This window comes from Pseudomonas sp. PAMC25584 (assembly GCF_058135675.1).
Genome location: NZ_CM176870.1, coordinates 3,391,676 through 3,447,514 on the forward strand (window position 1 = coordinate 3,391,676; position 55,839 = coordinate 3,447,514).

At 60.7% G+C, this 55,839-nt stretch carries 54 protein-coding genes and 2 pseudogenes (2 of these 56 only partly in view); 29 read left to right on the forward strand and 27 right to left on the reverse strand.

Annotated features, from left to right (window positions below):
• Positions 1–5, reverse strand: the 5' portion of a protein-coding gene (gene pssA, locus ACS5Q8_RS15425) for a CDP-diacylglycerol--serine O-phosphatidyltransferase (RefSeq protein ID WP_426099888.1). Its footprint begins 1,339 nt before the window's first position; the window shows 5 of its 1,344 coding nt (coding positions 1–5); its start codon is at positions 3–5; the stop codon falls past the left edge of the window.
• 124 nt (positions 6–129) lie between these two features.
• Here pssA and ACS5Q8_RS15430 point away from each other — a divergent pair, with 124 nt between their 5' ends.
• Positions 130–693, forward strand: coding sequence for a TetR/AcrR family transcriptional regulator (locus ACS5Q8_RS15430; protein ID WP_465159107.1), 564 nt, complete (start codon positions 130–132; stop codon positions 691–693).
• Between the two features lie 53 nt (positions 694–746).
• Positions 747–1,226 (forward strand): nuclear transport factor 2 family protein, encoded by a 480-nt coding sequence (locus ACS5Q8_RS15435; protein WP_443694190.1) that lies wholly within the window; start codon positions 747–749, stop codon positions 1,224–1,226.
• A 36-nt stretch (positions 1,227–1,262) separates the two neighbouring features.
• Here ACS5Q8_RS15435 and ACS5Q8_RS15440 read toward each other — a convergent pair whose 3' ends face one another.
• Both ACS5Q8_RS15440 and ACS5Q8_RS15445 read right to left on the reverse strand, forming a co-directional pair.
• Positions 1,263–2,420, reverse strand: a complete 1,158-nt coding sequence (locus tag ACS5Q8_RS15440; protein WP_443694191.1) for a PQQ-dependent sugar dehydrogenase — start codon at positions 2,418–2,420, stop codon at positions 1,263–1,265.
• Between the two features lie 22 nt (positions 2,421–2,442).
• Positions 2,443–2,760 carry a hypothetical protein gene (locus ACS5Q8_RS15445; protein ID WP_426099892.1) on the reverse strand — a complete coding sequence of 106 codons (318 nt, stop codon included), beginning with the start codon at positions 2,758–2,760 and terminating at the stop codon, positions 2,443–2,445.
• Positions 2,761–3,012: 252 nt separating this feature from the next.
• Between ACS5Q8_RS15445 and ACS5Q8_RS15450 the strand changes: the two are divergent.
• Positions 3,013–3,498, forward strand: a pseudogene (locus ACS5Q8_RS15450) (DNA polymerase ligase N-terminal domain-containing protein); the annotation flags it as partial.
• A 25-nt stretch (positions 3,499–3,523) separates the two neighbouring features.
• Positions 3,524–3,697 carry a hypothetical protein gene (locus ACS5Q8_RS15455; RefSeq protein WP_426099893.1) on the forward strand — a complete coding sequence of 58 codons (174 nt, stop codon included), beginning with the start codon at positions 3,524–3,526 and terminating at the stop codon, positions 3,695–3,697.
• A gap of 18 nt (positions 3,698–3,715) precedes the next feature.
• Here ACS5Q8_RS15455 and lpxO read toward each other — a convergent pair whose 3' ends face one another.
• Entirely contained in the window at positions 3,716–4,615 is a 900-nt protein-coding gene (gene lpxO, locus ACS5Q8_RS15460; protein WP_276193196.1) for a lipid A hydroxylase LpxO, read from the reverse strand.
• A 260-nt stretch (positions 4,616–4,875) separates the two neighbouring features.
• Positions 4,876–6,219, reverse strand: coding sequence for an LPS O-antigen chain length determinant protein WzzB (locus ACS5Q8_RS15465; RefSeq protein WP_465159108.1), 1,344 nt, complete (start codon positions 6,217–6,219; stop codon positions 4,876–4,878).
• A gap of 381 nt (positions 6,220–6,600) precedes the next feature.
• Between ACS5Q8_RS15465 and ACS5Q8_RS15470 the strand changes: the two genes are divergently transcribed.
• On the forward strand, positions 6,601–6,987 hold the full coding sequence (locus ACS5Q8_RS15470; RefSeq protein ID WP_276193198.1) for a TIGR03067 domain-containing protein: 387 nt from the start codon (positions 6,601–6,603) through the stop codon (positions 6,985–6,987).
• A gap of 137 nt (positions 6,988–7,124) precedes the next feature.
• Here the strand turns inward: ACS5Q8_RS15470 and ACS5Q8_RS15475 are convergent, their stop codons facing one another.
• Complete coding sequence (locus ACS5Q8_RS15475; RefSeq protein WP_465159109.1) at positions 7,125–7,937, reverse strand: class I SAM-dependent methyltransferase; 813 nt, start codon at positions 7,935–7,937, stop codon at positions 7,125–7,127.
• Between the two features lie 154 nt (positions 7,938–8,091).
• Between ACS5Q8_RS15475 and ACS5Q8_RS15480 the strand changes: the two genes are divergently transcribed.
• Positions 8,092–9,330: an MFS transporter gene (locus tag ACS5Q8_RS15480; protein WP_465159110.1), complete on the forward strand. Its 1,239-nt coding sequence runs from the start codon at positions 8,092–8,094 to the stop codon at positions 9,328–9,330.
• Positions 9,331–9,657: 327 nt separating this feature from the next.
• Here the strand turns inward: ACS5Q8_RS15480 and ACS5Q8_RS15485 are convergent, their stop codons facing one another.
• Together ACS5Q8_RS15485 and ACS5Q8_RS15490 are read right to left on the reverse strand one after the other, a co-directional pair.
• Positions 9,658–10,077, reverse strand: coding sequence for a hypothetical protein (locus ACS5Q8_RS15485; protein WP_276193201.1), 420 nt, complete (start codon positions 10,075–10,077; stop codon positions 9,658–9,660).
• Positions 10,078–10,188: 111 nt separating this feature from the next.
• Positions 10,189–10,422, reverse strand: a complete 234-nt coding sequence (locus ACS5Q8_RS15490; protein ID WP_426103129.1) for a DUF4156 domain-containing protein — start codon at positions 10,420–10,422, stop codon at positions 10,189–10,191.
• Between the two features lie 215 nt (positions 10,423–10,637).
• Between ACS5Q8_RS15490 and ACS5Q8_RS15495 the strand changes: the two are divergent.
• From ACS5Q8_RS15495 to ACS5Q8_RS15505, 3 genes and pseudogenes are all read left to right on the forward strand, one after another.
• Positions 10,638–10,960: pseudogene (locus tag ACS5Q8_RS15495) on the forward strand (site-specific integrase); the annotation flags it as partial.
• Between the two features lie 20 nt (positions 10,961–10,980).
• Positions 10,981–12,567, forward strand: coding sequence for an ABC-F family ATPase (locus tag ACS5Q8_RS15500; RefSeq protein WP_276193202.1), 1,587 nt, complete (start codon positions 10,981–10,983; stop codon positions 12,565–12,567).
• Positions 12,568–12,731: 164 nt separating this feature from the next.
• Positions 12,732–13,907, forward strand: coding sequence for an MFS transporter (locus tag ACS5Q8_RS15505; protein WP_426103131.1), 1,176 nt, complete (start codon positions 12,732–12,734; stop codon positions 13,905–13,907).
• Here the strand turns inward: ACS5Q8_RS15505 and ACS5Q8_RS15510 are convergent.
• The gene (locus ACS5Q8_RS15510; protein ID WP_276193204.1) at positions 13,901–14,938 is read right to left on the reverse strand and encodes an alpha/beta hydrolase family protein; all 1,038 of its coding nucleotides are present in this window, start codon (positions 14,936–14,938) and stop codon (positions 13,901–13,903) included. The genes ACS5Q8_RS15505 and ACS5Q8_RS15510 overlap by 7 nt on opposite strands.
• A gap of 229 nt (positions 14,939–15,167) precedes the next feature.
• Positions 15,168–15,779, reverse strand: coding sequence for an FMN-dependent NADH-azoreductase (locus ACS5Q8_RS15515; protein WP_465159111.1), 612 nt, complete (start codon positions 15,777–15,779; stop codon positions 15,168–15,170).
• Between the two features lie 124 nt (positions 15,780–15,903).
• On the opposite strand from ACS5Q8_RS15515, the gene ACS5Q8_RS15520 reads away from it, so the two are divergent.
• Positions 15,904–16,812 carry a LysR substrate-binding domain-containing protein gene (locus ACS5Q8_RS15520; RefSeq protein WP_426103135.1) on the forward strand — a complete coding sequence of 303 codons (909 nt, stop codon included), beginning with the start codon at positions 15,904–15,906 and terminating at the stop codon, positions 16,810–16,812.
• Positions 16,809–17,165 (forward strand): MmcQ/YjbR family DNA-binding protein, encoded by a 357-nt coding sequence (locus ACS5Q8_RS15525; protein ID WP_276193207.1) that lies wholly within the window; start codon positions 16,809–16,811, stop codon positions 17,163–17,165. Before ACS5Q8_RS15520 ends, ACS5Q8_RS15525 begins: the two co-directional genes overlap by 4 nt.
• Here ACS5Q8_RS15525 and ACS5Q8_RS15530 read toward each other — a convergent pair.
• On the reverse strand, positions 17,154–17,537 hold the full coding sequence (locus ACS5Q8_RS15530) for a DUF1294 domain-containing protein (protein ID WP_465159112.1): 384 nt from the start codon (positions 17,535–17,537) through the stop codon (positions 17,154–17,156). The genes ACS5Q8_RS15525 and ACS5Q8_RS15530 overlap by 12 nt on opposite strands.
• Entirely contained in the window at positions 17,534–18,364 is an 831-nt protein-coding gene (locus ACS5Q8_RS15535; protein ID WP_247396937.1) for an undecaprenyl-diphosphate phosphatase, read from the reverse strand. Before ACS5Q8_RS15535 ends, ACS5Q8_RS15530 begins: the two co-directional genes overlap by 4 nt.
• Positions 18,365–18,593: 229 nt before the next feature.
• Between ACS5Q8_RS15535 and ACS5Q8_RS15540 the strand changes: the two genes are divergently transcribed.
• The 4 genes from ACS5Q8_RS15540 to ACS5Q8_RS15555 all read left to right on the forward strand — a co-directional run bounded on the left by ACS5Q8_RS15540 (position 18,594) and on the right by ACS5Q8_RS15555 (position 22,939).
• Complete coding sequence (locus ACS5Q8_RS15540; RefSeq protein WP_276193209.1) at positions 18,594–20,228, forward strand: methyl-accepting chemotaxis protein; 1,635 nt, start codon at positions 18,594–18,596, stop codon at positions 20,226–20,228.
• 123 nt (positions 20,229–20,351) lie between these two features.
• Positions 20,352–21,727, forward strand: a protein-coding gene (locus ACS5Q8_RS15545) for an IS3 family transposase (RefSeq protein WP_465159113.1) whose coding sequence is annotated in 2 segments (ribosomal slippage) — positions 20,352–20,852 and positions 20,855–21,727 — 1,374 coding nt in all. Because the reading frame shifts where the segments join, the coding sequence is not laid out codon by codon here.
• Positions 21,728–21,857: 130 nt separating this feature from the next.
• On the forward strand, positions 21,858–22,424 hold the full coding sequence (pnuC, locus tag ACS5Q8_RS15550; protein ID WP_276193210.1) for a nicotinamide riboside transporter PnuC: 567 nt from the start codon (positions 21,858–21,860) through the stop codon (positions 22,422–22,424).
• The gene (locus ACS5Q8_RS15555) at positions 22,421–22,939 is read left to right on the forward strand and encodes an AAA family ATPase (protein WP_247396943.1); all 519 of its coding nucleotides are present in this window, start codon (positions 22,421–22,423) and stop codon (positions 22,937–22,939) included. The genes pnuC and ACS5Q8_RS15555 overlap by 4 nt, the downstream gene beginning before the upstream one ends.
• Positions 22,940–22,976: 37 nt before the next feature.
• On the opposite strand, the gene ggt is transcribed toward ACS5Q8_RS15555, so the two are convergent.
• Complete coding sequence (gene ggt, locus ACS5Q8_RS15560) at positions 22,977–24,701, reverse strand: gamma-glutamyltransferase (protein WP_465159114.1); 1,725 nt, start codon at positions 24,699–24,701, stop codon at positions 22,977–22,979.
• A gap of 179 nt (positions 24,702–24,880) precedes the next feature.
• On the opposite strand from ggt, the gene ACS5Q8_RS15565 reads away from it, so the two are divergent.
• Positions 24,881–26,026, forward strand: coding sequence for a MalY/PatB family protein (locus ACS5Q8_RS15565; protein ID WP_465159115.1), 1,146 nt, complete (start codon positions 24,881–24,883; stop codon positions 26,024–26,026).
• Between the two features lie 54 nt (positions 26,027–26,080).
• Here the strand turns inward: ACS5Q8_RS15565 and ACS5Q8_RS15570 are convergent, their stop codons facing one another.
• From ACS5Q8_RS15570 to ACS5Q8_RS15580, 3 genes are all read right to left on the reverse strand, one after another.
• Positions 26,081–26,296 (reverse strand): TOBE domain-containing protein, encoded by a 216-nt coding sequence (locus tag ACS5Q8_RS15570; protein WP_003173733.1) that lies wholly within the window; start codon positions 26,294–26,296, stop codon positions 26,081–26,083.
• A 168-nt stretch (positions 26,297–26,464) separates the two neighbouring features.
• Entirely contained in the window at positions 26,465–27,385 is a 921-nt protein-coding gene (locus ACS5Q8_RS15575; RefSeq protein WP_426103145.1) for a FecR domain-containing protein, read from the reverse strand.
• Positions 27,382–27,900: a sigma-70 family RNA polymerase sigma factor gene (locus ACS5Q8_RS15580; protein ID WP_443694196.1), complete on the reverse strand. Its 519-nt coding sequence runs from the start codon at positions 27,898–27,900 to the stop codon at positions 27,382–27,384. The genes ACS5Q8_RS15575 and ACS5Q8_RS15580 overlap by 4 nt, the downstream gene beginning before the upstream one ends.
• A 359-nt stretch (positions 27,901–28,259) precedes the next feature.
• Between ACS5Q8_RS15580 and ACS5Q8_RS15585 the strand changes: the two genes are divergently transcribed.
• The 3 genes from ACS5Q8_RS15585 (at position 28,260) to ACS5Q8_RS15595 (ending at position 31,529) form a co-directional block, all read left to right on the forward strand.
• Positions 28,260–29,510: a ribonucleotide-diphosphate reductase subunit beta gene (locus tag ACS5Q8_RS15585; protein ID WP_465159116.1), complete on the forward strand. Its 1,251-nt coding sequence runs from the start codon at positions 28,260–28,262 to the stop codon at positions 29,508–29,510.
• A 53-nt stretch (positions 29,511–29,563) separates the two neighbouring features.
• On the forward strand, positions 29,564–30,052 hold the full coding sequence (locus ACS5Q8_RS15590) for a DUF1289 domain-containing protein (protein ID WP_465159117.1): 489 nt from the start codon (positions 29,564–29,566) through the stop codon (positions 30,050–30,052).
• A 101-nt stretch (positions 30,053–30,153) separates the two neighbouring features.
• A protein-coding gene (locus tag ACS5Q8_RS15595; RefSeq protein ID WP_465159113.1) for an IS3 family transposase occupies positions 30,154–31,529 on the forward strand; the annotation gives its coding sequence in 2 pieces (ribosomal slippage) (positions 30,154–30,654 and positions 30,657–31,529; 1,374 coding nt in all).
• A 47-nt stretch (positions 31,530–31,576) separates the two neighbouring features.
• Here ACS5Q8_RS15595 and ACS5Q8_RS15600 read toward each other — a convergent pair.
• Positions 31,577–32,664 (reverse strand): IS3 family transposase gene (locus tag ACS5Q8_RS15600; RefSeq protein WP_465159118.1). Its coding sequence is split into 2 segments (ribosomal slippage): positions 31,577–32,412 and positions 32,412–32,664, totalling 1,089 coding nucleotides; the frame shifts between segments, so codons are not numbered across the junction.
• A 517-nt stretch (positions 32,665–33,181) separates the two neighbouring features.
• On the opposite strand from ACS5Q8_RS15600, the gene ACS5Q8_RS15605 reads away from it, so the two are divergent.
• The 3 genes from ACS5Q8_RS15605 (at position 33,182) to ACS5Q8_RS15615 (ending at position 35,937) form a co-directional block, all read left to right on the forward strand.
• Complete coding sequence (locus ACS5Q8_RS15605; RefSeq protein WP_465159119.1) at positions 33,182–34,108, forward strand: class I SAM-dependent methyltransferase; 927 nt, start codon at positions 33,182–33,184, stop codon at positions 34,106–34,108.
• A gap of 148 nt (positions 34,109–34,256) precedes the next feature.
• Positions 34,257–34,973 carry a phosphatidylcholine synthase gene (gene pcsA, locus ACS5Q8_RS15610; protein ID WP_247406854.1) on the forward strand — a complete coding sequence of 239 codons (717 nt, stop codon included), beginning with the start codon at positions 34,257–34,259 and terminating at the stop codon, positions 34,971–34,973.
• Positions 34,974–35,157: 184 nt separating this feature from the next.
• On the forward strand, positions 35,158–35,937 hold the full coding sequence (locus tag ACS5Q8_RS15615) for a TSUP family transporter (RefSeq protein ID WP_247406856.1): 780 nt from the start codon (positions 35,158–35,160) through the stop codon (positions 35,935–35,937).
• On the opposite strand, the gene nudC is transcribed toward ACS5Q8_RS15615, so the two are convergent.
• Both nudC and ACS5Q8_RS15625 read right to left on the reverse strand, forming a co-directional pair.
• Complete coding sequence (gene nudC, locus ACS5Q8_RS15620) at positions 35,905–36,738, reverse strand: NAD(+) diphosphatase (RefSeq protein ID WP_276193225.1); 834 nt, start codon at positions 36,736–36,738, stop codon at positions 35,905–35,907. The genes ACS5Q8_RS15615 and nudC overlap by 33 nt on opposite strands.
• Before the next feature lie 5 nt (positions 36,739–36,743).
• Complete coding sequence (locus ACS5Q8_RS15625; protein ID WP_276193226.1) at positions 36,744–37,556, reverse strand: crotonase/enoyl-CoA hydratase family protein; 813 nt, start codon at positions 37,554–37,556, stop codon at positions 36,744–36,746.
• 204 nt (positions 37,557–37,760) lie between these two features.
• Here ACS5Q8_RS15625 and ACS5Q8_RS15630 point away from each other — a divergent pair, with 204 nt between their 5' ends.
• The 3 genes from ACS5Q8_RS15630 (at position 37,761) to ACS5Q8_RS15640 (ending at position 40,085) form a co-directional block, all read left to right on the forward strand.
• Positions 37,761–38,315, forward strand: coding sequence for a UPF0149 family protein (locus ACS5Q8_RS15630; protein ID WP_465159120.1), 555 nt, complete (start codon positions 37,761–37,763; stop codon positions 38,313–38,315).
• A gap of 91 nt (positions 38,316–38,406) precedes the next feature.
• Positions 38,407–39,663 (forward strand): 3-phosphoshikimate 1-carboxyvinyltransferase, encoded by a 1,257-nt coding sequence (gene aroA, locus ACS5Q8_RS15635; protein ID WP_443695136.1) that lies wholly within the window; start codon positions 38,407–38,409, stop codon positions 39,661–39,663.
• A gap of 32 nt (positions 39,664–39,695) precedes the next feature.
• Positions 39,696–40,085, forward strand: coding sequence for a hypothetical protein (locus ACS5Q8_RS15640; RefSeq protein WP_247407964.1), 390 nt, complete (start codon positions 39,696–39,698; stop codon positions 40,083–40,085).
• Between the two features lies 1 nt (position 40,086).
• On the opposite strand, the gene ACS5Q8_RS15645 is transcribed toward ACS5Q8_RS15640, so the two are convergent.
• Positions 40,087–40,686 carry an NAD(P)H-dependent oxidoreductase gene (locus ACS5Q8_RS15645; protein WP_465159121.1) on the reverse strand — a complete coding sequence of 200 codons (600 nt, stop codon included), beginning with the start codon at positions 40,684–40,686 and terminating at the stop codon, positions 40,087–40,089.
• Between the two features lie 69 nt (positions 40,687–40,755).
• Between ACS5Q8_RS15645 and ACS5Q8_RS15650 the strand changes: the two genes are divergently transcribed.
• Positions 40,756–41,367, forward strand: a complete 612-nt coding sequence (locus tag ACS5Q8_RS15650; protein ID WP_443695132.1) for a TetR/AcrR family transcriptional regulator — start codon at positions 40,756–40,758, stop codon at positions 41,365–41,367.
• Between the two features lie 10 nt (positions 41,368–41,377).
• Here the strand turns inward: ACS5Q8_RS15650 and ACS5Q8_RS15655 are convergent, their stop codons facing one another.
• From ACS5Q8_RS15655 to ACS5Q8_RS15665, 3 genes are read right to left on the reverse strand one after another with little or no spacing between them, the layout of a single operon-like run.
• Positions 41,378–42,055, reverse strand: coding sequence for a GNAT family N-acetyltransferase (locus ACS5Q8_RS15655; protein ID WP_443695131.1), 678 nt, complete (start codon positions 42,053–42,055; stop codon positions 41,378–41,380).
• Between the two features lie 21 nt (positions 42,056–42,076).
• Positions 42,077–42,613, reverse strand: a complete 537-nt coding sequence (locus ACS5Q8_RS15660) for a P-loop NTPase family protein (RefSeq protein ID WP_465159122.1) — start codon at positions 42,611–42,613, stop codon at positions 42,077–42,079.
• Entirely contained in the window at positions 42,610–43,491 is an 882-nt protein-coding gene (locus ACS5Q8_RS15665; protein ID WP_276193234.1) for a LysR family transcriptional regulator, read from the reverse strand. The genes ACS5Q8_RS15660 and ACS5Q8_RS15665 overlap by 4 nt, the downstream gene beginning before the upstream one ends.
• A 112-nt stretch (positions 43,492–43,603) precedes the next feature.
• Here ACS5Q8_RS15665 and ACS5Q8_RS15670 point away from each other — a divergent pair, with 112 nt between their 5' ends.
• The 3 genes from ACS5Q8_RS15670 (at position 43,604) to ACS5Q8_RS15680 (ending at position 48,202) form a co-directional block, all read left to right on the forward strand.
• Positions 43,604–44,806: an MFS transporter gene (locus tag ACS5Q8_RS15670; protein WP_443697857.1), complete on the forward strand. Its 1,203-nt coding sequence runs from the start codon at positions 43,604–43,606 to the stop codon at positions 44,804–44,806.
• Positions 44,807–44,999: 193 nt separating this feature from the next.
• Complete coding sequence (locus tag ACS5Q8_RS15675) at positions 45,000–45,854, forward strand: CAP domain-containing protein (protein ID WP_276193236.1); 855 nt, start codon at positions 45,000–45,002, stop codon at positions 45,852–45,854.
• A gap of 161 nt (positions 45,855–46,015) precedes the next feature.
• Positions 46,016–48,202, forward strand: coding sequence for a GAF domain-containing hybrid sensor histidine kinase/response regulator (locus tag ACS5Q8_RS15680; RefSeq protein ID WP_426102505.1), 2,187 nt, complete (start codon positions 46,016–46,018; stop codon positions 48,200–48,202).
• Positions 48,203–48,205: 3 nt separating this feature from the next.
• Here the strand turns inward: ACS5Q8_RS15680 and ACS5Q8_RS15685 are convergent, their stop codons facing one another.
• The 4 genes from ACS5Q8_RS15685 to ACS5Q8_RS15700 all read right to left on the reverse strand — a co-directional run.
• On the reverse strand, positions 48,206–49,372 hold the full coding sequence (locus ACS5Q8_RS15685) for a GGDEF domain-containing protein (protein WP_276193238.1): 1,167 nt from the start codon (positions 49,370–49,372) through the stop codon (positions 48,206–48,208).
• Between the two features lie 51 nt (positions 49,373–49,423).
• A complete protein-coding gene (gene glgB / locus ACS5Q8_RS15690; protein ID WP_465159123.1) occupies positions 49,424–51,661 on the reverse strand; it encodes a 1,4-alpha-glucan branching protein GlgB in 2,238 nt (745 codons plus the stop codon).
• Positions 51,658–55,005 carry a maltose alpha-D-glucosyltransferase gene (gene treS, locus ACS5Q8_RS15695; protein ID WP_443695119.1) on the reverse strand — a complete coding sequence of 1,116 codons (3,348 nt, stop codon included), beginning with the start codon at positions 55,003–55,005 and terminating at the stop codon, positions 51,658–51,660. Before treS ends, glgB begins: the two co-directional genes overlap by 4 nt.
• 93 nt (positions 55,006–55,098) lie before the next feature.
• On the reverse strand, positions 55,099–55,839 hold the 3' end of the coding sequence (locus ACS5Q8_RS15700) for an alpha-1,4-glucan--maltose-1-phosphate maltosyltransferase (protein ID WP_247399484.1). Its footprint extends 1,248 nt past the window's final position; the window shows 741 of its 1,989 coding nt (coding positions 1,249–1,989); the start codon falls outside the window, past its right edge — the gene reads right to left on this strand; the stop codon is at positions 55,099–55,101.

Sequence of the window (55,839 nt, forward strand, 5' to 3'; positions counted from 1 at the left end):
GGCATAAGGCTCGCAATGGGTCGAATCCGAAGAGGTCCAGAGCTTACACCATGGGGGTGCTCAGGTCTCGTTGCGCGGCATGGAAAATACCGATTGACTAAGAAGAACGATCGTTCTACTGTTCTCGGCATGAACGATATAAATCACAATGAAACCCGCGACATCATTCTCGACGTTACCGAGAAGTTGATCTATCGCCATGGCATCGCCGCCACCGGCATGGACCTTCTGGTGAAAACCGCCGGTGTCTCGAGAAAAAGCATCTACCGCTATTTCGCCAATAAAGACGAACTGGTCATCGCCGCCTTGCAACGTCGCGACGCGCGCTGGATGCACTGGCTGCGCACCGAGGTGGAACGCAGTGAAGACAGCGGCGAGCGCCTGCTCGCACTGTTCAGCGCGCTCAAGGCCTGGTTCGGTTCGGCGGACTTTCGCGGCTGCGCGTTCATCAATACCAGCGGCGAAACCGGCGACCCGCAAAACCCGGTACGCCTGCTGGCGAAGGCGCATAAACACACACTCTTCGAGTACCTGCTCAAACTGTGTCAAGCCCATGGCACGCCCGACCCGCAACAGCAGGCCGCGCAACTGCTGATCCTGATCGATGGCGCGATTACCGTGGCCCTGGTGACGGGCGATGCAACCGCGGCGGATACGGCGCAATGCATGGCACGAACGGTATTGGGACTTTAAACCCACAGGCCTCGCACTTTCGATCAACCCTTATTGTTTTAAGGAACTGCCCAATGCCATCCCCTGCAGAAACACGCCCGCCCCTGCCGCCGTTTACCCGCGAGTCGGCCATCGAAAAAGTCCGCCTGGCCGAAGATGGCTGGAACTCCCGCGACCCGCAACGGGTGTCCCTGGCTTATACGCTGGACACGAAGTGGCGTAACCGCGCCGAATTTGCCTACAGCCGTGAACAAGCCAAAGACTTCCTCAGCCGCAAATGGGCCAAGGAACTGGATTACCGGTTGATCAAGGAGTTGTGGGCGTTCAGCGATAACCGCATCGCGGTGCGCTATGCCTACGAATGGCACGACGACTCCGGCAACTGGTTCCGTTCCTACGGCAATGAAAACTGGGAGTTCGACGAGCACGGCTTGATGGCCAACCGCTTTGCCTGCATTAACGACATGCCGATCAAGGCCAGCGAGCGCAAGTTCCACTGGCCGCTGGGGCGGCGCCCGGATGATCATCCGGGGCTGTCGGAGTTGGGACTCTAACCTGTAGCCGCAAGCGTGAAGCTTGCGGCTTATTGCTCAATCCTGGTTCAAGCCCACTCGATACAACACCCCATCATCCTCATCGGTCAACACATACAAAAAGCCATCCGGCCCCTGCCGCACGTCGCGAATCCGCGCATTCAAGCCGCCCAGCAAGCGTTCTTCATGGATCGCCTTGTCGCCATCGAACTGCAGGCGAATCAGCTCCTGGCTCGCCAGTGCGCCAATGAACAGATTGTGCTGCCACGCCTTGAAGCGGTCTGCATCGTAGAACGCCATGCCACTGATTGCCGGGGATTTCTCCCACACGTGGTGTGGCGCCACAGTGCCTTCAACCGCCTTGCCCTTGGCCTCGGGGATCGGCGTCAGCGAATAATTGATACCGTGGGTCGCCAAGGGCCAGCCGTAGTTTTTGCCGCGCTCGATGAGGTTGATTTCATCGCCGCCACGCGGCCCGTGCTCGTTTTCCCAGAGCGTACCGCTCCACGGATTCAGCGCCAGGCCCTGCGGGTTGCGCTGGCCGTAGGACCAGATTTCGGGGCGCACGCCCGGTTGGCCGACAAAGGGGTTGTCATCCGGCACGCGGCCGTCCGGGTAGATCCGCACCACCTTGCCTTGCAGCTTGTCCAGGTCCTGGGCGGTGGGCCGGTCGTTGTTTTCACCCAGGCTGACAAACAGATAGCCGTCACGGTCAAAGGCCAGGCGCGAGCCGAAGTGATTGCCGGTGGAGAGCTTGGGCTCCTGGCGCAGGATCACCTTGAAATCGTGCAAACCGCTCAGGTCATCCGCCAACCGCCCGCGGCCAACCGCGGTGCCAGCCATGCCGCCCTCACCGCCACCTTCGGCATACGACAGGTACACCAGGCGGTCCTGCTTGAAGTCCGGCGACAGCGCCACATCGAGCAATCCGCCCTGGCCCTTGGCCCAGACCTGCGGCACACCGGTCAGCGGTGCAGACAACTTGCCGTCCGGGCTGACGACCCGCAGGTGGCCGGGACGCTCGGTGACGAGAAAGCCTTGTTTGTCCGGCAAAAACGCCACAGCCCATGGGTGATCCAGGCCTATGGCGATCGGCGTGGCGCTGATGCTGCCTTGTTCACTGGGAAATTGCTGGGCCTGGGCGGCATACACCGTCGTCAGCGGCAATAAGGTGCTTGCGCAACAAGCGGCGAGCATGGTTTTGCGTAGAAACATAAGACGGGGTCCTTACCGGCACTCAAGGCCGGCGATTGCCGTTGGCGTCAACCGTGGGGGCTTTGGTTTCGGTCGCGGGGCGGCTGGGCGCGGCCTCGCGTTGCGGATAGCGATTGCCGATGCCGCCGTTTTCCAGGGTCGGCGTGCGCGTGGCCGGCCCGGTCTGGATGCCGCGAACCGCCGGCGCATTGGGCTGGGTGCCCTGCATACTGTTGGGATTGGCGCGGTGGATCGGGCTATTGTTGGCGTCATTGCTGCCGGGCAGGTTTTGCGCCTGGACACTGGCGCAAAGCACCAGGCCTAGCGCCAACGCTGCAAGATGTCGCACACGGGTGTTCATGACAAAGCCTCTTAGGACGAGGAATACGTGCTTTCGATACCACGCTACGCTTTGGGTTCGGCTTTGGTAACTAAATAGTTTCTCATCAGATGTAACTGGTTCTGTCTGGGTATCCGCCCGCCGAAACTTTCGCCGAGCCCTGCGAGTCAACGGAACACAGCCTTTACTCAAGACAACATCATGGTTCTGGTTATGAAGAAGGCCAAAGCAGGCAAGATCGAAGACGTGGAATCCAGCGAAGCGCGCAAGCCTGCGCTGACGTTCGTGGTCCAGAAGCACGACGCGCGCAATCTGCACTACGATTTTCGCCTGGAACTCGATGGCGTACTCAAGAGCTGGGCCGTGCCCAAGGGTCCCAGCCTCGACCCCAGCCAGAAACGCCTCGCGGTGCAGGTCGAAGACCACCCCTTGAGCTACGGCAGTTTCGAAGGCCGCATTCCGGCCGGCCAATACGGCGCCGGCGATGTGATCGTCTGGGACCGCGGCATTTGGCAACCCCACGACGACCCACACACCACCTACGCCGCCGGCAAACTGGAATTCACCCTCGTCGGCGAAAAGCTCTCAGGCGACTGGGCCCTGGTACGCACCCACCTCAAAGGCAACGGCGACAAGGAACAGTGGCTGCTGATCAAGGAAAAGGACCGGCACGCCCGCCCGGCCAGCGACTACGACATCACCGAAGCCCAGCCCCTGAGCGTGCTCAGCGGTACCTGCGTGGGGAACGCCAGGCCCACGCCCGGGCCTGCCGGTGTCGGTGCCGGTGCCGGTCAGTCGCGATGAGTTGAAGGGATTGCGTGGCGCCCAGCAGTGGACGGTCGCCAACCTGCAACAGCGGTTGCAGGGTTTGAAGGAGAACCCGTGGGCGGGTTATGCCAATCGGCAGACGCTCAGCAAGAAGATGTGGGACACGTTGGGCGCGACGCCACCGCAGTGAGTCGCGCCGCTTCGAGCCTCAGATCAGGATGAAGATCAGCGCAAACACCGCGAAGATCGCCCACTTTTCCAGGTAGTAGCGTGTGCGATTGCGCTTCTTGAGTTCCTTGCCGCGCAGGCGGATTTTGTACAAGCGGGTAAACGCACGGTTCAGGCCGCCGGTCTTGTCGCCTGCGTCGTTGGGCGAGCCTGCAGCCGCCACGACAGTGCGGCTGAACCAGCGATTGAACGCGGCCGCCCAGCGGTACTTCATCGGCCGCTCGACGTCACAGAACAGAATGATGCGGTTTTTCTGGGTGGCGTTTTCCGCGTAGTGGATATAGGTCTCGTCGAACATCACCGGCTCGCCATCACGCCAGGAGTAGTTCTCGCCATCCACATTGATGTAGCACCCCGGATCGTTGGGGGTGTCCAGGCCCAGGTGGTAGCGATAGGAGCCGGCGTAAGGGTCACGGTGGCGCACCAGCTTGGAGCCCGGTGGCAGCTCCGCGAACATCGCGGCCTTGACCGAGCCAATGCTCTGCAGCAACTCGGTGGTGCGCGGGCACAGCTTCATCGCCGAGGGGTGGCTGTCGCCGTACCATTTCAGATAAAAGCGCTTCCAGCCAGACTTGAAGAACGAGTTGAAACCCACGTCGTCGTATCGGTCCGAACGCTTGATCGCGCCCGCCTGCATCAGATTCCGGGCTTCCTCGCGAATTTCTTCCCAATGCTCCTGCAGTGGACTCAGGTCTGGGAAGTCGCTGGGTGAGAGATACGGTCGGCTGCGCAGCTTGGAGAACAGGTAGAGAAAACAGTTGACGGGCGCCAGGAACGTGGAGTGATCGCTAAGCTGGCGGCTCAGTTTATGCCGCACCCGGCCACGCAGGTGGACATACGCAATGGAGGTAACGTAGAGGACAACAATGATAAGTTTCAATGGATTTGGTCACAAGTCAGAAGAAAACCGGCTGCTCCTGCGTGCCCACAACGGCCGAGGTTGGATAGCAGCACATGAAATCACAATTCAAATACAGGCGGCACGACCGACGGATAACCGTCCGGCACATAGCCATCACCCAATATTTAGCCACAGTTTGTAACAAAACGTTAACTAAGAATTGTGAAAAGCTGTCTACTGATTGTATTTGGAGGGGGACATGCGGGCTTGTCATGGGACAAGCCCTCTCGCGTTAAACGTTACAGCAGCGGCTGGTCATCCTTGCGCTCACGACGGGAAAAACGCCCGTCTTCCAAGGTCGAACAAGGCAAGGTTTCGCGCCGGGCCAGCACAAAATGGCGGACCAGTGCGACGAGCAAGCCGAGGATTAACCCCGCGACCAGGCTCAAGGCGATCACCAAGGCTTTTTTCGGTTTGATCGGCGCCAACGGCTCTTGGGCGCGGCGGTCGACGGTGACCAGCTTGAGGTTGCTCATGTCGATGTTGAGGTTGCGCAAGCGCGCAACTTCGGCACGAAGCGGTTCAACATCCTGCAGGAATATGTCTTCATTCCCACGCTTGCGCAGCACCTCAACCTCACGGTTGACCTCCAGCAGTTGCAACTCCTTGCCGATCTCGGCGACGCGAGGGTTGGTGAAGTCGTCACTGGTCCGCTGTTGTAGCGCAACGCGCTCGGCTTCAAGGGCTTCGGTGCCGAGGAAGTAGAGCGGGATCTTCTGGTTGTTGACCTCGGTACGCATCACCTGGCTCGAGCCCCCTCGCGAAGCATCAGCCATGGAAGACGGCGTAGTCGGTGTCTTGATCCCCATGGACTTGGCGATGGCAATGGCTTCCGACAATTCCGCCAGGCGGTTGTTACGCTCCATTTTCATCTGCAGGCGCAGGGCACTGAGCTCATCTTGCAACTGGGCGCGCTTGAGGCGGTCATCTTCCAACAACTTAGCGATCTTCGATTCCTTATCGGTATCGTAGTTGGCGCGCGCGGCGTCAATCTTGCCTTTGAGTTCATTCAGGCGGTTATTGACGATCACCTTGAGGTCTGCACCGACCTGTTCGCGCTCCGCCGCAATGGCGTAGTCGACAAAGCCGTTCAGAATCGCCACACCGTCCACATCGGCCGGATACTGCAACTCCAGTCGGATATAACTGCTCAACGAGTCGGCCTTCTTCGGGTCCGGCAGAATCAAGTTGACCGAGTTGCGGTTGAAGTCTTCAAAAGAATGCTCCAGGCTTTGCCCAGGTTTCTGGAACGCGGTGAACAATTGCTCATGGGATTTGAAAAAGCCCAGCCTCGCCTCATAAGAGTCCAACTGCGCGCCCACTTTCGACAACGCATCGGCCGGTGGCAGTTTGTAGACTTCGGAACGGTTCAATGCATCCAGTTCGTTGATCGCCGCCGGGCGCAAGACACTGCTGACCTCATATGTGCGCGGCGCCAGGAAGGCATAGCCGACTCCAAGCACGCCTGCCAGAACCGTACACCCCACTACCCGTTTTTTTTGCTGCCAAATCGAGTGAAACAGTTCAAGCAGGTCGATTTCATCTGAAGAGCCAGAGGCAGTATGCGGGGACGTTCGATTCAAAATGAAAGCACCTTAAAAATGATACTAAACGGCCATCACCGCCAAAAACCTGAAAATCAAGTAAAGGATCAGGGACAACGCCCTGAAGCCCACAGAGCAGGCCTACCAATCCCTATCTGACCACTCAGCCAGACGAAAAATCCCACGCAATTAAAGTTTGTTTCCCTTCAAAAGCGATCATTGCCACCAACGTTCATCAAGTAAGAATATTCTTGTCACAAGAGTAGTCAAAAGTTTGTTAAATAGCTGTTGGCGCACGAAAAAATCGAGATAAAAGCCTGATAACACGACAATTCCGACAGATAAACCTGTGCATACCGGGCTTTTTCTGACCATTCGGTCGCGCTATCACCTATTAAGCCTCAACAAAAAGGAATTTGTATGACATCCATTTCCGACCCGGACTACCACGCCCTGCAGGGCACATGGGAGCAGATCGCGCTCGAAGACAGCGGCGTGCTCAACCCTCCCGACGCCCACAGCGCGCCCGGTGCAGTCACCATCATTACCGGCGACCACTTTGAAGTGCTCACCATTGATGGCGAGCGGCTATTGGCCGGCCGATTCTTCCTGGACAGCGCCACCCACCCCAAAAGCATCACGTGGATCGATGCCATGGGTGACGACGCGGGCAAGGCACTGCCGGCCAGCTACCGCCTGGAAGGAGACGAATTTGTGTTCATTGCAGCAGATGAAGGCATGCCGCGACCGTGGGTATTCAGCACCGGCCCCGGGCAGACAATGCGTACATTCGTGCGTCGATCCTGAGCCCCGCGCCCATCTGAACTTGCCACGGGATTTTCACAAGACCTTCACTTTCGGGTCTATAGGGTGAAGCCTACCTACTCCAGTGAATCCCTTGGCCCGCCTCCCCCGGTGGGCTTTTTTTTTGCGCGACAGGCAGTTCAGGGAAGGCGCTTGGTCGCCGTCAGGGTAAAACACAGCGGCAACTGGGCCGCCTGATCCTCGTACTGGTCATAGAGTTCTTCGCGATTTGAATGCGGGTACTCTTGCAGATGACCGATCTGCAACCCCGCCGCAATCGCTGCGCTGACCACGCAGCCCAGCGTGTGTACAAACCAGTAGGACGTCGGCCCCTCGACAGCGCCCTGCCCTTCATAGACGATCGACTCTTGCAGCACAAAAGGCTCACGCTGGAAGTACGAACTGGCCGGCAGCAGCGGATTGGCCGCCAGTGGGTCGAACACTTCCAGGAACGGGTGGGTTTCGTACATTACCAGGGTGCCACCGGGCTTCAGCGTTGTAGCGACCTGACGCATAAATAGCGCTACATCCGGCATCCAGCCCAATACACCGATGGTGACCAGGGCGATATCGAAGCATGCATGCAGGCGCTCGGGCAGATGGTGGATATCGGTTTCGATGAACTCCGGGCTGTGGGGTGAACGCACGGCCAGTTCCTGGGCCTGCTGGAGAAAGGCGCTGGATTGATCCACGCCCACTACCGCGCGTGCGCCCAGGCCGAATAACGACAAGCTTTCGCGCCCGTTGTTACAGCACAGTTGCACCACATCCTTGCCGGCAACACCGACGTCTTGCAGCAAGGCGGTGAGGGTCCGATCCAGACACGAAAAACCCGGCTCGGCGACCGAGTCCAGCAGCGCCCTCCAGGTATCCGTGTCTTTGTGCAGTCTGGCGGATTCGTCCCAGGCGTGCTTGTTGCTGGCAATCGCCTGCTGGGCTGAGGGCATGTCCATTGCTTCTCCAGAGAGTCAGTTACAGCGAGCTATGGAAAGTAAGCCAATTGCCTGTCAGATGAAACCCTCGGAGGGGGCGAACTTATTTCGAGGCCCGTAGGTCATTACCCCATCGAATGTTCAGTCCCTAAACACGCCGCGCGCGAAGATCACCATGCCCCATCATTCTGACCTGCGTACCACTTTGTCCCTGGATAGCCTGAATTTCTTTCTGGCGGATGTCCGCGATGGCCTCGGCCCTTACCTGGCGATTTACTTGTTGGCGGTACATAAATGGGACCCAGCCAGCATCGGCGTGGTCATGACCCTGGCAGGCATCGCGGCCCTGTTGGCCCAAGGCCCGGCGGGCGCGCTGATCGATCGAACACGCCGTAAACGTGCAGTGATCGCGGTTGCCGCGTTACTGGTGACCGCCAGTTGCCTGGTACTGCCCTACGTCAGCACATTCGGTTGGGTGGCGCTGACCCAGGCGGCCAGCGCCGTCGCCGCTTCCGTGTTCGCCCCAGCGATTTCGGCGATCTCCCTAGGCATCACCGGGCCGCGCGCCTTCACTCGCCGTACCGGACGCAACGAAACGTTCAACCACGCCGGCAATGCCGTGGCCGCCCTGTTGGCGGGCGGGCTGGCTTATCTATTCGGGCCGGTGGTGGTGTTTTACCTGATGGCGTTTATGGCGCTCGCCAGTATCGTCGCGGTCTGCTGCGTATCGGCGGCGACCATCGACCATGAAGTCGCCCGCGGCTTCGACCCCGCCCACCACAGCGACCATGAGCAGCCTTCCGGGCTGAAGGCGCTACTGGCTAACCGCCCGCTGCTGATGTTCGCCATCTGTTGCGCGCTGTTTCACCTGGCCAATGCGGCAATGCTGCCGCTGGTCAGTCAGAAGCTTTCACAGATCGACCTGCAAATGGCCACGCCGCTGACCTCGGCCTGCATCGTCGCCGCACAATTGGTGATGGTGCCGATGGCCTGGCTGGTGGGGGCCAAGGCGGACGTGTGGGGGCGCAAGCCGTTGCTGCTGGCCGGCTTCATGATTCTGCCACTGCGCGGCGTGCTCTATACGGTGTCCAGCGACCCTTATTGGCTGGTGGCAGTGCAGATGCTCGACGGCATCGGCGCCGGCATTTTCGGCGCGCTGTTCCCGGTGATCGTCAAGGACCTGACTCAGGGCACCGGGCGCTTCAACGTCAGCCTGGGCGCGCTGTCCACAGTGTTTGGCCTGGGTGCGGCACTGAGCAGCAGCCTGGCCGGCTTTGTGGTGCAACAGGCCGGTTACAACGCCGCCTTCCTGACCCTCGCCTGCGTCGCGACGCTGGCATTGGCGCTGTTATGGCTGGCCATGCCGGAGACGTTGGAGAAACCATCTTTCGCGTGCCACACCCGTGTCGCCTGAGGCATTTGCGCTCTCAACTCTGCTCTACCGCAGGTATGGAGCAACGAAGTTCTCATCCAAAACCCTTCAAGGCCCAGGTTGTTCCGGAACGCCTGCAACCGAGCGCGACGACGCTATCGAGCGTCGCCATTCGCCACGGCATCAGACGGCCAACGGTGTGCGGGCGCTTACGAAGAGGGTGCCAAGCGCTGGCTGAACCTCTTATCGCGCCGGCAATGTTTCCGTGAAGGACGTTTTCACGCACACACAACCGGGGAGCGCAACTACAGAGCTGCTCGCGCATAAGTGCGTGCCTTTTTGAATCAGCAATGAGTGTTGCGCTTACCCTCAAGCAGTAGTGTTGACCACCGATCCGGAGCTTTGGCCACCTTCAGCGGTTACGGCCTGCAGCAAAGCAGCGGTCGCTGTCTGCAACGCAGCCGAAGTGGCCGCAATCTGCGATTGCGCCGATGCTGCAGAAGCGGCTTTGGCTTCAGCACTTTGGTTGCTGGACTGTACCTTCTGCAAAGCTTGCTGCTGCTGTTGAAGTTGCTTCTGTAGCTTCTGAATTTGTTTCTTCAGCTCTTTTACGGTATCGGATTGCTGGGTGCCCGAGGCAGACTGCCCACCAGCGCCCGCTGTGGTTTTAGCGTTCGCTGAGGAGCTAGCGGCCGTGCTGCTTGAAGCGGCAGGCTTGGTGCTGTCGCCGCTGATGCTAGCCGCTTGAGCCATTGGTACCGAGGATGAGCTGTTAATATTAACAATCATGTTACACACCCGATCATAGTGTAGAGATACAAGTATATCGGCCACTCCGCTGAATACTTGAATGTGGCGTTTCGCTGTTCTGGCGCTAACCCATCGCTACGGCTTAATTTTTCAGATCATTACGGGCTCCAGGTTCGCGTTCCCAGTGATGCTGCCGCGCAGAAAGTCGCCCTGACTGCCCGTAACATCTCCCAAGAACGGGCACTCGGCACCCGGTTCGTTATGAGTGAAGCGCACGGTACTGGCGGCGGGCCCCACTATGGCCGTAGGTGCGCAACCTATCAGCCCAAGCAATACGGTGGACAAACTGGCACTAATGAGGATACGCAGGAGGTGCATGGACATGGTTCCTGTCTTACCAAAATGAGGCTGCCCTTTTGGATAACCTGCTAGGGCTTTAAGCCTGTGCAGTATCAAATTTTGCTGGAACAGGAACTGTATTAATAAGTAGTTTTTGCTTGTGAATCTGTAAACAATGGCTGTACGAACGAAGGCACCATTCCCGCCCTCACGGCGCCCTCCCCCCAAATAAGCGAAGCGTGCGGATGTGTGCTCGGACGATGCTTGAAACGCCGTTGATTTTCCCGCCGTCGACGCATTCGGAGTACGTGAGTCAGACGGCCGACCTACGCAGCGATGGATTCCAACACCCAAAGCGTTGAACATCCGTCGTCGACCGCCATACAACTGTCGTCACACCTATGCGACAATATGCATTATGTCTGGCATGAACCCCGCCTTCATTTCCCAGCAGCTCGGCCATAGCGTGCAGATGCTGCTCTCGACTTATGCGCGCTGGATCAACCCAAGCTCGGACTGGAGCGAATCGGAAGAGCTCCAGATTGGTCCCAAATTGGTCCCAGCTCAAATAAGCGCACCCTAAGCTATTGATAGGTAAAGTAATTGATCTCCACAGCTAACATCACCATGCAGTTCGGCGCCAAGCCGCTCTTCGAGAATGTCTCGGTCAAATTCGGCGCCGGCAACCGTTATGGTTTGATCGGTGCCAACGGTTGCGGCAAGTCGACCTTCATGAAAATCCTCGGTGGCGACCTGGATCCGTCCGGTGGCCAGGTCATGCTGGAGCCGAATGTGCGCCTGGGCAAACTGCGCCAGGACCAGTTCGCCTACGAAGAATTCACCGTGCTCGACACCGTGATCATGGGCCACGAAGAGCTGTGGAAGGTCAAGGCCGAGCGCGACCGTATCTACTCGCTGCCGGAAATGAGCGAAGAAGATGGCATGGCCGTGGCCGAGCTGGAAACCGAATTCGCCGAGATGGACGGCTACACCGCCGAATCCCGCGCCGGTGAACTGCTGCTGGGCCTGGGTATTCCCCTGGAACAGCACTTCGGCCCGATGAGCGAAGTCTCCCCAGGCTGGAAACTGCGCGTGTTGCTGGCCCAGGCGCTGTTCTCCGACCCTGAAGTGCTGTTGCTCGACGAACCGACCAACCACCTGGACATCAACACCATCCGCTGGCTGGAAAACATCCTGACCCAGCGCTCCAGCCTGATGATCATCATCTCTCACGACCGTCACTTCCTGAACAGCGTGTGCACCCACATGGCTGACCTGGACTACGGCGAGTTGCGCCTGTTCCCGGGCAACTACGACGAGTACATGACCGTGGCGACCCAGTCCCGCGAGCAACTGCTGTCGGACAACGCCAAGAAAAAGGCGCAGATCTCCGAACTGCAATCCTTCGTCAGCCGCTTCTCGGCCAACGCCTCGAAAGCCAAGCAGGCCACTTCCCGTGCCAAGGCGATCGACAAGATCCAACTGGCCGAGGTCAAGCCTTCGAGCCGCGTGAGCCCGTTCATCCGTTTCGAACAAACCAAAAAGCTGCACCGCCAGGCGGTCATCATCGATCGCATGGCCAAAGGCTTCGACGGCAAGCCGCTGTTCAAGGACTTCAGCTTTCAGGTTGAAGCTGGCGAGCGCGTGGCGATCATCGGCCCGAACGGTATCGGCAAGACCACCCTGCTGCGCACCCTGGTCAACGAACTGACGCCGGATGCCGGTAGCATCAAGTGGACCGACGCGGCCGAGCTGGGCTACTACGCCCAGGACCACGCCCACGACTTCGAAAACGACATGAGCCTGTTCGACTGGATGGGCCAGTGGGCACAGGGCGAGCAAGTGATCCGCGGCACCTTGGGCCGCATGCTGTTTTCCAACGACGAGATCCTCAAATCGGTCAAGGTCATCTCCGGTGGTGAGCAAGGTCGCATGCTCTTCGGCAAGCTGATCCTGCAAAAGCCGAACGTGCTGATCATGGACGAACCGACCAACCACTTGGACATGGAATCCATCGAAGCGCTGAACCTGGCGCTGGAAAACTACCCAGGCACGCTGATCTTCGTCAGCCACGACCGCGAGTTCGTATCGTCCCTGGCCACCCGCATCATCGAGTTGAGCGCCAGCGGCGTGATCGACTTCAGCGGCACCTACGACGATTACCTGCGCACCCAAGGCGTGGTGTTTTAAGCACAGCGATTAGCTGTTAGCGCCAAGCAGCAAGAAAAAGCCCCGTCCACTGTGATGGGGCTTTTTGTATCTGTACGGGTCAGCCGGCTTAATACTTAGCCTGCTTTCTTTTCTCCCAAGCCCTTGCGATGATGCCCTCACCGCCCTCCCGCGAACGAGTGCTCATGTCTGCCGCCGCCCCCAGCTCAGTGTCGATCACCCTGCAGATCGTCTCCATCGTCTTCTATAGCTTCATCGCCTTTCTCTGCATCGGCCTACCGATCGCGGTGATCCCGGGCTACGTGCATGAGCAACTGGGCTTCAGTGCGGTGGTGGCCGGGATGACCATCGGTTCGCAATACCTGGCCACCCTGCTCAGTCGCCCCATGGCCGGGCGCATGTCCGATACCGTGGGCACCAAACGTGCGATCGTGCTGGGCCTGGCGGGCATCCTGCTCAGCGGTGTATTGACGTTGCTTGCCACACTGCTGCAGAGCCTGCCGCTGTTGAGCCTGGGCATCCTGATCGGCGGTCGTTTGTTGCTTGGCGTGGCCCAGGGCCTGATCGGCGTAGGCACCATCAGTTGGTGCATGGGCCAGGTCGGCGCCGAGCACACGGCGCGCTCGATTTCCTGGAACGGTATCGCGTCCTACGGCGCCATCGCGATTGGCGCGCCGCTGGGGGTGGTGATGGTCGCCGAATATGGCTACAGCAGCCTCGGTATCGCCCTGTCGGTGTTGGCGGCGTTGGGCCTGGTGCTGATCCGCAATAAACCATCGGTGCCGGTGGTGCGCGGCGAGCGCTTGCCGTTCTGGGCGGTGTTCGGCCGCATCGCACCGTTTGGCGCCAGCCTGTGCCTGGCGTCCATCGGCTATGGCACCCTGACCACCTTTATCACCCTGTACTACCTCAATCGCGGCTGGAAAGGCGCAGCCTATTGCCTGACGGTATTTGGCGTGTGCTTTATCGTTTCGCGCCTGGTGTTTATCTCAGCCATCAGCCGCTTTGGCGGCTTCAGGGCGGCGATTGCCTGCATGGTCATCGAGACCCTGGGCCTGACGCTGTTGTGGCTCGCGCCGTCTACCGGCGTGGCGTTGGTCGGCGCAGGGCTGACGGGCTTTGGTTTATCCCTGGTGTACCCGGCGCTGGGCGTGGAAGCGATCAAGCAAGTGCCCAGCAGCAGCCGTGGCGCCGGGTTGAGTGCATACGCCGTGTTTTTCGACCTGGCCCTGGCGATTGCCGGGCCATTGATGGGCGCGGTGGCGTTGAACCTCGGCTACGGCTGGATCTTCTTCTGCGCGGCGCTGCTGTCGCTCACTGCGTTGGGCGTGACCTTGCTGCTCAAGCGTCGCGCTTACTGATCCGCCGTTTGCAAGCCGGCACGGGTGGACCGCCCGAGGGTCTGAGTGAAAAAGCGCCCGGCTTCGGAGCTCAGATCGCGGTGAATGCCTTCGCGGTCGACGCCATCGGCATCGGTGCAGATCGCCGGCATCAGCGCCAGTTGAGCGCTGTCGCAGGGCGCCATGAACACGAAATGCCCGGCCCCGGCCAGCAGCTTGAAGTCCGGCGGCTCGGGCAGCTTGCGCGCCAAAGCGGCGGCGTTCTTGTCCACAGCCACCAGCTTGTCGCCATCACCGCTATAGAGCAGCACCGGCACGTGGACGTCGGCCAGGGTGTGGCGGCCGAACATCAAACTCAGCGGCGCCATCAACATCAACGCGTGAATGCGCGGATCGGCTTGTGGCTGCAGGTCATCACGGTCCACCACCAGTTCGCCTTTGGTGGTGCAGGCGTCGCGATCTTCCGGACGTTCCTGGCAATAGCGGCGCAGGCGCGCGAAATCGGGCTTGGCTCCCGCCAGGATCAACGCGGTTTCGCCACCGGCCGAATAGCCGATGACACCTACCTGGTCGACGTTGACGAACGGTGACAGCATCGGGTCGCCCAGGGTCGCGGTGATCGCTTCGGAAATCTGGATCGGCCGCCCATACAAGTTGCTCACCGTGCCCAGGCGGCTGTGATCCTTGTAGTTGTCGCCGGGGTGCAGCACCGCCACCACCACAAAACCCTTGCGTGCCAGGGAGGTCGCCAGGTCATGCAGGGCCAGCGGCGTACCGGTGTTGCCATGGGACAGCATCAGCATCGGGAAACGGCCGATAGCGATCTTCGAATCTTCCGTCGCCTCCACATGATAGCCACCCACCCGGGTGGTGTGCTCAAGGTCGGTGGACGGATAGAACGCGATGGCTTTCATCGGCTGCAGATCCAGCGGGTCGAGAAAACTCATGCGGTGAAAGCCCACACTCCAATGCGGGTGCGGCGCAGGGGCAGCGTGCACTGAAACCAGGCTACCGAGCAGGGAAAGAACCAAAACAGCACAAAGACGCATCATGAGGATGTCCACCTTTGCTGCGCGATAACCGGCATGTCTATTTAAGATGTCCATGGTTCTGGGTACTCGCACCGAGTGATAAACCCATGCGTGCATAACCTGGGCCAAAGTATAGACAGCGCGTCAACGAAAAAACTCCGTACTCCGGTCGCGTTCAGGCGAGCAGAATACAGAGTTTAGGCGCCCGGCTTCAGATTGAAACCGAGCAACAGCGAAATTTACACAAGCCTTACGCGGCGGCGAACAATTGTTCGTTGATGACAACGTTGGCGTCGCTCAGGGACTTGCTGCGGAACTCATCGCCATACGCCAGGCCGTGGGCGCGGACGAATTCGATGTCGGTGATACCGAGGAAGCCCAGCATCACTTTCAAGTATTCCTCGTGGGCCACGCCCGTTGCCTGGCCAACATGCAGGCCACCGGAAGTGGAGACGATGATGACTTTCTTGTTGCCGCACAGGCCTTCCGGGCCGGCTTCGGTGTAGCGGAAGGTCTGGCCGGCCACGGCAATGCGGTCGATCCAGGCTTTGAGCTGGGACGGGATGGTGAAGTTGTACATCGGCGCGGCCAGGACCACGGCGTCGGCGGCGAGGAATTCAGCCAGGGTCGACGCGCTGAGGTCGGCTTCGCGCTGCTGCGCAGCGTCGCGCAATTCGGCTGGCGTGCCCAATGCAGCCAAGGTGGTGCCAGAGAAGTGGTTGATGCCTTCGTTGGCCAGGTCACGGTAAGTCACTTCCACACCCGGCTCGGCCGCTTGCCAGGCCTTGACCACGCCGGCACTGAGCTGGCGCGAAGCCGAGTTGTCGCCGAGGATGCTGGAATCGATATGCAACAGTTTCATGGGGAAGCTCCAAATAGGGTCAGCGGTGCGGATTAGATGGTGTTAAGCCTACGCATGAAACCAATAGCCGATAAGATAGTTAAAATGCGATAGTTCGTCCTATCGACAGGACAATAGGCCAGCCATGCAAGACCTCAATGACCTCTACTATTTCGCCAAAGTCGTGGAAGCCGGCGGCTTCGCGGCGGCCGGTCGCCTGCTGGGGATTCCCAAATCGCGGCTGTCGCGGCGCATTGCCGAGCTGGAAGCACGCCTTGGCGCGCGCCTGCTGCAACGCACCACCCGGCAACTGACCCTGACCGCCGTCGGCGAGCGTTATCTGCGCCATTGCCAGGCGATGCTGCTGGAAGCGGAAATGGCCGATGAGGCCGTCGCCAGCATGTCCAGCGAACCCCGTGGGCGGCTGCGGGTGAGCTGCCCGGTGGGCTTGGCCCAGAATATCCTGCCGGAGCTAGTCGCCGGTTTTCTCGCTGCCCACCCCCTGGTCCAGATGGAAATGACCCTGGTCAACCGTCGGGTCGACCTGGTGGCCGAGGGCATTGACGTGGCGTTGCGTGTGCGCGAGCTCGGCGACGAAGACCCTCTGCTGGTCACCAAGCGTCTGCGCCAGGCCCAGACGCTGCTGGTCGCCAGCCCGGACCTCATGCGTGGCCGACAAGTCGATAGTCTCGACGACCTCAAGCAATTGCCGGTGCTTGGCGCCTTGGAAGCCGACCGCATGGTCCACCTGCGCCTGCTCGATCCCCAAGGCAACGCCGAAGACCTGGTGATGGAAGCCCGCCTGGGCATCGATGATTTCATCGTGCGCAAAACCAGCGCACTCAAGGGCCTGGGCTTTACCGTGCTGCCGATGATGTACTGCGAAGAAGAGCTGGCCAGCGGCCAACTGGTGCAACTGCTGCCGCAATGGTCGCTGCCGGGGGGCTGGTTGCAGGCCGTGTACCCACATCGCCGTGGCGTGCTACCGGCGATTCGCGCCTGGATCGATTATCTGGAAGAAGGCTTTAATAGCTGTGGAGACCGCCTGTTATGAGCATGACCGAAGAACAAGTGGCGCACTTCTGCCTGAGCCTGCCCGGCGCGCGGGAGGACTACAAATGGGGTGGCGTGCGGGTGTTTTCGATTGCCGGCAACAAGATGTTCGCCGTGCAGAATCTACGAGGCGACTCGTTGGCGTTCAAGGTCGACAAGGAACTGTTCCTGGGCCATGTGGACCGGCCGGGCATCCACCCGGCGCCGTACCTGGCACGCGCGCAGTGGATCATCATGAACACGCCCTACCCGTTGGGCGCCGAGGAATTGCGTGGCCTGTTGCAGCGCTCCCACCAGTTGGTGGTGAGCAAGTTGCCCAAGCGCACGCAGATCGGGTTGTTGCTAGAGGACTGACCACAGCGTGCCGCTGAGGAACAACTGGTCAAGCCAAAACAACTGGTGCAACAGCACGACCACCCAGAACAGCACCTGATAAGACACCTTGCGCGTCTTGTGCCGGAACACCTGCTGGGCAATCAGCGCCCCCGGCCAACCGCCCGCCAGCTCGACGGCGTGCAGGATGTTTTCCGGGATGCGCCGAGCATCGGTGCGCGCCTTGCGCTTGTCGCTCCAGTACAGGAAAAACGCGATCACGCTGACCACGCCATAGGCCACCAGCGGCATCACGGTCTCGCCGCGATGCCACACCAATACCGAGCCCACTAACGGCGCCGCGCATAACAGCGCAAAGATCAGCGCCTTCAGGCGCGGGTGCTGAATCATCATGCCTTGGCCGCAGCCCAGTCGATCCAGCCGAACTGCCAGGTCGCCAGGATCAGCAAGCCGAATGCAATCCGATACCAGGCAAACGCTGCGTAGCTATGGCTGGCGATGAACTTGAGCAGGCCCTTGACCGCAATCATCGCGAAGATGAACGAGGTAACAAACCCGAGGGCGAACACTGGCAGGTCCGCCGGCTGGAACAGGTCGCGGTACTTATAGCCCGAGTACACCGCCGCACCGACCATGGTCGGCATGGCCAGGAAGAACGAAAACTCGGTGGCGGTCTTGCGCGACAGGCCGAACAGCAGGCCGCCGATGATGGTCGAGCCCGAGCGCGAGGTGCCCGGAATCATCGCCAGGCACTGGGCAAAGCCAACCTTGAGCGCGTCCTTCCAGGTGATCTCATCGACAGTTTCGGCATGCACTTCATGCTGGCGACGCTCCGCCCACAACATCACGATGCCGCCCAACACCAATGCAGTGGCGACGGTGATCGGGTTGAACAGGTAGTGGTGAATCAGGTCGGCGAAAATCACCCCCAGCACCACGGCCGGCAGGAACGCAATCAGCAGGTTGACGGTAAATCGCTGCGCATTGCGCTGGGTCGGCAAGCCGGTGACCACGTCGAGGATCTTGCGCCGAAACTCCCAGACCACCGCCAAAATCGCGCCGAGCTGAATGATGATATTGAACGCCATGGCGCGTTCGCCGCCAAAGTCGAGCAAGTCGGCGACGATAATCTGGTGGCCAGTACTGGAGATCGGCAGAAATTCAGTCAGCCCTTCTACCACGCCGAGTATCAACGCCTGTGCGGCGGTCCACAAATCCATACTTCCCCCAAAGGTCTTGCTCTACGGCAAGCCTCGTTAGTCTTTTTAATGATTCACTGACGATGAGCACACTAAAGGCCCGGTGTTGATATTCAACGCCGGTCTGCAAAAATTCCGTGAAAAATCAGGCAGTACTCAGGTTTTTCGATTTCAGGCCGAAAGCCTATCAGACAAGGCGTAAAAGTCGATGCAACGCCGAGAATTATAAAAAGCACGGAGTGACAGGACGATGAACAGTTTGCGCAATATGTCGATCAGCCGCCGTCTCTGGCTGATCCTGGTAGTCGCCGTGCTGATGCTGTTGACCCTGGGTTTGCTGATGCTCAAGCAGATCCATGGCGACCTCTATCAAGCCAAAAGCCTGCAGACCCAGCACGTCGTACAGACCGCCAGTGGAATCCTGACGTTTTATCACAGCCTCGAAACCAGCGGCGTCATGACCCGTGAAGCGGCACAGAAACAAGCGCTGAGCGCGGTGCGTGGCCTGCGCTATAACCACGACGACTACTTCTGGATCAACGACCTGACGCCGGTGATGATCATGCACCCGGCCAACCCCAAGCTCGATGGTCAGAACCTCTCGTCGATTCGCGACCCGAACGGCTTTGCGATATTCAACGAGTTCGTGAGCCTGGCCAAGGCCAAGGGTGCCGGTGTCATCAATTACAGCTGGCCGAAGCCGGGTGCTGAAGCGCCGGTGAAAAAAACCTCGTATATCCAGTTGTTCGAGCCGTGGGGCTGGATCATCGGCTCCGGCGTGTATGTGGATGACGTGCAAGCCGAATTCAACGTGCAAGTGTGGAAAGCCTCGGGTATCGGCCTGGGCATCGCCGTGGTCATGGCCCTGCTGGTCTCGTTGATTGTGCGCAGCATCGTGCGCCCGCTGCAGGCGGCCGTGAACGCCATGGCCAATATCGCCAGCGGCGAGAGCGACCTGACTCGCAGCCTCGACACCCATGGCCGCGACGAAGTCACTCAACTGTCCCAGCACTTCAACAACTTCACCGCCAAGCTGCGCCAGGTCGTCGGCCAGTTGCAGATGTGCGCCACTGCGCTGGGCCAGTCGTCCACGGAGATGGGCAACAACGCCAGCCAGGCCCATGACCGCAGCCAGCAACAGTCGCAGCAGATGGAACTGGTGGCCACCGCAATCAATGAAGTCACCTACGGCGTGCAGGACGTGGCCAAGAACGCCGAGCACGCCGCCAGCGAAATGCGCGACGCCCAGGCCCAGGCCGTGCAGGGCCAGGTGAACATCGACAGCAGTTTGCAGCAGATCGACCAACTGTCCACCACCATCAGCCAGGCCGTGGAGGTGATTCGTACCCTGTCGAGCGAAAGCACGCAGATTGGTGGCGTACTCGAAGTGATCCGCTCCATTGCCGACCAGACCAACCTGCTCGCCCTCAACGCCGCCATCGAAGCCGCGCGTGCCGGTGAGCAAGGACGCGGGTTTGCGGTGGTGGCGGACGAAGTGCGGCTGCTGGCCCAACGCACGCAGAAATCCACCGCTGAAATCCAGGCCATGATCGAGCGCCTGCAAGGTCACTCGGAAGCGGCGGTCAAGGTCATCAGCGACAGCCACAGCGCTTCGCAGTTGACCATCGAACAGGCCGGCCAGGCCGGTGCCAGCCTCACCGCCATCGGTCAGGCCCTGCTCAATCTCAATGGCCTGAACGCCTCGATCGCCAGCGCCACCCTGCAACAGGCCCACGTGGTCGAGGACATCAACCAGAACGTGACCCAGGCCGCCGGGTTATCCCACAGCACGGCCGTGGCGGCGGAACAGTCCAGCGTAGCCAGCGCGCACTTGCGCGGGTTGAGCGAGCAACTCGACAGCCTGCTGCGTCAGTTCAAGATCTGACGCAGCTCACCATGTGGGAGGGGGTTTGCCCCCGATAGCGGTGGGTCAGCTGCAAATATGCTGACTGATACACTGAAGTGCGCCCCAGAAGTTGGACACCCATCCAACTCCTGGGGCTTTTTCATGAGCAAGTACACAACGCAGTTCAAGCTTTCCGCCATTACCGCCTTCCTGGAACGAGGCCGAGGCTTTCGCCATATTGCTGCTCGATTTCAAATGGACCCCACTTTACTTCGCCGTTGGGTGGAAGCTTACCGGCTGCACGGTGAGGCCAGTCTGAGTAGTACCGGTGGACGTTACAGTGCTTTGTTCAAGTTCTCCGTTCTGCAACGCATGTGGCGTGACTCCCTTTCTTTTCGCCGCGCAGCGGCACTCTTCAATCTGGGTGACTCTACCCAAGTGGGCAGATGGCAGCAGCAGTATTACAGTGGCGGTATTGAAGCCCTGGCCTCAGGGGAAAAAGGATCGAATACCGCTATGTCCAAGCTACCTGCTAAACCTCGAAAAACGGCCATTCCACTCACCGACCAAGAACGTGCTCACAAGGCTTTACTTGATGAACTCCAGTATTTGCGCATGGAGAACGCCTACCTAAAAAAGCTTGGGGAGTTAGGCGAGGCAGTGATGAGGCGCGAGAAAGAAGCGAAGAAAAAGCCCAATTAGTCTCTGAGTTGAGGCACAGCTTCCCCTTGGACCATTTGCTCAAGCTGGCTGGGCTCGCCCGCAGCACGTACTACTACCAACTCAAGGCGATGGACGGAGCAGACCGGTTCGTTTCGCTAAAAGCCTCTATCCAGAGCCTTCAAGACGAGCATAAGGGGCGATTCGGCTATCGCCGTATGACTTTAGCTCTGCGGAGCGACGGACAGTTGATCAACAGTAAAACTGTGCGGCGACTGATGGGGGAGTTGAGTCTGAAATGTACGGTGCGACCGAAGAAATACAGATCGTATCGAGGACCAATGGGAGAAGTATCGCCTAACATCCTGGCTCGTCAGTTCGAGGCTGAGCAACCGAATCAGAAATGGGTAACGGATGTCACCGAGTTCAAAGTGGCAGGCGAAAAGCTATATCTGTCTCCAGTTTTAGACTTGTACAACGGAGAAATTGTGGCCTATCAAACCGCCACGCGCCCCCAATATGCCCTGGTGGGCGACATGCTGGAACAAGCTCTTGAGCGCTTGCCTGAGGGCGTCAAGCCCATGTTGCACTCGGATCAAGGTTGGCACTATCGATACCCGAAGTACCGGGATCGACTAGAAAAAGCAGGGTTGGAACAGAGCATGTCACGCAGAGGAAACTGCTATGACAACGCCACAATGGAGAGCTTCTTCGGCACGTTGAAGTCAGAGTTTTACTACCGGGAAAGCTTCGAGAGTGTGGCTCAGTTGCAGGCTGGACTGGCTGAATACATCCATTACTACAACCATAAGCGAATCAAAACGAAACTTGGCGGACTGAGCCCTGTAGCGTACAGAGCCAGGTCCGCTGTAGCCTAACAATCACTGTCCAACTTTTGGGGCGCACTTCACACCGTTATCGGGGGCAAGCCCCCTCCCACATTTGCCTTCCTGTGTTTTGAAGATTGGTTACAATCCCCGCCCTCTCCCTCTCTCCCAAGGAACCGCCATGTCCGGGCTTGAACTGTTCGCCGCCGCGCTGGGGGTGATCGCTGTCTGGCTGACGGTCAAACAAAACCCCTGGTGCTGGCCCATCGGCCTGGTCATGGTGTTGCTCTACACCTGGGTGTTCTACGACGTGAAACTCTATTCCGACATGCTGTTGCAGGTGGTCTATGCCGCCCTGCAAGTCTACGGCTGGTGGCAGTGGACCCGACGCGCCGGGGACATCACGCCAGGGCGCCAAGTCACCAGCCTGGGCTGGCCCGCGATCATGACCAGCCTGGCTATGGGCGCAGTCGGCAGCCTGTTGCTCGGCGCCGCGATGGCCCACTGGACCGACGCTGCCCAACCCTGGCTCGACGCTGCCCTCACCGGCTTCAGCCTGGTGGCGCAGATGTGGATGGCGCAAAAGCGCGTGCAGTGCTGGGCATTGTGGATTGCCGTGGATGTGATTTTCGTCGGGCTGTTCCTCTACAAAGGCCTCTACCTCACCGCCGCACTCTACGCGCTGTTCACCCTGATCGCCGTGCAAGGCTGGCGTGAATGGCGCGCCGACCCGGCGTTGCGCGCATGAAGGTGGTGGTGTTGGCCGGCCCCGAATCGAGCGGAAAAAGCTGGCTGGCCGCGCAGTTGCAAGCGCACTTTGGCGGGCTGATGGTGGGCGAATACGTGCGGCATTTCATCGACCACCATCAGCGTGACACCACGCTGGCCGATATCCCGGCCATCGCCCGTGGTCAACTGGCCTGGGAAGATGCCGCCCGCGCCGAGCGCCCTGCACTGCTGATCCTCGACACGCACCTGCTGACCAACAAACTCTGGAGCCAGACCCTGTTCGGCGACTACCCGACGTGGCTTGACGATGAACTGCTGGCGCGCCACTACGACTTGCACCTGCTGCTGTCCCCTGAAGACGTGGAATGGACGGCCGACGGCCAGCGTTGCCAACCGGAATTGGCGGATCGTCGGGCATTTTTCCAGGGCAGCCAGGATTGGATGCAGCAGCATCAACAGGCCGTGGTGGTGATCAGGGGAAATTGGGAAGAGCGCCGCGTCAAAGCCTTCGCGGCGGTCAAACAAATACTGTAGGAGCGAGCTTGCTCGCTCCTACAGTAGATTGCAGCGTTTAGTAGCCCAGCGACAGGCCGGTATTGCGACGCGGGTCATTCGCGCCGTAGAAACGATTGTTGCCAACCGGCTTGCCACCCAGTGACGGTGCGCCCACCAGGATCGCCGCCAAGTGGTTGGCATCCTGTGGCCCGGCGAACTTGTGGCCAAAGCTTTCGAGGATCTTCTGGGTATCCGGGCTGACCGCGAAGGTCTCGAGGTTGGTGGTGTCCGGCATCCACTGCTGGTGGAAGCGCGGCGCGTCGACGGCCTCCTGGATGTTCATCTTGTAGTCGATGACGTTGAGAATCGTCAGCAAGGTCGCCGTAATAATGCGACTGCCGCCCGGCGTACCGACCACCATCACCGCCTTGCCATCCTTGGTCACGATAGTCGGGCTCATCGACGACAGCGGGGCCTTGCCCGGCGCAATGGCGTTGGCTTCACCCTGGACCAGCCCGTACATGTTCGGCACACCGACCTTGACGGTGAAGTCGTCCATTTCATCGTTGAGAATCACCCCGGTTTTGCTCGCCATCACCCCGGCACCAAACCAGTCGTTGAGGGTGTAGGTCACCGAGACCGCGTTGCCCCACTTGTCGACGATGGAATAGTGGGTGGTGTTGTTGCCTTCATGGGGCGCTACACCCGGCTTGATCGCCTGGGAGTCGCCGGCCTTGTTCGGATCGATTGCGTCACGCAGTTTCGTTGCGTAGTTTCTGTCCAGCAGGTGTTCGATCGGGTTCTTGACGAAGTCCGGATCGCCGAGATAGCTGTTGCGGTCCACATACGCGTGGCGCATGGCTTCGATCTGGTAGTGCAGGCCCTGGGCCGAGTGGTAGCCCAGGTCCGCCATCGGGTAGCCTTCGAGGATGTTCATGATCTGGCAGATCACCACGCCACCGGAGCTCGGCGGCGGTGCCGAAACCACGTGGTAGCCACGGTAGTCGCACTCGATGGGCGCCAGTTCGCGGGTCTTGTATTTGTCGAGGTCGGCCTGGGTGATGATGCCTTTGCCGGCCTGGCTGGAATCCACCAGTGCCTTGGCAACCCAACCTTTATAGAAACCGTCGCGGCCCTTGGCCGAGATTTCCTTGAGAGTCTTGGCCAGGTCTTTCTGCACCAGCTTCTGGCCGACCTGCAGCGGCTGGCCGTTGTGCAGGAAGATAGCCCGCAGGTCCTTGTCTTTTTCGAACTCACCGGTGGCGGTGTGCAGCAGCTCGATATCGCCCTGCTCCAGCGCGAAGCCGTTTTCCGCCAGCTTGATCGCCGGGGCAATCACCTGGGCGCGCTTGAGAGTGCCGTATTTGCTCAGGGCCAGTTCCATGCCGGACACGGTGCCGGGAACGCCGACGGCCAGGTGGCCCTTGGCGCTCAGGCCTTCGACGACGTTGCCGGCCTTGTCCAGGTACATGTCGGCGGTGGCCGCCAGCGGGGCTTTTTCGCGGAAGTCGAGGAAGGTCTTGCGCCCGTCGGCCAGTTGCACGGTCATGAAGCCGCCGCCGCCCAGGTTACCCGCCGCCGGGTACACCACCGCCAGCGCATAGCCCACGGCCACGGCGGCATCCACCGCGTTGCCGCCGGCCTTGAGTACATCCACGCCGACATGCGTGGCCAGATGCTGGGCCGTGACCACCATGTCATTTTCACCGGCCACCGGGGCCTGGGAGGCAGCTTGCACACCGCTGACCGTCAACACCAGGGCGGTGGCAATCAAAGTACGGCTGAAGGGTTGGTATTTCATCCTTGGCTACTCGGGTGATTGAGATGCACCAAAATAGCCCGACTCGGATGTAATCCCCAGCGCAATGCCGTTTTTAGACAGAACCTGTCGGTCACGGAACGATTCAGCGCTGGCCTAGGCGACCAATGACGCTAGAATCAGCGCCATTCTTCGCCTGACTCCCTGACACGAGCGCCCCCATGAGTTTTGATTTCGACACGATCCACCCACGCCTCGGCACCGGCAGTACCAAGTGGAACCGTTACCCGCAAGACGTGTTGCCGATGTGGATCGCCGACATGGACATCGCCGCGCCACCCGCCGTGCTTAAGGCCCTGCACCAACGCCTCGACCAGCAAATTCTCGGCTACAGCGTGGCCGGCCCGGACGTGCGCGAGGCCATCGTCGCCGATCTGTGGGCCAAGTACGCCTGGCGCGTGCAGCCAGACGAGCTGCTGTTCCTGCCGGGCGTAGAACCCGGTTTCAACATGGCGCTGCATGCCTTTGTGCAGCCCGGCCAACCGGTGGTGCTGCAAACTCCCAACTATCGCCCGATTCGCCTGGCGCCCGGAAACTGGAACCTGCCGCGCATCGAAGTGCCGTTCGCGCTGATCAACGCTGAGTACATCACGCCAATGCCTCTGTTGCGCCAGGCGCTAACAGGTGCTGGCGCATTGTTGCTGAGCAACCCGCATAACCCGATGGGCAAAGTCTTCCCCCGCGAAGAACTGCTGGCCGTGGCCAATGCCTGCCTGGAACAGGGCGCGCTGATCATCAGCGATGAAATCCACGCCGAGTTGTGCTTCGACGGTCGTCGCCATATCCCCACCGCCAGCCTCAGCCCGGAAATCGCGCAGCGCACCATCACCTTGATGTCCGCGAGCAAGGCCTACAACGTAGCTGGCTTGAAGACCTGTTTTGCCGTGGTGCAAAACGCCGCAGTGCGCGAGCGCTTCAACCAGGCGCGCTGCGGCATGGTCGACAGCGTCAGCCCCCTGGGCCTGGAAGCCACCCGCGCGGCCTACAGCCAATGCAGCGAATGGCTCGAGGCGTTGGTGCAGTACCTGCAAGCCAACCGCGACTACCTGCTCGACGCGGTAAAAAACCGCCTGCCCGGCGTGGTCATGCACGCGCCCCAAGGCACCTTTCTGGCGTGGCTGGATTGCAGCGCCCTGGGCCTGGACGACCCGCAACAGTTCTTCCTTGAACAGGCCAAGGTCGGTTTGAGCGCGGGGATTGAATTCGGCGATGACAGCCAGCAGTTCGTGCGCCTGAACTTCGGCTGCCCGCGGGCGTTGCTGGAAGAGGGTCTGCAGCGTATGGAACGTGCGCTGCGCCAGCGCTAGGGCGCGGCCTCGGCAGAATGCATGTGGGAGCGGCGCTCCCACATCAGGTCGGCGTCACAGTTTGGCGATCGAGACTTCGGTGGACTTCACAAAGGCAATCACTTCGCTGCCGACTTTCAATTCCAGGTCACGCACCGAACGGGTGGTGATCACCGAGGTGACGATGCCGGACGCGGTTTGCACGTCGATTTCGGACACCACTTCCCCCAGCAGAATTTCTTTGATCACGCCCTTGAACTGGTTGCGCACGTTGATCGCTTTAATGGTCATGTCGGCTTTCCTTCTGGCTGTTGGGTCAATCCGCACGAATGCGCAGGCACTCAAAATGCGCCGGCCCAGCAGACATTAAAAGGAATATATAAGCATTTATTTAGACGATACAGATATATACAAGCTCTGGCGTTGCCGATCCTGAAAGGTGTGGTACGTACATCCGATCTAGGCCGGCGCTTTATCCAACGTCACCCAATACCGCGTCCGCGCCTGCACTTCGAGCCCCAGGCTCGAAGCCAGCAACTTGAGGATGCGGTCGGTGTCATCCAGGCGAAAACTGCCCGTCACCCGCAACGTCTCCAGGTTCGGCGCCCAGCGCAACACGCCTGGGCGATAGCGCGCCAGCTCGCGCAGAAAATCCCCCAGCGCCTGGTTCTGTGCGGTCAGCACACCGTCGCGCCAGCCTAGTTGCAGCACATCGAACGGCACCCACGCGCCGAGCCCGTCGGCGCTTAATGGCGCTTGCTGGCCGCCCTGCAACGTCGCCAGTTGCCCGTTCACGTCGCGCACCTGCACGCGGCCCTTGAGCACCGACACCCGGCAGCCGGCGGCCAGTTGGCGCACGCACACCTCGGCCTGACTGACCAATACTTCGCCGTAGCGGGTGCGTAGCGTCATCGCGCGTGCGCCTGGCACGTTCAGCGACAGTTCGCCGTCCACCAGCGTAATGCGCCGTTGCGCCGGGTCCATATCCACGGCCGTGGCGGTATTCAGTTGCAGGCTGCCGCCCTCGGCCAACGGCAGGCGTCTGCGCTCGCCGGTGGCGGTGTGCAGATCGGCGCGCCAGCTATCGATAGGCAACTGGCGGCTGATCAACCAGGCCGCCGGCGCCAGCGCCGCCACGCCCAACGCGCGCTTGAGCAACGCTCGCCGCCCCGCTTGCGGGCGGTCGAGACTGGCCATCGCCAACGCCTGGGGCAACTCGCTGAAACGCTGGCGCAGTGCTTGGGCTTTCTGCCAGGTGTGTTCGTGCTGCGGATGGCTGTCGCGCCAGTGCTGCAACGCGGCGTGATCGCGTTCAGTGGCCGCGCCCGACTCGAGCAGCGCCAGCCATTGAGCGGCCGCGCGCGCAACCTCACGACTCACAGGTCCACCAGCAGGCAATGTTCATAGGCTTGCGCCATGTAACGCTTCACCGTGCGCTCCGACACCTCAAGCCGCTCGGCAATCTCCCGATAGCCCAGGCCCTCCAGCTGACTCCAGAGGAACACCCGGCGCACGCGCACAGGCAAGCCGTCGAGCAATTCATCCAAGGCTTGCAGGGTTTCCAGCACCAGCCAACGCTGCTCGGGAGACGGCACGCAGGCTGGCGGCAGATTCCCCAGTGCCGTCAGATAAGCCTGCTCAAGGCTGCGCCGCTGATGAAAGTTGACCAGCAGGCGCTTGCCTACCGTTACCAGGTAGGCCCGCGGTTCCTGCATCTGCGCGAGCGGCTGGGCGCTGGCGAGCACCCGCACAAAGGTGTCCTGGCTCAGGTCCGCCGCGTCCCAGGCATTGCCCAGGCGCCGACGCAGCCAGCTTTCCAGCCAACTGCGATGGTCGCGATACAGGCTCGACAACGTCGGTTCGGGGGCGTGCGAAGGGACAACAGCATCATTCATGGCAAGCGACCTACGCAGCGCGATTGAGTCTCAAATGAGATTAATTCTATTTAATATCGCAGCGCGACACCATGATCTTTTCAACTGGGTGTTTATACGGGCAACGAAAGCCAGCGAACCCAGGCGTTGTTACCAAAGGCGCGCCTGGCAGCGACCTAAAACCGCACACCTTGTGCGTTGACCATCCGGGTAACACCCCATATAGTGTGCCCACACCAACAAACAACCACTACATAGTGTGCGAATCCGTAAAACGCCGACCACACTATGCGCAGTATTTCAATGCCTTGAAGCCTGCAAATCACCTATTTTTGGACGGGGTCACACGCCGTCAGCACAGACCAGGAAGGAGTATTTCAATGCTGAGTTGGGATGAAGTCGACAACGTAGACACCGGTGCAGCGGTGATCAAAGGCGCCAACGCCGGCCACGCCACCGAAGCCAACATGGACCGCCTCGACGGTGCCGGCGCCGCCGCTGCCATCGAAGCCCGCGCCGTCACCGCCAACGACTCCGCCGCGATCATCCGCGCCAAGGCCGCCCTCGACACACTCGACATCGCCGAAGGCCTCGCCGAACTCGAAGGCGCCTGCGCCCGTGTCGCCGTTGACGAAAAGCGCATGATCAACTGCCGCGCCGACCTCAACCAACTCGTGCCCTTCAAGTACGACTGGGCCTGGCAGAAATACCTCGACGGCTGCGCCAACCACTGGATGCCGCAAGAGGTCAACATGACCGCCGACATCGCCCTGTGGAAAGACCCCGAAGGCCTGACCGACGACGAACGCCGCATCGTCATGCGCAACCTCGGCTTCTTCTCCACCGCCGACTCGCTGGTCGCCAACAACCTGGTCCTGGCCGTGTACCGCCTGATCACCAACCCGGAGTGCCGCCAGTACATCCTGCGCCAGGCCTTCGAAGAAGCGATCCACACCCACGCCTACCAGTACTGCATCGAATCGTTGGCGATGGATGAAGGCGAAATCTTCAACATGTACCACGAGATCCCATCGGTCGCTAAAAAAGCCGCCTGGGGCCTCAAATACACGCGCTCCATCTCCGATCCGAAATTCGAAACCGGCACCGTCGACACCGACAAAGAACTGCTGCGCAACCTGGTCGCCTACTACTGCGTCCTCGAGGGCATCTTCTTCTACTGCGGCTTCACCCAGATCCTGTCCATGGGCCGCCGCAACAAAATGACCGGCGTGGCCGAGCAGTTCCAGTACATCCTGCGCGATGAGTCGATGCACCTGAACTTCGGGATCGACGTGATCAACCAGATCAAAATCGAAAACCCACACCTGTGGGACGCCGAGATGAAAGAAGAAGCGACCCAGATGATCCTGCAAGGGACGCAACTGGAGATCGAATACGCGCGCGACACCATGCCACGCGGAGTACTCGGCATGAACGCGGCGATGATGGAGGACTACCTCAAGTTCATCGCTAACCGTCGTCTGTCGCAGATTGGCTTGAAGGAAGAGTATCCAGGGACGACCAACCCGTTCCCGTGGATGAGCGAGATTATGGATTTGAAGAAAGAGAAGAATTTCTTTGAGACTCGTGTGATCGAGTATCAGACTGGCGGCGCGTTGAGCTGGGACTGATTGAAAAAACGGCCCCTGCAGGGGCCGTGTTGTTTCACCTGCCGATGTTTTTTATGCCCAATCAAACCATCAAGACCCCCTGCGTCGGCCTGTGCTCCACCGTTTACGGTGACCTGGTCTGCCGCGGGTGCAAGCGTTATCACCATGAAGTCATCCAGTGGAATGGTTACAACGCCGAGGAAAAGCACGCCGTGTGGTTGCGCCTTGAGCAACTGCTGGTGCAGGTGATGACCTCCAAGCTGGACGTGTTCGACCCTCAGCGCCTACGCCAGCAACTGGAAAGCCGCAAGATTCGCTTTATGCCGCACCAGTCGCCGTATTGCTGGGCCTACCAGTTGATTGCCCGGGGTGCGCGGGTGATTACCAAGCTTGATGCATATGGCCTGGTGTTGCTGCCGGAGTTTCGCGAGCACAGCCTGGCGGATTTGCGCGATGGGATTGACCGCGAGTTTTTCCTGCTGTCTGAGGCGCATTACCAGCGCTATATCGCCCCCGTGTTCTTGAAAGAGGCCTTTGGGCCAGCCCTGATTGCCACGCTCTAAAACACACCACAACACTAAAATGTGGGAGGGGGCTTGCCCCCGATAGCAGTGTGAAGTGCGCCCCAGAAGTTGGACACCCATCCAACTCCTGGGGCTTTTTCATGAGCAAGTACACAACGCAGTTCAAGCTTTCCGCCATTACCGCCTTCCTGGAACGAGGCCGAGGCTTTCGCCATATTGCTGCTCGATTTCAAATGGACCCCACTTTACTTCGCCGTTGGGTGGAAGCTTACCGGCTGCACGGTGAGGCCAGTCTGAGTAGTACCGGTGGACGTTACAGTGCTTTGTTCAAGTTCTCCGTTCTGCAACGCATGTGGCGTGACTCCCTTTCTTTTCGCCGCGCAGCGGCACTCTTCAATCTGGGTGACTCTACCCAAGTGGGCAGATGGCAGCAGCAGTATTACAGTGGCGGTATTGAAGCCCTGGCCTCAGGGGAAAAAGGATCGAATACCGCTATGTCCAAGCTACCTGCTAAACCTCGAAAAACGGCCATTCCACTCACCGACCAAGAACGTGCTCACAAGGCTTTACTTGATGAACTCCAGTATTTGCGCATGGAGAACGCCTACCTAAAAAAGCTTGGGGAGTTAGGCGAGGCAGTGATGAGGCGCGAGAAAGAAGCGAAGAAAAAGCCCAATTAGTCTCTGAGTTGAGGCACAGCTTCCCCTTGGACCATTTGCTCAAGCTGGCTGGGCTCGCCCGCAGCACGTACTACTACCAACTCAAGGCGATGGACGGAGCAGACCGGTTCGTTTCGCTAAAAGCCTCTATCCAGAGCCTTCAAGACGAGCATAAGGGGCGATTCGGCTATCGCCGTATGACTTTAGCTCTGCGGAGCGACGGACAGTTGATCAACAGTAAAACTGTGCGGCGACTGATGGGGGAGTTGAGTCTGAAATGTACGGTGCGACCGAAGAAATACAGATCGTATCGAGGACCAATGGGAGAAGTATCGCCTAACATCCTGGCTCGTCAGTTCGAGGCTGAGCAACCGAATCAGAAATGGGTAACGGATGTCACCGAGTTCAAAGTGGCAGGCGAAAAGCTATATCTGTCTCCAGTTTTAGACTTGTACAACGGAGAAATTGTGGCCTATCAAACCGCCACGCGCCCCCAATATGCCCTGGTGGGCGACATGCTGGAACAAGCTCTTGAGCGCTTGCCTGAGGGCGTCAAGCCCATGTTGCACTCGGATCAAGGTTGGCACTATCGATACCCGAAGTACCGGGATCGACTAGAAAAAGCAGGGTTGGAACAGAGCATGTCACGCAGAGGAAACTGCTATGACAACGCCACAATGGAGAGCTTCTTCGGCACGTTGAAGTCAGAGTTTTACTACCGGGAAAGCTTCGAGAGTGTGGCTCAGTTGCAGGCTGGACTGGCTGAATACATCCATTACTACAACCATAAGCGAATCAAAACGAAACTTGGCGGACTGAGCCCTGTAGCGTACAGAGCCAGGTCCGCTGTAGCCTAACAATCACTGGTAATCCCCCCATTCCTAAAACTCACCAGAAGTAGACCTCAGGCCACCAGGGCCAACTTCTGTTTTGGGGTAATGCCGCCGAGGGCCATATTCGGGCGCTCGTGATTGTATGTCCAGATCCAGTTCGTACCATAGTCCTGAACTTCGGCTATCGACTCAAACAAGTAATGTCCCAGCCAGTCATAGCGCACAGTCCGGTTATAACGTTCAACGTAGGCATTCTGCTGTGGATTACCCGGTTGAATAAAGTCCAAGCGGATGCCTCGTTTCTTCGCCCACTCAGCGAGCTTGGCACTGATGAATTCTGGGCCGTTATCGCTGCGGATCGCCTGCGGTTTACCACGCCATTCAATGACCTGATCCAGCGCACGCACCACGCGCTCAGCCGGTAGCGATAAATCAATCTCCATGCCCAGGGCTTCGCGGTTGAAGTCGTCAATCAGATTAAAAACCCGAAAGCTGCGTCCATCAGCTAACTGATCGTGCATGAAATCCATCGACCAACACTGGTTGGCTGCCTGCGGAACGGCCAGCGGTTCAGGCTTCTCGCGCACGATGCGCTTACGCGGTTTGATCCGCAGATTCAGTTCCAGCTCGCGGTAGATCCGATACACCCGTTTATGGTTCCAGCCATAGCCCTTCACGTTGCGCAGGTACAGAAAACACAAGCCAAACCCCCAATTGCGCTGGTTATGCGTGAGTCGGATCAGGTGATCGGCGATCTCGGCGTTTTCAGGCGATAGGCGCGATTGATAGCGATAGCACGTGATGCTGACCCCGAAGGCCAGGCACGCGAGCTTGATACTGCATCGACCTGAACGAACCGCTTCCTGCGCCATCTCTCGTCGCCGCGATGGCTTCACCACTTTTTTGCCATGGCCTCCTGGATGATTTCGGCTTTGAGCCGCTCTTCGGCGTACATTTTTTTTAGACGCCGGTTCTCATCCTCCAACTCGCGTAACCGAGCCATCAGCGATGCGTCCATGCCGCCGAACTTGGTGCGCCACTTATAGAAGGTGGCCGAGCTGATACCGTGCTCGCGACATAGCTCTGGCACCGGGCTTCCAGCCTCGGCTTGCTTGAGAATGGCCATGATTTGGCTGTCTGAAAAACGTGATCTCTTCACGCAAAATTTCCTTGATCCGATTAGGAGAAAATTCTACTTCTGGTGAGTATTTTTTTCAGGGGGGATTACCCACTGTCCAACTTTTGGGGCGCACTTCAGTGTGTCAGTCAGCTTATGGGGCTCTGACCCACCGCAATCGGGGGCAAGCCCCCTCCCACATTTAGACCCAGGAAGCTGCAGGCTCCGCCTGGAGGCCATAGCTCTCAATCGCCGCCCGCGTATCACTGCGACCGAAGCCGTCAGCGCCGCCATTCGTCCCGCTCGACTTGATCACCAGCGAGCTGATCCGTTGTGGTCTGATTCACTGCACTCGCGAAACCATTCATGGGCACCTCCAGGCTTTTTTTTCAGTTTATGTCGATGGCTGAGGATTTTTTGCCTGATGTAAGGCGCGACAAAGCGTATTTTGAGCATGAATCGCTGCCAATCAGACGTTTCCCAGCACGTTGTGCTCCAACCCCCCGAAACCCCGCCATTGTGTTTAAAATGCCGCCCGCTCAATGAACGACGCTCAACGATGAACCCAGACGCCCTCGCCACACTGCACGCCCACCTGCTGACCGCCCTGGCCAACGCACCGACTGAAACCCGGCGCCTGTTCCACGGGCGCGGCCGTTGCTGGCCAGGCCTGGAGCAACTGACCGTGGACTGGTTGCAGGGCGTGGTGCTGGTCGCGCTGTTCAAGGAACCGGAGGCAGCGCAACTGGAAGCGCTGAAACAGTTGCTGGTTCAGTTCGAATGGACGCAGTACGGCGCCCACAAGGTGGCCCTGCAACACCGCTACCTGCCACAAAGCACCACCGAATGGCTGGTGGGCGACGCCATCGATGAGCTGACCATTACCGAAGGCGGCCTGCGCTACCTGATCGACCTCGGTAAAAAACAGAACAGCGGGCTGTTTCTCGACATGCGCTACGGCCGCAACTGGGTGCGCGAACAGGCCAACGGGCTGCGGGTACTCAACCTGTTCGCCTACACCTGTGGTTTTTCCGTGGCGGCCATCGAAGGCGGCGCCGAGCATGTGTTGAACCTGGACATGGCCCGTGGTGCCCTGAGCCGCGGTCGCGACAACCATCGCCTGAATGGTCATGATCTGAGCCGCGTGACCTTTCTTGGCCACGATTTATTCAAGTCCTGGGCCAAGGTCATTCACAGCGGCCCTTATGATCTGGTGATCATCGATCCGCCGTCCTTCCAGAAAGGCAGTTTCCTGCTGACCAAGGATTACCAGCGCGTGCTGCGCCGCCTGCCGGAGTTGCTCACGCCACAAGGCACGGTGCTGGCATGCATGAATGACCCGGCGTTTGGCGAGGACTTCCTGATCGACGGCGTCACCCGCGAAGCACCGGGCTTGCGCTTTGTCGAACGGCTGGATAACCCACCGGAATTCCCGGATATCGATCGGCAAAGTGGCTTGAAAGCCTTGGTATTCCGCCAGGGCTGATGCCGAAACGTCCCACGCTTGCTACGCTAAGCAATTACCGGGATGGTGAACCTTATCCCCCCCTTCCCGGTCGATACCTGCATTCCCTGGCCAGACTCGACGCTGTCACAGCGTCGGCTGGCCCGTTTCACCCTTTGGAGAACCGCCCGTGATATCGACCCTGCATGTAGCCAGACTGAAAGCCTGGGGCGCCCACGGCTTTACTGCCACCGGTGTGGTATTGGCCTTCCTCGCCACACTGGCGCTGCTGGAAAACTCGCCCAAGGCCTGCCTGCTGTGGCTGGGCCTGGCGCTGGTGGTCGATGGCGTCGACGGTTCCCTGGCCCGCCGCGTGAATGTCAGCACGGTGCTGCCTAGCTTTGACGGCTCGGTGCTGGACCTGGTGATCGATTACCTGACCTACGTGTTTATTCCGGCACTGTTTATCTACCGCTATATCGACCTGCCGGACTTTACCCACCTGTTCACGGTGTCGGTGATCCTAGTGTCGTCGTTGTTCTGTTTCTGCAACGTGAACATGAAAAGCAAGGACAACTACTTCGTCGGCTTCCCCGCCGCCTGGAACGTGGTTGCCCTCTGCGTGTATATCATCCAGCCCGCCGCGTGGGTGACGTTGCTGACGGTGATTGGCCTGGCGCTGCTGACCGTGACGCCGATGAAGTTCCTGCACCCGTTCCGGGTCAAGCGCTTCATGCCGATCAACATCGCGGTGACCACGATCTGGTTGCTGTGCAGCTTTTTGATGGTGGTGGATTACCCGAACACCAACCCGTGGACGTTTGGGTTGTGGTCGCTGATGTCGGCATACTTCCTCGGAATTTGCATCTGGCGCACAGCGCTGGAGTGGCTGGGCACCCACAAATAGCCAGGCCGACACCGTTTGAATGTGGGAGGGGGCTTGCTCCCGATAGCAGTGTGTCAGTCAGCTAATGTGTAACTGACCCACCGCCATCGGGAGCAAGCCCCCTCCCACATTTGGAGCTGCGTACATCAGGCAGGTAAGATGGCGGCCTCTCGCATAGCGCCCTGCCAACTATAAGCCCTGCCAAATGCCCTTCGAACTCAGCGTAGACCTCACCACCCTCGCCATCCTGGCCGTCGTCGCGTTCATCGCCGGTTTCATCGACGCCATCGCCGGCGGTGGCGGCTTGCTCACCACCCCGGCCCTGCTCACGGCCGGCATGCCGCCCCACCTGGTGCTGGGCACCAATAAACTCAGCTCCACCTTCGGCTCGGCCACCGCCAGCTTCACGTTCTACCGGCGCAAGCTGTTCCACCCGCGCCAGTGGGTACATGCCATCGTCGGTACGTTTGTCGGCGCCCTGGCCGGCGCCATCGTCGCCCACTACCTGCCCGCCGAAACCCTGAACAAGATGCTCCCGGTGATCGTCTTCGGTTGTGGCCTGTATTTGTTGTTCGGCGGTACGCCCAAGGCGCCGCTGGAGGGCGACGCACCGATCAAGAAGAAATGGCAAGCCACCCAAGGCTTCGGCCTGGGCTTCTACGATGGCGTAGCCGGCCCCGGCACCGGCGCGTTCTGGACGGTGAGCACGATGCTGCTGCACCCCATCGACCTGGTCAAAGCCAGCGGCGTAGCGCGCAGCATGAACTTCGTCAGCAACGCGGCGGCGCTGTCGGTGTTTATCATCAACGGCTCGGTGGACTGGATCGTCGGGCTGGCCATGGGCGTTTCGGTGATGGGCGGCGCGTTCTTTGGCGCACGCAGCGCAATCAGCGGCGGCGCCAAATTCATTCGCCCGGTGTTTATCACCGTGGTCCTCGGCCTGACGGTGCGCCTAGCCTGGCAGCACTGGTTCAGCGTGGCCTAAGCGGCGGGCCACGTAGAGGTCGATCAGGTAACGCGCAATCGAGCGTGACGCCGGCAACGGCGGCAGGTCGTGGATGTTGAACCACTGCGCGTCCTCGATCTCATCGGCCTGGGGCACGATATCGCCACCGGCGTACTCGGCATGGAAGCCCAGCATCATCGAATGCGGAAACGGCCAGCATTGGCTGCCCATGTACTGGATATTCCTGACCTCCACCTGCACTTCTTCGCGCACCTCGCGAATCAGGCAGTCTTCGGCCGACTCGCCCGGCTCGGCAAACCCCGCCAGCGTGCTATAGACCCCGGCGACAAAGCGCGGCGAACGCGCCAGCAGGACCTCATCGCCACGGGTAACCAGCACAATCATGCTCGGCGAGATGCGCGGGTAGCTGCGCAGGTCACAGGCCTCGCAGAACATCGCCCGCTCCCGGGGCACCTGGACCATGGCCTGGCCGCAACTGCCGCAAAAACGATGCTCCCGCGCCCAGGTGCCGATCTGCGCGGCGTAGCCCAGCACTTTGTACACGGTGTGATCACCTTGCAGCAGAAAGCCGCGCAGGCCCTGCCAACTGCAACCAGGCACGTCACTGGCGGCGTTGAGTTCCAGCAGGTACACCGGCTCGCCGTCGAGATGGCCAATGCCGTGTTCGGCGAACACGGCCAGGTCCTGGCGCTTGAGCCATTCGCGGGGGAACAGCGGGCCGTTGGCGTCGTGTAAAAAGCCGTCGCGGCTACGGGCGACGGCCAAGCCGCCGGGAGTGTCGGTGTCCAGCAGTGTGGTGGTAATCCAGCCTGGGGTCATGTCAGTCAATCCACGAATTCGGGTTTCTGCTTGCTCATATGGGCCGCGATGGCCACGCGCAGGTCGTTGGATTGCAACATAGCTGCGTTCCAGGTGGCAACGTATTCCAGACCATCATTGACTGTATGGTCACGCATGTAGCTGATCATAGCCTTGGTGCCGGTCACGGCAATCGGCGACTTGGCGGCGATTTCCTGCGCGATTTCCAGTACACCGGCCAACAGGCTTTCCTGATCGGGGTACACGCGATTGACCAGGCCGATGCTGCGCGCTTGCTCGGCGCCGAACTGGCGGCCGGTGTAGGCCAGCTCGCGCAGCATGCCATCGCCGATGATGCGCGGCAGGCGCTGCAGGGTGCCGACGTCGGCGGCCATGCCGATGTCGACTTCCTTAATGGAAAACTGTGCGTCTTCGGCGGCGTAGCGCATGTCGCAGGCGCTGATCAGGTCGATGGCGCCGCCGATGCAGTAGCCCTGGATCGCCGCCAGCACCGGTTTGCGGCAGTTGTCGACGGCGTTGAACGAGGCTTGCAGTTCGAGGATCTTGCGCCGCAGCAGGCGCGCGTTGCGGCCCACGTCCTTACCTAAATCGTTGGCCACCGAGGCCAGCAGCATCAGGTCGATGCCGGACGAGAAATGCTTACCGGCACCGCTGAGCACCACGGCACGCACGGCGTCGGTGTCGTCGACCCACTGGAAGATATCGATGATCTCGGTCCAGAACGCCGCGTTCATGGCGTTGATCTTCTCTGGGCGGTTGATCTGCACATGGGCAACGTTGCCTATGAGTTCGACGACGAAGGCTTGGTATTCGGACATGGCAGTGATCCCTGACTGGCGACTGATAAGGCCCGAACTATAACAAGGGTGAGCAACGGCGCATCAGCCAAAAACGGGACTGGCAACAATCCTGCGCGGCGGGGTGCCGGCCTTGAAAACGCTGGATAAAAACCGCTTCAGGCGCCATCCTTCGCGCTTTAAGCCGCTGCAGCAGCGGCGCTCGACGTTTAAAGGATACGCCCCATGCTCACCCAACCTCTGGCCCCCGCCGATTTCGACCTGATCGAAGAAACCCTGCTCAAGTACGGTGACGACCACTCGGTACTGAACCTCGCCGAACTCGACGGCTACTTCTGCGCACTGGTGTCCAGCCCGGCACAAGTGGATATCGCCGAGTGGTTCCCGGCCATCTGGGGTGGGCAGAACCCGCAGTGGGAAAGTGCCGAGGAGGCCGAACAGTTCCTCGACCTGTGCGTTCGCCATATGAACAGCCGTGCCGCCCAACTGGCCACCGATGCCGAGGGTTTCCGGGCGCGCTTCGATGACACCGAACATCAGGGCCAGACCCTGACCCTCGCTGAAGAATGGTGCTTTGGCTATATCCGTGGCGCCGCGATCGGCAATTGGCCTGAACTGCCCGCCGAACAGGCCGCACAGTTGGAGAAAATCTCCTGGTGCGCCGAACAGGACAACTTTGAATTGCCAGCAGACCTCGACGTGCAGGCGCATCAGCAGCGCGTCAGTGAGATCGAACCGGCGGCGCGTGCGCTGCATGATTACTGGCTCGCCAAGCGCTAAGCCTCGACAAGCCTGGCGTATATGCCCGATTATTCGGGTCCGCCCGTCGGCCACTCCGTACCACCTTGCCTTGAATCAGGAGCCTTGTACCTTGAGTTCGCAGAAAACCGTGACTGTTACACCGCCCAATTTCCCCCTCAATGGCAAGGTCGCGCCCCCCGGCTCCAAATCCATTACCAACCGCGCCCTGTTGCTCGCGGCCCTGGCCAAGGGCACCAGCCGCCTCAGCGGCGCGTTGAAGAGCGATGACACCCGGCATATGTCGGTGGCCCTGCGCCAGATGGGCGTGACCATCGATGAGCCGGACGACACCACCTTCGTGGTCACGGGCCAAGGCAAGCTGCAATTGCCCGCGCAGCCGTTGTTCCTCGGCAACGCCGGCACCGCGATGCGCTTCCTCACTGCCGCCGTGGCCACAGTGCAAGGCACCGTGGTGCTGGACGGTGACGAGTACATGCGCAAACGCCCGATCGGCCCGCTGCTCGCCACCCTCGGCCAGAACGGCATCCAGGTCGACAGCCCGACCGGTTGCCCGCCAGTCACCGTGCATGGCACGGGCAAGGTCCAGGCCAAGCGCTTTGAGATCGACGGCGGTTTGTCCAGCCAATACGTATCGGCCTTGCTGATGCTCGCGGCCTGCGGCGAAGCGCCGATTGAAGTGGCGCTGACCGGCAAGGACATCGGCGCCCGCGGCTATGTGGACCTGACCCTTGATTGCATGCGTGCATTCGGCGCGCAGGTCGACGTGGTCGACGACACTACCTGGCGCGTCGCCCCCAGCGGCTATACCGCCCATGACTACCTGATCGAACCGGACGCCTCCGCCGCCACCTACCTGTGGGCGGCTGAAGTGCTGACCGGCGGCCACATCGATATCGGCGTCGCCGCGCAACACTTCACCCAGCCGGACGCCAAGGCCCAGGCAGTGATCGCGCAGTTCCCGAACATGCAAGCCACGGTGGTGGGTTCGCAAATGCAGGACGCGATCCCGACGCTCGCCGTACTGGCCGCGTTCAACAGCACCCCGGTGCGCTTCACCGAACTGGCCAACCTGCGCGTCAAGGAATGCGACCGCGTGCAGGCACTGCACGACGGCCTCAACCAGATCCGCCCAGGCCTGGCCCGGATCGAAGGCGACGACCTGCTGGTGGCCAGCGATCCGACATTGGCAGGCACGGCGTGCAATGCCCTGATCGACACCCACGCCGACCACCGCATCGCCATGTGCTTCGCGCTGGCTGGGCTGAAGGTCTCGGGTATTCGTATTCAGGACCCGGACTGCGTGGCCAAGACCTATCCTGACTACTGGAAGGCACTGGGCAGCCTGGGTGTTGCCCTGACCTACTGAGTCCACGGCGTCGAGATGGGGAGGGCTTGATTATGACCATTCGCCAACCCTGCCCACCCGGCGCCTGTGTCTGTGATCGCGAACAATTGCTGCAAACCCCAGGCGCGGACCTGCGCATCCTCAACCTGACGCGCCAGGAAGAAAAACGCCTGATCGAACGCCTCGAAGACCTGCAAAGCCTGCAGGATCTGGAACGCATGCAACAGCGGATGTATGCACTATTGGGTATCCGCGTGCATGTCGCGCCGGGGCACACCGAGGTCAAGAGCATGCGCGGGATTCAGATCGTCATCGACGAACTGCCCGGCCTGTGCCGCAAGACCCGGCAATCGATCCCGGCGGCAATTCGCCGAGGCCTGGAGAAACGGCCGGAGATTGCGTATCGCTTGCTCGATGCCCATGACCTGTTTCGCGAAGGGTGAATCACCCGGCGACCGCCGCCCTCTCGAACAACCCCTGCCCCAAGGCATTCGCCGTGCCCAAATGGGCCTGCGCGCCGCCACTCTCCGACTCCAGCAGCAACGCTGACGTCAGCACCTTCGCCCCACAGTAATCAAAGATCCCGTAGTCGATCTGCGTGTGCATGGCCTTGGCATAGCCATGGCGTTCAAACGCGCTTTGATCGGCGGCACCGAGTGCCAATAGGTGGACCTGCAAGTGCCGCAGTTTTTTCACCACCGGAGTGTCAGGGCCGTAGTCGATCGCCCAGCCGTTGACGAACACGCGGTCAACCCAGCCCTTGAGCAGGCCCGGCAGCGACCACCAATAAATGGGGAACACCAATACCAGGGCGTCGGCGCGGTCGATGCGGGCTTGCTCGGCGAGGACGTCGGCCGGTGGTGCAGCGCGGGTACGGTGTACGCGCTGGTCGGCGGCGGTATAGCGCGGGTCGAAGCCTTCGGCGGCGAGGTCGGCGATTTCGAACGAATGACCGGACGCGCTCAGCCCTGCGGCGACTTGCGCGGCCAGGCCGTGGGTGAGGGATTGCGGGTCGTGATGAGCTACAACGATCAGGGCGTGCATGACAGTGACTCCCGTTGGGTTTATGCTGGGCTTAAGTTACCTTTGGTAAGTTACTTTTGGTATATAAGCATGTCAAGCAGTGAATCCCCTGCCCCACGTCGTCGTCTGTCGCGTGAAGATCGTCTGCGTCAATTGTTGGACGTGGCCTGGCAACTGGTGCGAGAAGAAGGCACCGAAGCCCTGACCCTCGGCCACCTGGCGGAACGGGCGGGCGTGACCAAGCCGGTGGTCTATGACCATTTCGTTACCCGTGCGGGGTTGCTGGCGGCGCTGTATGAGGATTTCGACGGGCGCCAGAACCAGGTGTTTGCCGACGCGATCGAAGCCAGCAGCCCGACCCTGGAGAATCGGGCGTGGGTGATCGCCTCGTCCTATGTCGATTGCGTGTTACTGCAAGGTCGGGAAATTCCGGGGGTCATTGCAGCGCTGAGCAGTTCGCCGGAGTTGGAAACCCTCAAGCGCAAGTACGAAGCGATCTTTCTCGATAAGTGCCGCGATGCACTGGCCCCGTTTAGCCCCGGCGGTAGCGTGTCGCAGGCCGGTCTGCGGGCCATGCTGGGGGCGGCAGAAGCCCTGTCCCACGCGGCGGCCAGCGGTGAGCTCAGCCGTGAAGAGGCGCAGCAGGAGTTGTTGGCGACCATTCTGGCGATGGTCAATCGTGGGGCACGCAGCGGCAGGTGAAAGGCTTTTTTCAGCCTCGCGCCTGCACAAACAGCCGGACCTTATGCGCCAGTTGATCCAGGTGCCGGTCGCGTTGCTTCTCGGCATCCACCATGGCGCGTTTGCCGTGTTTTTGCAGCAGGTAGGTATGAATCTGCCGCACTTCCAATGAGCTATAGATGGAGGCCACGTCCAGCACACCCATCAAGCCATCGGTGGCGTAGTCGCGGGTGTTCATCAGCACCTGCGTGCCGCGTGCGCCGCGCACCTGAAAGCCCATCGCCGCGAAGGCCGGGACTTTTTCCACGGCACACGCCAATTCGGCGTGAGGGTAACGCGCCAGCACGTCCTGCATCATTCCCCGCGCCACGCCTTGGCGCCTGGAGCCTGCCTGTACGGCCATGAACGCCACACCACAGGCGTCAGGGTCGTCCTTGACCGGCAAGTACAGCAAAAAGCCAATGACGTGTTCCGGGTCTTGCGCAGACGTCGCGACGATCAGTTCGACCGCGATCCCCTTCGACCCGTCCAGCGCCTGCAGGTACAAATGCACCTCAAAGCCGATGGCATATTGGTAAATGTTGTAGAGCAGGTTACTCGGCGGCAAAGCGACGCTGCTGATGTCGGTGAGGTTGTCCACCACCATCTGCAGGATCTGGCTGTTGATCGGCTCGGGGCACGGCGTGGTGTAGCGGGTAAGGCTGAACATGCAAATTCCTGGGGTTTCGCGTCAAGACAGGCGCGATTGTACCTGTTGCAGCAGGTTCGGGATCGATAGGCTGCCATCGACCCGCGCAGACGGCTGTCGCAACTGTGCAAACCACGCTTCATGACGCGGCCGGCTGCGCCCGGCAAATGCGGCTGTTTCATAACCGGCGACCCATGCCATAAACGCCTGGTGGGTCGCATACATATCGCCCTGGGGCAGAATGCGCGCACCAAAGCGCTGGGTTTCCCGCGCTTTGACCCGGGCGAGCCGCACAGCGGTGGCGGTGTCGACAAACACCACCAAGCCAACGTCTTTAATCACGTCATCGCCCCAGCCATCCAAAGACCCCGACAACACCCACCGCCCGTCAGCCAACGCCTGTTCGAGCCGGCTGACACGCTCGTTCGGCGGACGTGCTTGCGTATACGGCGGATCGCTGGGGTACCAGTAATAGTCGTCGACATCGAAATGCGGCAGTTGCAGGGCAGACGCCAGCGCCCTACCCAAGGTGGTGACACCCGCGCCTGCTGCGCCGGTCAGATAGATTCGCAACGTCATTGCCCACAGACCTCGCGCAAACAGCCGCGCAGCCAACGATGGGCCAGGTCGGCGTCCAACCGTGGGTGCCAGAGCATTGCCACGGTGAATGCGGGTAACGACACCGGCAGCGCAAAACAGAACAGGTCGCGGCGGTCTGGGGTATAGCGTTCGGGCACTGAGGCAATCAGGTCGGTGTTGCGGGCCAAGGCGATGGCGCTGGAAAAACTCGCGACGATGCTGCCGATCTGCCGCGTCAGGCCTTGGGCTTCGAGGGCGTCGTCGATCTGGCCACGGTCCTGGCCGCGACGGGACACGTAGATGTGTCGGCCCTCGGCAAACCGTGCAGCGCTGACGTCGCCCTGGCTCAGGGGATGGTCGCTGCGCACTACGCCAATCAGGCGATCACGAAACAGCGCCTGGGTCAGCACTTCGGGGCTGGCCGTGGGGTCGACCACGCCGACTTCCAGGTCGACGCTGCCTTCGCGCAGTGGCGCATTGTCTTTGTCGGTCTTATTGACGAAACGCAGGCGCACGCCGGGGGCGTCCTTGGCAATACGGTCGAGCAGCGCCGGGCCGAAGCGTTCAACGAATTCGTCGCTGGTGCGCAGGGTGAAGGTACGCAACACCTGGGCCATCGCCAGAGCTTGCGCCGGGCGCAACACGGCCTGGGCGTCCTGCACCAGCCGACTGACCTGTTTGCGCAACTCCAACGCCCGTGGCGTCGGCACCAGGCCACGGCCAGCGCGGACCAGCAACGGGTCGCCGGTGGTGTCACGCAAGCGCGCCAGCGCCCGGCTCATGGCCGAAGGGCTCAACCGCAAGCGCTTGGCCGCGCGGGCGACGCTGCCTTCGGCGAGTAATACATCCAGGGTGATCAGCAAGTTGAGGTCGGGCATCAGCACTCCATATCAGGCGTCACATGCAGGTATTTAGTGCAACTCATGCGCCTTCCGCCATGTTAGGCGACACCGTAGATTTGTGACAGTTGCGTTCATTCAAGGAATCTCCATGCACACCTCCTCACGCGGCGGTCTTGTCAGCCTGTCCCTGTCCATGTTGCTGGCCGCCCTTGGTACCAGCATCGCCAATGTCGGCCTGCCCAGCCTGGCGCAGAGATTCAATGCGTCCTTTCACGCGACGCAATGGGTGGTGCTGGCCTACCTGCTGGCGATCACGGCGGTCATTGTCAGTGCGGGGCGCTTGGGCGATCGGCTGGGGCGACGGCGGCTGTTGATTGCCGGGTTGCTGCTATTTGCGTTGGCCTGTGGGTTATGCGGTGCCGCGCCGTCCCTGCCTTGGCTGATTGCAGCGCGCACCGTGCAAGGCCTGGGTGCAGCGATCATGATGGCGATGACATTAGCGATGGTGGGCGACACCGTTACCCGAGCGCGCACCGCACGCGTGATGGGTTTGCTCGGCACGATGTCGGCCGTCGGCACCGCCATGGGCCCCGGCGTGGGCGGCCTGCTGCTCAGTGCGTGGGGCTGGCGGGCGCTGTTTCTGGTGGGTGCGCCTTTGGGGTTGCTGGCGGCCGCCCTCGCCTGTCGTTACTTACCCGTTGATCAGCCACCGGTACCGTTAGCCACCGGCGCGCGCTTTTGGCGGTCATTGCAGTCGGCATCATTGCGCGCCGGCCTGGCGATGAGCGCGTTGGTGTCTGCGGTCATCATGGCCACCTTTGTGGTCGGGCCGTTCTACTTGTCCCGTGGATTGGATCTCGATCCGGCCGCGATGGGCCTGGCAATGGCCGTCGGCCCCGGTGTGGCGGCGGTCACAGGCATTCCGGCGGGGCGCCTGACTGAGCGGCTTGGCAGTCAACCCGCGACGCTCACGGGGCTGGCCGTCATGGCCAGCGGCGCCCTGTCGCTGTGCCTGACATCCGGGCTGGTCACTTACCTTGGCTCACTGATCACGCTGACGGCGGGCTACAGCCTCTTCCAGGCCGCCAACAACACGGCGGTGATGAGCGCGGTCGATGCAGCACACCGAGGCACGGTCTCGGGCGTGTTGAACCTGTCACGCAACCTTGGCCTGATTTTCGGAGCGTCGGTATTGGGCGCGATGTTCGCCTGGACAACCCCCGATCTCACCCAGGCCACGCCTCAATCCGTGGCTGATGGCCTGCACGCCACCTTTGCCCTGGCATTCGGTTTGATCCTGCTTGCCACCGCCATGGCGTGGCAGCGACAGAACCGGTGTCGGCCGACGTGAACCGAACATCGTCGGCTATGGCACGGTGATCATCCTCACCTTATCCGCGCGGCAGTGGGTGGCCTTCGCCTTGTGCGACCAGGTCCGTAAACATTCGCCATTCATGAACTGAGGAAAAAAGTTCGGACCAACGGGTGCATGGACGCACCTACATCGCGCATCATGGGCGCTTTCAAGCTCAAGGGTAACGTCCATGCGCGTGCTGTCACTGATGATGAGTCTGACGACGCTGGCCGCCAGCCTGGTGTACTGCGCCAGCGCAATGGCGAATGAAGAAAGTCAGTTGGTGCAACAGATCAACACTTACCGCAGCCAGGTACAACGCTGCGGCGACCAAGGCTCTCAGGAACTGCCACCGCTGGCCAGCGATACGCGCCTGGTGCTGCCGGCCAGCAACGTCGGCGACTTGCAGCAGGCCTTGGCCCGGGCGGCGTACCCGATGGTCAACGTACAGGCAATCAGCCTGTCCGGCCCCAAGGATGCGCTGGCCGCCATGAAAGCCGTGCGCGAGAGTTTCTGCCGCGTGGTGCTGGACCCGCAATTCGTCGATATCGGCGTGAGCAACAGCGGCCAGGACTGGCGCATCGTGCTCGCCCGCCCGCTGTTATCCAGCGGCCTGGGCGATTGGCAGACCGAAGGCAAGCAACTGCTGAACCTGATCAACGCCGCCCGTACACAACCGCGCCAGTGTGGGCCCCAGGCGTTTACCGCCACCACGCCACTGTCGTGGAGCGACACCTTGGCCAGCGCCGCCAACAGCCACACACGCAACATGGCCAATGGCAATTTCTTCGACCATCTGGACCACGACGGGCGCACCCCAGGTGACCGCGCCGAGCTGGCCGGGTACAGCGCGAAGAACATCGGCGAAAACATCGCGGCCGGCCTCGACACCCCGCGCAAGGTGGTGGACGGCTGGCTCGCCAGCCCCGGCCATTGCGCCAACCTGATGAACCCGCAGTTTCGTGAATTGGGCGCCGCCTATGCCATGGACCCGAAAAGCGATGCCGGCATTTATTGGACGGGGGTCTTCGGCACACAACAATAAGTGGACACCGGCGATGGATATCTATCCAGATGGATGGAGCATCAAAATGCCATCTCAGGGATAATTGCGCTGAACTGGGAGCAATCATTCCGGTCTGTAGCTTGTTAGCTTGACCGCTTCAGGTATCCAAAACAGACCGTGGCAAACAAGGTGTTCACCCGATGATGAATTGGCTGCAAAGCAGCAGCGACATGGCCGAGCGGGTACGCCAGCACGATTGGGCCAATACGCCCCTGGGGCCGCTGGAACACTGGCCGGATGTGCTCAAGACCACCGTGGCGCTGTGCTTTGCCTCAAGTTTCCCCCAGGCCATCGTGTGGGGGCCTCAACTGACGACCCTCTATAACGACGCGTTCATCCCGATCCTGGGCAATAAACCCAATGCCCTGGGCCGTCCGTTCAGCGAGATCTGGAGCGAAGTATGGGACGCCATCAGCCCCATCGCCGATGCGGCCTTCCAGGGCCATGCGACCTACATCGAACACTTCCCCCTGATAATCGAACGTGGCGCGGCGCCGGAACAGGCGTACTTCACGTTCTGCTATAGCCCGATCCGCGACCCGCAGGGCCAGGTCGTCGGTCTGCTCGACACCGTGACCGAAACCACGGCCACGGTGTTCCTTTCGCGCCGCCTTGCCGTGCTGGATACCATCAGCAGCACGGTGGCGAACGCCGCCGATGCCGAAGCCATCATGACCGCCACCACCCGCCTGCTGGCGCAGCATCTGCAGGTGTCCATCTGCGCTTACGCCGATATGGACGCCGATGAAGACGGCTTTACCATCCGTGACAACTGGACGGCCCCCGGCTCCCCCAGCATCGTGGGCCACTACCACCTGCAAGCCTTCGGGCAAACCGCAGTCAACTGCCTGCGAGCAGGTGAGCCGCTGGTGATCGGCAACAACCTGCTCGAACTGCCTCCGCAAGAAGCCATGACGTTCCAAGCCCTGGGCGCCACCGCCACGATTTGCATGCCGCTGATCAAAGACGGTCGCCTCACCGCACTGATGACGGTTCACAGCAAAACGCAGCGGACCTGGTCGCCGTATGACCTGGCACTGTTGGGTGAAGTCACCGAACGGTCCTGGGCCCACATCGAACGGGTGCGCGCCAACGCCGCCGTGCGCGAGGGGTTGGCGGCCTTTACCGAATTGAACGCCACCCTCGAGCAGCGCGTGGAGGAACGCACCACGGCGCTGGCCCAGGCCGAAGCGGCACTGCGTCAATCGCAGAAACTCGAAGCCATCGGCCAATTGACCGGCGGCGTGGCCCATGACTTCAACAACCTGCTGACCATCATTCGTTCGTCGGTGGATTTTTTGCGCCAACCCGGGCTGTCCGAAGAGCGGCGCCAACGCTACATGTGCGCGGTGTCCGACACCGTCGAGCGCGCCAGCAAGTTGACCAGCCAGTTACTCGCGTTTGCGCGCCGCCAACCGCTGAACCCGGAAGTCTTCGATGTGGCGCAGCGGGTCAAAAACATTGGCGAGATGCTCGACAGTGTCACCGGCGCACGCATTCAGGTGCAGGTCCAATTGCCCGAGCGGCCGTGCCACGTCCGGGTCGACTCAGGCCAGTTCGAAACCGCGCTGATCAATATCGCGCTCAACGCCCGCGATGCCATGGACGGCCAGGGCACCCTGACCCTGCGCGTCGCCACGGCGGACGCGCTGCCGCGTATCCGTGGTGATGCCGAAGCTCGCCAGCCGTTTGTCACGGTGGTCCTGGCCGACACCGGCAGCGGTATTGCGGCTGAGACGTTCGAACGCATTTTCGAGCCCTTCTTCACCACCAAGGCCATGGGCAAAGGTACCGGCCTGGGGTTGTCGCAGGTGTTCGGCTTCGCCAAGCAGTCCGGCGGCAACGTCGACGTGGCCAGCCGTCTTGGCCAGGGCACGGTGTTTACCCTGTACCTGCCCGAGGTTGAACCGCAGGACACCCGGTGCGAGCCCTGCCCCAGGGACCAGGCACCTGTTCACGGTACGAGCCTGCACAACATCCTTGTCGTGGAAGACAACCTGGAGGTAGGCCGTTTCGCCAACCAGATTCTCCAGGACCTCGGTTACCAGACCACCTGGGCGACCGATGCCGAACAGGCACTGGCGCTGGTCGGTCCGGACGCCACGGGGTTCGACGCGATTTTCTCAGACGTGGTGATGCCGGGCATGACGGGCGTGGCGATGGCCAAGGTTCTACGCCAACGTCGCGCCGACCTGCCGGTGGTGCTCACTTCAGGCTATAGCGAAGAACTGGCGGAAAGCGGCTACGAGGGGTTCGAGTTCCTGGCCAAGCCCTACTCCGCCGACCAGGTGGCGCGGGCGCTGGCGAAGGTCTTGTTGAGGGACTGAGCCTTACTGCGCCACGGCCACTTGATTGCGGCCAAGGGCCTTGGCGCGATAGAGCGCCTTGTCGGCGCTATTCATCAGCGCGTGCAAGTCCTCATCCTGAGTATGCGTCGACGCCACGCCGAGGCTGGCGGTCAGGCCCTGTACAGGTTCGAACACCATACCGGAGATAGCCTTGATCAGTTCCTCAGCGATACTCCGAGCGGTTTCCAGCGACGTATTGGGCAGCAACACCGCAAACTCCTCGCCCCCCAAGCGGCCAAACACATCGGCCTGGCGAAACGACGCGCAGATCACTCCGCCGATCTGCCGCAGCACCTGGTCACCGGCCTGATGACCGTAGGTATCGTTGATTTGCTTGAAGTGATCCATGTCCATCATCAACGCGCACAGCGGTTGTTGGTTGAGGCGACACTGGGTGTACAACGACTGCGCATGCTCGAAAAACGCACGGCGGTTCATCAGCCCGGTGAGTTCATCGGTCTGTGCGGCATGCGTTGAAATAGTGTGGGCGCGTTCCATTTGCCGAGTCAGGCGGAAGGCTGTTTCCAGGGCATCGGATAACTTGCGCGTGGCGCTGACCACAAACGAAGAAAACACCAGCACTGCAATCGCCACCCCGCCCAGCATCGACGACGGCTGAAACAGCAGCCACAGCGTGCACGGCAGCAGCACCAGGCCCATGGACACCATCGTCATGTAGCGATAGGCCGAATAGCACGAAACAGCGCTGACAGACATGCCCACGGTAAACAGTATCACCAGCACTTGGGACATCCGGTCGTCACTGGGCATCACCGCAAACGCACCAGCGCCCCAGATGCTGGCGGACAGCATCAAGGTGATCCAGTAACGGCGCTCCCAGCGTTCCGGCGTGCGCTCGCTGTTGGGGCTGCGAAACCACTCCAGGAACATTTTCACCCGCAGCAGCGATGATGCACCCAGCAGCACCAGCCATACCTGCATGACGTGGTGGTCAAAACGATCCCAGCACAGCCAGCAGAGCATCGCCGCCGCAAAAAAGCTGCCGAGAATGGCGGCAAATGACTGACGAAACAACTGGTGCAAACGGTCGGTTCGCACCTGCTCTTCTATAACGCAATCCTGGTCTTGCTTGTGCCCAAGGCCATTCATGAAATCCGCCTGATTCGACTGCCGCGACAAAGGCGCCATTGTGGCACCCTGCCACTAGCGCGGACAATAGAATCCAGCACCTTAGCGCGCTTAACTGTCTTGGGGACGTAAAATCAGCACGCCCAATGGCGGCAAATTCAACGACAGCGACACCGGCTGCCCATGACGCGGCTCATCTTCGGTGAACACCCCCCCGCCATTGCCATAGTTGGAACCGGCATACGTGTCCGCATCACTGTTGATCACCTCGCTCCAACGCCCGGCAAACGGCACGCCGACCTTGTAGGCTTCACGGGGCACCGGCGTGAAGTTGGCCACCACCAGCACCGGCCGGCCGTCCTTGCTCCAGCGCAGCCAGGCATAGACGCTGTTGATCGCATCGTCGCCGATCAGCCACTGGAAACCCTGGGGCGCGTCGTCCTGCTCATACAGCGCCGGCTCCTCGCGGTACAGGCGATTCAAGTCACCGACCAGCTTCTGTACCCCACGGTGTTCGGGGTATTGCAGCAGGTACCAGTCCAGTTGCTGGTCGTGGTTCCATTCGCGCCATTGGCCGAACTCGCAGCCCATAAACAGCAGCTTCTTGCCCGGGTGCATCCACATGAAACTCAGATAGGCACGCAGGTTGGCGAATTTCTGCCAGCGGTCGCCGGGCATCTTGTCGATCAGCGAGTGCTTGCCATGGACCACTTCATCGTGGGAGATCGGCAGGATGAAGCGCTCGGACCAGGCATACACCAGGCCGAAACTCAGTTCATTGTGGTGGTGGGCGCGGTAGACCGGGTCTTGCTGGATGTAATGCAGGGAATCATGCATCCAGCCCATGTTCCACTTGTAGTTGAAGCCCAGGCCCCCCTGTTGGGTCGGCTGGCTGACGCCCGGCCAGGCCGTGGATTCTTCGGCGATCACCAGCGCGCCGGGTGCTTCCAGGGCGACCACGTCGTTCAAGTGCCGCAGGAAGTCGATGGCTTCCAGGTTCTCGCGGCCGCCATAGCGGTTGGGCACCCATTCGCCGGCCTTGCGCGAATAATCGCGGTACAGCATCGAGGCCACCGCATCCACGCGCAGGCCATCGACATGGAAGTGTTTGAGCCAGTGCAGCGCCGAGGCCAGCATAAAGCCATGCACTTCGGTGCGGCCCAGGTTGTAGATCAACGTGTCCCAATCCTGATGGAAGCCTTCCAGCGGGTTGGCGTATTCGTACAACGCTGTGCCATCGAATTGCGCGAGGCCGTGGGTATCGGTGGGAAAATGCGCCGGCACCCAGTCGAGGATCACGCCGATGTCGGCCTGGTGACAGGCATTGACGAACTCGGCGAATTCTTGCGGCGAACCGAAGCGCGCAGTCGGCGCGAACTGGGACAACGCTTGATAGCCCCAGGAGCCGCCGAACGGGTGCTCCATGATCGGCATCAGCTCGATATGGGTGAAACCCAGTTGCTGCACATACGGAATCAGCCGCTCGGCCAGTTCGCGCCAGCCGTACTGGCGCGCAACCTCACCGGCCTCGTCCAGCTCGCACTGCCAGGAGCCGACGTGCAGTTCATAAATCGACAGCGGCGCGGTGGGCTTCTGCTTTTCGGTGCGCGCCTGCATCCACGCGTGGTCCTGCCAGTCGACCTGCAGCGGCGCAGCGACTTTCGACGCGGTGTCGGGTGGCATCTGGGTGGCCAGGGCCATCGGGTCGGCCTTGAGCGGCAAGATGCCGTTGGCGCCGAGGATTTCGTACTTGTAGGCCGCGCCCGGTTGCAGGCGCGGGATAAAGATCTCCCACACGCCGGATGGATGCCGCAGGCGCATCGGGTGGCGCCGGCCATCCCAGATATTGAAGTCGCCCACCACCGAAACACGCCGGGCGTTAGGCGCCCATACAGCGAAGCGCACGCCCTGCACGCCATCGACCGTGGTCACCTGGGCACCCAGGCAGTTGCTGAGGTCGCGGTGATTGCCTTCGGCAAACAGGTACAGGTCCATTTCCCCCAACAGCAGTTGCTGGAAGCTGTAAGGGTCTTCGGTGATCTGTTCGCCACCGGCCCATTGGATCTTCAGCAAGTAGGCCTGGCGACTGCTGAAATGCCCGATAAACAAGCCCGGCACCGGGGTCGCGTCGAGGCTTCCGATCGGCTCGCCACCGTCGCGACTCAGCACCTCGACGCTCAAGGCCTCCGGCAGGAACGCACGGATAAACTGGCCGCCCTGCTCATCATCATGGGGCCCGAGAATCGAGAACGGATCATGGTGCTCGGCGCGCACCAGCGCTTCGACGTCCTTGGACGCCGGCATTGCAGTCAGTTTTGGCTGCAGCGGTTCTTTATTCGTAAAACTCATGACGTCTCCCCACCGCGTACAGATTTCGATCCAGGTATGAGCCCGCTCAGCAAACCGTGTAAACCCTGCAAGGGCACCGGCAGCCAGGTCGGACGGTTTTCCGCTTCATAGGCCACTTCGTACGCGGCCTTCTCCAGGCTGAACAACGTCAGCGCAGCGTCTTGGCCTTTGGCATCCTGCCAGTCATGCGCCAGTGTAGCCGTCGCCGCGTGATAAACCTTGATAAATGCCAGACGCGCCTCACTTAGGTAGCGCTCGGTCACACGCTGGCGTGCGGCGTGCGCCGCGGGTGATTGGTCCACGCCCTGCACATTCAAGGCCATGGCCGCCGCGTAATCAAAGGAACGCAGCACACCGCTGACGTCTTTATACGGGCTGTGCTTGCCGCGCCGCTCGTGCAGTGGCCGCGCCGGTTCCCCTTCAAAGTCGATCAGGTAGGCGTCGCCTTTCACCACCAGCACCTGGCCCAGGTGCAAATCACCATGCACGCGAATGCGCAGCCCGCCCAACGTGGCCTGCGCCAACGCCTGGACATGACTGGCGATGGCTTTTTTCTGATCCAACAATTCACTGACCCGCGCCTGATCGGCCGGGTTCAATTGGCTTTGATGCAGTTTGAGCAATTGCAGGGCGCGCTCGATCTGCGCACCGATATCCTTGGCCCAGGCCTGGGCATCCTTGGCCGTGGTGACTTCGGGGTTGAAATCCTGGTTGGCCGTTGACGCCGCCAGCACCGCGTGCATTTCACCCAGGCGCTGCCCGAGCAAACCGGCGAAGTCCGCCAGCTCGCCCAAGGCGTTGTAGTGCTGCTCCTGTTCGGAGATGGCTTCGGCCAGTTCGTCGCGTATGGCGCGTTCCAGGTTGTTCTGGGTCCAGCCCCAGGCGTCGCCCTGGTTGCTCAGGTAGCCCTGGGCAATCATCAACAGGTTGTCCTGACCTTCGGCGTCACGCCGAATCATCGAACCGAGCAACGGCGAAATGTTCGGGTAACCGGCTGCGGTCAGGTAGGCACTCATCTCCAGTTCCGGGTGTACCCCGGCGCTGACTTTACGGATCAGCTTGAGCACCAGGCTCTCGCCCACAACCACCGAGCTGTTGGACTGCTCGGCGGCCAGGTAACGCACTGCCGATTCATCGCTCAGTTGCAGTTTGGCCAGGTGCGGCGTGGCTTCAAAACGCAACTCGCCTTGGCTGGTGGTCAAGACTGTGCCCACCTGCAAGGCCTGGATCACTGCACGGATGAAGTGTTCCAGGCTGAACGCATCGGTCACCAACCCAACCTGGCGCACGCGTCGCACACGGGCCAGGGCCAGTTGTTGCGGCAAGGCGCTGGTGAACTGGTCTTCGCCGAGGAAGCCGAACGGCAGTTGATAGCGGCTGACCTGGCCACCGGCGCTCACGTCGATTTCGCTGAGCAGCACCGGGTGCTGCGGGTCGCCGAACCGTACACCATAGGCAATATGCACGCTGTCGATGGCCGTGTCCTTGCCGGCGAACCAGCGGCGCTTGGGCAGCCAGCTCGGCAGCGACGTGTGCTCCAGGGCGGTGCGACACGGTTCGTCGAGCAGCTCTTCCATGCGTTTTTTCAATACCAGGGTGGTGAAGTCCGGCATGCTTTGCGCCGGTTCCACATGCCAGCTGGGCATCTGGTTTTCCGCCGCCAGCACAAACCAATAGAAGCCATACGGCGCCAGGGTCAGCAGGAAATTCAACTGCCCGATGGGCGGGAACGCATTACCGCCGAGCATCTCCACCGGCACCATGCCGGCGAAGGCCGAGAGGTCCAACTCGGCCGCCTGGGCGCTGCGCGAGACGTTGGCCACGCACAGGATGATTTCAGTGCGGCCATCGTCCCCGGTGTATTCGCGGGTATAGGCGAGGATGCGGCGGTTGCTCGGCGAAAGCATTTTTAAACTGCCCCGGCCAAACGCCTTGGACTGCTTACGCACCGCGAGCATGCGGCGGGTCCAGTTCAGCAGCGAATGCGGGTCCTGGGCCTGGGTTTCGACGTTGACCGACTGGTAGCCGTATTGCGGGTCCATGATCGGCGGCAGCACCAGGCTGGCCGGGTCGGCGCGGGAAAAGCCGCCGTTGCGGTCGATGGACCACTGCATCGGCGTGCGCACGCCGTCGCGGTCGCCGAGGTAAATGTTGTCGCCCATGCCGATTTCATCGCCGTAATACAGGGTCGGCGTACCGGGCATCGACAGCAGCAGGCTATTGAGCAGCTCGATGCGACGGCGGTCACGCTCCATCAACGGCGCCAAGCGCCGGCGAATGCCCAGGTTGATGCGCGCGCGCCGGTCAGCGGCGTAGTAGTTCCACAGGTAGTCGCGCTCTTTGTCGGTGACCATTTCCAGGGTCAGTTCATCGTGGTTGCGCAGGAAGATCGCCCATTGGCAATTGGCCGGAATTTCCGGGGTCTGGCGCAGGATGTCGGTGATCGGGAAACGGTCTTCCTGGGCCAGCGCCATGTACATGCGCGGCATCAGCGGGAAGTGAAAGGCCATGTGGCATTCATCGCCGTCGTCGCCCTTTTTGTCGCCGAAGTACAACTGCGTGTCTTCCGGCCACTGGTTGGCTTCGGCCAGCAACATGCGGTCGGGGTAGTGGGCGTCGATCTCGGCGCGGATCTGCTTGAGGACGTCGTGGGTCTCCGGCAGGTTTTCGTTGTTGGTGCCGTCGCGCTCGATCAGGTAAGGGATCGCGTCCAGGCGCAGGCCGTCGATGCCCATGTCCAGCCAGTAGCGCATCACCGACAGCACGGCTTTCATCACTTGCGGGTTGTCGAAGTTGAGGTCGGGCTGGTGCGAATAGAAACGGTGCCAGAAGTACTGGCCGGCCACCGGGTCCCAGGTCCAGTTGGACTTCTCGGTATCGAGGAAGATGATGCGGGTGCCGTCGTATTTCTGCTCGTCATCGGACCACACGTAGAAGTCCCGCGCCGCCGAACCGGGCTTGGCCTTGCGCGCCCGCTGAAACCACGGGTGCTGGTCGGAGGTGTGGTTGATCACCAGTTCGGTGATCACCCGCAGCCCGCGTTTATGGGCTTCGGCGATAAAGCGCCTGGCGTCGGCCATGGTCCCGTAGTCGCTGTGTACGCCGCGGTACTCGGAGATGTCGTAGCCGTCGTCGCGACGTGGCGAGGGGTAGAACGGCAGGACCCAGATGGTGTTCACACCAAGGTCGGCGATGTAGTCGAGTTTGGCGATCAGCCCGGGAAAGTCACCGATGCCGTCGTTGTTGGAGTCGAAATAGGATTTGACGTGAACCTGGTAGATCACCGCGTCCTTGTACCAGAGCGGGTCTTTGATAAAGGTGGCAGCCTTGGGTTTCTTCGCCATTGGAAGCTCCTGAAAACTCGAAAATCTTGCAGACTGAACCGGGTCAATGTGGGAGGGCGCTTGCCCCCTCCCCCATGTCGATCCCCACTACGCTTAGGATGCAGTGATCCGCCAAATCCCAAACGGCATCTGCGGTTCCAGCCGCATCCATTGGGTCTTGCCGTACCAGGTCCAGCGATGGCCGTTCATCAAATCTTCGCCCTGGGTGTGGGCGTCGTCAGGCAGGCCCAGCTCCCACAGTGGCAATTCAAAGTGGGCTTCCTGGGCATTGAACGGGTCGAGGTTGACCGCCACCAGGATGAAATTGCTGCCGTCCACGCTGCGCTTGCCGAAGTACAGAATGTTGTCGTTCCATGCGTTGTAGAGCGTCAACCCCAGGTGTGTCTGCAACGCCGGGTTTTGCCGGCGGATGCGGTTGAGTTGGGCGATCTCGGCAATGATGTTGCCGGGCGCGGTGAAGTCCCGTGGGCGGATCTCGTATTTCTCCGAGTCCAGGTACTCTTCCTTGCCCGGCACCGCCGCGGCTTCGCACAGTTCAAAGCCCGAATACATGCCCCACAAGCCTGAACCCATGGTCGCCAGCGCGGCGCGGATCAAAAAGCCAGGGCGCCCGGATTGATGCAAGAAGCCGGGATTGATGTCCGGGGTATTGACGAAAAAGTTCGGTCGGAAGCACTCGCGCCACGGCGACTCGTTCAATTGCGTCAGGTACTCGCCCAGCTCGGCCTTGGTGTTGCGCCAGGTGAAATAGGTGTAGCTCTGGGAGTAACCGACCTTGCCCAAGCGCGCCATCATCGCTGGCGTGGTGAACGCTTCGGCGAGGAAGATCACTTC

Bases quoted from the DNA above. Each gene is read 5' to 3' on its own strand.
- ACS5Q8_RS15430 (WP_465159107.1), top strand. From the start codon at position 130: ATGAACGATATAAATCACAATGAAACCCGCGACATCATTCTCGACGTT.
- ACS5Q8_RS15435 (WP_443694190.1), top strand. From the start codon at position 747: ATGCCATCCCCTGCAGAAACACGCCCGCCCCTGCCGCCGTTTACCCGC.
- ACS5Q8_RS15440 (WP_443694191.1), bottom strand. From the start codon at position 2,420: ATGTTTCTACGCAAAACCATGCTCGCCGCTTGTTGCGCAAGCACCTTA.
- ACS5Q8_RS15445 (WP_426099892.1), bottom strand. From the start codon at position 2,760: ATGAACACCCGTGTGCGACATCTTGCAGCGTTGGCGCTAGGCCTGGTG.
- ACS5Q8_RS15470 (WP_276193198.1), top strand. From the start codon at position 6,601: ATGACATCCATTTCCGACCCGGACTACCACGCCCTGCAGGGCACATGG.
- ACS5Q8_RS15475 (WP_465159109.1), bottom strand. From the start codon at position 7,937: ATGGACATGCCCTCAGCCCAGCAGGCGATTGCCAGCAACAAGCACGCC.
- ACS5Q8_RS15480 (WP_465159110.1), top strand. From the start codon at position 8,092: ATGCCCCATCATTCTGACCTGCGTACCACTTTGTCCCTGGATAGCCTG.
- ACS5Q8_RS15485 (WP_276193201.1), bottom strand. From the start codon at position 10,077: ATGATTGTTAATATTAACAGCTCATCCTCGGTACCAATGGCTCAAGCG.
- ACS5Q8_RS15490 (WP_426103129.1), bottom strand. From the start codon at position 10,422: ATGTCCATGCACCTCCTGCGTATCCTCATTAGTGCCAGTTTGTCCACC.
- ACS5Q8_RS15505 (WP_426103131.1), top strand. From the start codon at position 12,732: ATGTCTGCCGCCGCCCCCAGCTCAGTGTCGATCACCCTGCAGATCGTC.
- ACS5Q8_RS15510 (WP_276193204.1), bottom strand. From the start codon at position 14,938: ATGATGCGTCTTTGTGCTGTTTTGGTTCTTTCCCTGCTCGGTAGCCTG.
- ACS5Q8_RS15515 (WP_465159111.1), bottom strand. From the start codon at position 15,779: ATGAAACTGTTGCATATCGATTCCAGCATCCTCGGCGACAACTCGGCT.
- ACS5Q8_RS15520 (WP_426103135.1), top strand. From the start codon at position 15,904: ATGCAAGACCTCAATGACCTCTACTATTTCGCCAAAGTCGTGGAAGCC.
- ACS5Q8_RS15525 (WP_276193207.1), top strand. From the start codon at position 16,809: ATGAGCATGACCGAAGAACAAGTGGCGCACTTCTGCCTGAGCCTGCCC.
- ACS5Q8_RS15530 (WP_465159112.1), bottom strand. From the start codon at position 17,537: ATGATGATTCAGCACCCGCGCCTGAAGGCGCTGATCTTTGCGCTGTTA.
- ACS5Q8_RS15535 (WP_247396937.1), bottom strand. From the start codon at position 18,364: ATGGATTTGTGGACCGCCGCACAGGCGTTGATACTCGGCGTGGTAGAA.
- ACS5Q8_RS15540 (WP_276193209.1), top strand. From the start codon at position 18,594: ATGAACAGTTTGCGCAATATGTCGATCAGCCGCCGTCTCTGGCTGATC.
- pnuC (WP_276193210.1), top strand. From the start codon at position 21,858: ATGTCCGGGCTTGAACTGTTCGCCGCCGCGCTGGGGGTGATCGCTGTC.
- ACS5Q8_RS15555 (WP_247396943.1), top strand. From the start codon at position 22,421: ATGAAGGTGGTGGTGTTGGCCGGCCCCGAATCGAGCGGAAAAAGCTGG.
- ggt (WP_465159114.1), bottom strand. From the start codon at position 24,701: ATGAAATACCAACCCTTCAGCCGTACTTTGATTGCCACCGCCCTGGTG.
- ACS5Q8_RS15565 (WP_465159115.1), top strand. From the start codon at position 24,881: ATGAGTTTTGATTTCGACACGATCCACCCACGCCTCGGCACCGGCAGT.
- ACS5Q8_RS15570 (WP_003173733.1), bottom strand. From the start codon at position 26,296: ATGACCATTAAAGCGATCAACGTGCGCAACCAGTTCAAGGGCGTGATC.
- ACS5Q8_RS15580 (WP_443694196.1), bottom strand. From the start codon at position 27,900: ATGAATGATGCTGTTGTCCCTTCGCACGCCCCCGAACCGACGTTGTCG.
- ACS5Q8_RS15585 (WP_465159116.1), top strand. From the start codon at position 28,260: ATGCTGAGTTGGGATGAAGTCGACAACGTAGACACCGGTGCAGCGGTG.
- ACS5Q8_RS15590 (WP_465159117.1), top strand. From the start codon at position 29,564: ATGCCCAATCAAACCATCAAGACCCCCTGCGTCGGCCTGTGCTCCACC.
- ACS5Q8_RS15605 (WP_465159119.1), top strand. From the start codon at position 33,182: ATGAACCCAGACGCCCTCGCCACACTGCACGCCCACCTGCTGACCGCC.
- ACS5Q8_RS15615 (WP_247406856.1), top strand. From the start codon at position 35,158: ATGCCCTTCGAACTCAGCGTAGACCTCACCACCCTCGCCATCCTGGCC.
- nudC (WP_276193225.1), bottom strand. From the start codon at position 36,738: ATGACCCCAGGCTGGATTACCACCACACTGCTGGACACCGACACTCCC.
- ACS5Q8_RS15625 (WP_276193226.1), bottom strand. From the start codon at position 37,556: ATGTCCGAATACCAAGCCTTCGTCGTCGAACTCATAGGCAACGTTGCC.
- ACS5Q8_RS15630 (WP_465159120.1), top strand. From the start codon at position 37,761: ATGCTCACCCAACCTCTGGCCCCCGCCGATTTCGACCTGATCGAAGAA.
- ACS5Q8_RS15640 (WP_247407964.1), top strand. From the start codon at position 39,696: ATGACCATTCGCCAACCCTGCCCACCCGGCGCCTGTGTCTGTGATCGC.
- ACS5Q8_RS15645 (WP_465159121.1), bottom strand. From the start codon at position 40,686: ATGCACGCCCTGATCGTTGTAGCTCATCACGACCCGCAATCCCTCACC.
- ACS5Q8_RS15650 (WP_443695132.1), top strand. From the start codon at position 40,756: ATGTCAAGCAGTGAATCCCCTGCCCCACGTCGTCGTCTGTCGCGTGAA.
- ACS5Q8_RS15655 (WP_443695131.1), bottom strand. From the start codon at position 42,055: ATGTTCAGCCTTACCCGCTACACCACGCCGTGCCCCGAGCCGATCAAC.
- ACS5Q8_RS15660 (WP_465159122.1), bottom strand. From the start codon at position 42,613: ATGACGTTGCGAATCTATCTGACCGGCGCAGCAGGCGCGGGTGTCACC.
- ACS5Q8_RS15665 (WP_276193234.1), bottom strand. From the start codon at position 43,491: ATGCCCGACCTCAACTTGCTGATCACCCTGGATGTATTACTCGCCGAA.
- ACS5Q8_RS15670 (WP_443697857.1), top strand. From the start codon at position 43,604: ATGCACACCTCCTCACGCGGCGGTCTTGTCAGCCTGTCCCTGTCCATG.
- ACS5Q8_RS15675 (WP_276193236.1), top strand. From the start codon at position 45,000: ATGCGCGTGCTGTCACTGATGATGAGTCTGACGACGCTGGCCGCCAGC.
- ACS5Q8_RS15680 (WP_426102505.1), top strand. From the start codon at position 46,016: ATGATGAATTGGCTGCAAAGCAGCAGCGACATGGCCGAGCGGGTACGC.
- ACS5Q8_RS15685 (WP_276193238.1), bottom strand. From the start codon at position 49,372: ATGGCGCCTTTGTCGCGGCAGTCGAATCAGGCGGATTTCATGAATGGC.
- glgB (WP_465159123.1), bottom strand. From the start codon at position 51,661: ATGAGTTTTACGAATAAAGAACCGCTGCAGCCAAAACTGACTGCAATG.
- treS (WP_443695119.1), bottom strand. From the start codon at position 55,005: ATGGCGAAGAAACCCAAGGCTGCCACCTTTATCAAAGACCCGCTCTGG.